Origin of the sequence: Limnobacter sp. SAORIC-690, assembly GCF_002954425.1 — a bacterium.
GTDB lineage: Bacteria > Pseudomonadota > Gammaproteobacteria > Burkholderiales > Burkholderiaceae_B > Limnobacter > Limnobacter profundi.
On sequence record NZ_MQVZ01000001.1, the window covers coordinates 695,346 to 751,592 of the forward strand.

General features: G+C 54.9%; 59 protein-coding genes (1 of these 59 cut by a window edge). 38 read left to right on the forward strand and 21 right to left on the reverse strand.

Annotation, left to right across the window (positions count from 1 at the left end; all coding sequences use genetic code 11):
* Positions 1-196: 196 nt before the first annotated feature.
* Genes BSZ31_RS03260 through BSZ31_RS03275 form a run of 4 tightly spaced genes read right to left on the reverse strand, consistent with a single transcriptional unit; the run spans position 197 to position 2,543 of the window.
* The gene (locus tag BSZ31_RS03260) at positions 197-1,210 is read right to left on the reverse strand and encodes an NAD(P)H-dependent glycerol-3-phosphate dehydrogenase (protein WP_168426827.1); all 1,014 of its coding nucleotides are present in this window, start codon (positions 1,208-1,210) and stop codon (positions 197-199) included.
* A 12-nt stretch (positions 1,211-1,222) separates the two neighbouring features.
* Entirely contained in the window at positions 1,223-1,702 is a 480-nt protein-coding gene (secB, locus tag BSZ31_RS03265) for a protein-export chaperone SecB (RefSeq protein ID WP_008247524.1), read from the reverse strand.
* A 42-nt stretch (positions 1,703-1,744) separates the two neighbouring features.
* A complete protein-coding gene (grxC, locus tag BSZ31_RS03270) occupies positions 1,745-2,020 on the reverse strand; it encodes a glutaredoxin 3 (protein WP_105027539.1) in 276 nt (91 codons plus the stop codon).
* Positions 2,021-2,063: 43 nt separating this feature from the next.
* Complete coding sequence (locus tag BSZ31_RS03275; RefSeq protein WP_105027540.1) at positions 2,064-2,543, reverse strand: rhodanese-like domain-containing protein; 480 nt, start codon at positions 2,541-2,543, stop codon at positions 2,064-2,066.
* A 105-nt stretch (positions 2,544-2,648) separates the two neighbouring features.
* Between BSZ31_RS03275 and gpmA the strand changes: the two genes are divergently transcribed.
* From gpmA to BSZ31_RS03295, 4 genes are read left to right on the forward strand one after another with little or no spacing between them, the layout of a single operon-like run.
* Complete coding sequence (gene gpmA, locus BSZ31_RS03280; protein ID WP_105027541.1) at positions 2,649-3,395, forward strand: 2,3-diphosphoglycerate-dependent phosphoglycerate mutase; 747 nt, start codon at positions 2,649-2,651, stop codon at positions 3,393-3,395.
* A 6-nt stretch (positions 3,396-3,401) separates the two neighbouring features.
* Positions 3,402-4,703: a murein hydrolase activator EnvC gene (locus BSZ31_RS03285; RefSeq protein ID WP_146106572.1), complete on the forward strand. Its 1,302-nt coding sequence runs from the start codon at positions 3,402-3,404 to the stop codon at positions 4,701-4,703.
* Between the two features lie 2 nt (positions 4,704-4,705).
* Positions 4,706-6,094, forward strand: coding sequence for a S41 family peptidase (locus BSZ31_RS03290; protein ID WP_369907281.1), 1,389 nt, complete (start codon positions 4,706-4,708; stop codon positions 6,092-6,094).
* A 38-nt stretch (positions 6,095-6,132) separates the two neighbouring features.
* Positions 6,133-6,879, forward strand: a complete 747-nt coding sequence (locus tag BSZ31_RS03295) for a molybdopterin-synthase adenylyltransferase MoeB (protein ID WP_105029716.1) — start codon at positions 6,133-6,135, stop codon at positions 6,877-6,879.
* Here BSZ31_RS03295 and BSZ31_RS03300 read toward each other — a convergent pair.
* Entirely contained in the window at positions 6,876-7,568 is a 693-nt protein-coding gene (locus BSZ31_RS03300; protein ID WP_105027544.1) for an HAD family hydrolase, read from the reverse strand. The two genes, BSZ31_RS03295 and BSZ31_RS03300, sit on opposite strands and share 4 nt — an antisense overlap.
* Before the next feature lie 5 nt (positions 7,569-7,573).
* Between BSZ31_RS03300 and BSZ31_RS03305 the strand changes: the two genes are divergently transcribed.
* The 3 genes from BSZ31_RS03305 to BSZ31_RS03315 are packed head-to-tail and all read left to right on the forward strand — an operon-like array spanning position 7,574 to position 8,812.
* Complete coding sequence (locus tag BSZ31_RS03305; protein ID WP_105027545.1) at positions 7,574-8,044, forward strand: D-Ala-D-Ala carboxypeptidase family metallohydrolase; 471 nt, start codon at positions 7,574-7,576, stop codon at positions 8,042-8,044.
* A 17-nt stretch (positions 8,045-8,061) separates the two neighbouring features.
* On the forward strand, positions 8,062-8,400 hold the full coding sequence (locus BSZ31_RS03310) for a hypothetical protein (protein WP_146106573.1): 339 nt from the start codon (positions 8,062-8,064) through the stop codon (positions 8,398-8,400).
* Positions 8,339-8,812 (forward strand): DUF3108 domain-containing protein, encoded by a 474-nt coding sequence (locus BSZ31_RS03315; protein WP_105027547.1) that lies wholly within the window; start codon positions 8,339-8,341, stop codon positions 8,810-8,812. Before BSZ31_RS03310 ends, BSZ31_RS03315 begins: the two co-directional genes overlap by 62 nt.
* Here the strand turns inward: BSZ31_RS03315 and BSZ31_RS03320 are convergent.
* Positions 8,809-9,294, reverse strand: coding sequence for a type II secretion system protein N (locus BSZ31_RS03320; protein WP_105027548.1), 486 nt, complete (start codon positions 9,292-9,294; stop codon positions 8,809-8,811). The two genes, BSZ31_RS03315 and BSZ31_RS03320, sit on opposite strands and share 4 nt — an antisense overlap.
* A gap of 329 nt (positions 9,295-9,623) precedes the next feature.
* Between BSZ31_RS03320 and gspG the strand changes: the two genes are divergently transcribed.
* The 16 genes from gspG to BSZ31_RS03400 are packed head-to-tail and all read left to right on the forward strand — an operon-like array spanning position 9,624 to position 25,405.
* Positions 9,624-10,073: a type II secretion system major pseudopilin GspG gene (gene gspG / locus BSZ31_RS03325; protein WP_105027549.1), complete on the forward strand. Its 450-nt coding sequence runs from the start codon at positions 9,624-9,626 to the stop codon at positions 10,071-10,073.
* Positions 10,045-10,557 carry a prepilin-type N-terminal cleavage/methylation domain-containing protein gene (locus BSZ31_RS03330; protein WP_105027550.1) on the forward strand — a complete coding sequence of 171 codons (513 nt, stop codon included), beginning with the start codon at positions 10,045-10,047 and terminating at the stop codon, positions 10,555-10,557. Before gspG ends, BSZ31_RS03330 begins: the two co-directional genes overlap by 29 nt.
* A complete protein-coding gene (gene gspI / locus BSZ31_RS03335) occupies positions 10,554-10,928 on the forward strand; it encodes a type II secretion system minor pseudopilin GspI (protein WP_105027551.1) in 375 nt (124 codons plus the stop codon). The genes BSZ31_RS03330 and gspI overlap by 4 nt, the downstream gene beginning before the upstream one ends.
* Positions 10,925-11,623, forward strand: coding sequence for a type II secretion system protein J (locus BSZ31_RS03340; protein ID WP_105027552.1), 699 nt, complete (start codon positions 10,925-10,927; stop codon positions 11,621-11,623). The genes gspI and BSZ31_RS03340 overlap by 4 nt, the downstream gene beginning before the upstream one ends.
* On the forward strand, positions 11,623-12,573 hold the full coding sequence (gspK, locus tag BSZ31_RS03345) for a type II secretion system minor pseudopilin GspK (protein ID WP_105027553.1): 951 nt from the start codon (positions 11,623-11,625) through the stop codon (positions 12,571-12,573). Before BSZ31_RS03340 ends, gspK begins: the two co-directional genes overlap by 1 nt.
* The gene (locus BSZ31_RS03350) at positions 12,574-12,990 is read left to right on the forward strand and encodes a hypothetical protein (RefSeq protein WP_146106575.1); all 417 of its coding nucleotides are present in this window, start codon (positions 12,574-12,576) and stop codon (positions 12,988-12,990) included.
* Positions 12,933-13,826: a hypothetical protein gene (locus BSZ31_RS03355; RefSeq protein WP_146106576.1), complete on the forward strand. Its 894-nt coding sequence runs from the start codon at positions 12,933-12,935 to the stop codon at positions 13,824-13,826. The genes BSZ31_RS03350 and BSZ31_RS03355 overlap by 58 nt, the downstream gene beginning before the upstream one ends.
* Entirely contained in the window at positions 13,823-14,350 is a 528-nt protein-coding gene (gspM, locus tag BSZ31_RS03360; RefSeq protein WP_105027556.1) for a type II secretion system protein GspM, read from the forward strand. Before BSZ31_RS03355 ends, gspM begins: the two co-directional genes overlap by 4 nt.
* Entirely contained in the window at positions 14,347-15,078 is a 732-nt protein-coding gene (gene gspN / locus BSZ31_RS03365; RefSeq protein WP_105027557.1) for a type II secretion system protein N, read from the forward strand. The genes gspM and gspN overlap by 4 nt, the downstream gene beginning before the upstream one ends.
* 26 nt (positions 15,079-15,104) lie before the next feature.
* On the forward strand, positions 15,105-17,471 hold the full coding sequence (gspD, locus tag BSZ31_RS03370; protein WP_240605757.1) for a type II secretion system secretin GspD: 2,367 nt from the start codon (positions 15,105-15,107) through the stop codon (positions 17,469-17,471).
* Positions 17,471-18,931, forward strand: coding sequence for a type II secretion system ATPase GspE (gspE, locus tag BSZ31_RS03375; RefSeq protein ID WP_168426828.1), 1,461 nt, complete (start codon positions 17,471-17,473; stop codon positions 18,929-18,931). The genes gspD and gspE overlap by 1 nt, the downstream gene beginning before the upstream one ends.
* 18 nt (positions 18,932-18,949) lie before the next feature.
* The gene (gene gspF / locus BSZ31_RS03380) at positions 18,950-20,164 is read left to right on the forward strand and encodes a type II secretion system inner membrane protein GspF (protein WP_105027560.1); all 1,215 of its coding nucleotides are present in this window, start codon (positions 18,950-18,952) and stop codon (positions 20,162-20,164) included.
* Complete coding sequence (locus tag BSZ31_RS03385) at positions 20,161-20,874, forward strand: response regulator transcription factor (RefSeq protein ID WP_105027561.1); 714 nt, start codon at positions 20,161-20,163, stop codon at positions 20,872-20,874. Before gspF ends, BSZ31_RS03385 begins: the two co-directional genes overlap by 4 nt.
* Positions 20,875-20,878: 4 nt before the next feature.
* Positions 20,879-22,807, forward strand: coding sequence for a sensor histidine kinase (locus tag BSZ31_RS03390; RefSeq protein WP_105027562.1), 1,929 nt, complete (start codon positions 20,879-20,881; stop codon positions 22,805-22,807).
* Entirely contained in the window at positions 22,788-23,501 is a 714-nt protein-coding gene (locus tag BSZ31_RS03395; RefSeq protein WP_105027563.1) for a response regulator transcription factor, read from the forward strand. Before BSZ31_RS03390 ends, BSZ31_RS03395 begins: the two co-directional genes overlap by 20 nt.
* A complete protein-coding gene (locus BSZ31_RS03400; protein WP_105027564.1) occupies positions 23,498-25,405 on the forward strand; it encodes a sensor histidine kinase in 1,908 nt (635 codons plus the stop codon). The genes BSZ31_RS03395 and BSZ31_RS03400 overlap by 4 nt, the downstream gene beginning before the upstream one ends.
* Positions 25,406-25,447: 42 nt before the next feature.
* Here BSZ31_RS03400 and BSZ31_RS03405 read toward each other — a convergent pair whose 3' ends face one another.
* The 6 genes from BSZ31_RS03405 to BSZ31_RS03430 all read right to left on the reverse strand — a co-directional run bounded on the left by BSZ31_RS03405 (position 25,448) and on the right by BSZ31_RS03430 (position 32,198).
* Entirely contained in the window at positions 25,448-26,383 is a 936-nt protein-coding gene (locus BSZ31_RS03405; protein ID WP_206018637.1) for a hydroxymethylglutaryl-CoA lyase, read from the reverse strand.
* 5 nt (positions 26,384-26,388) lie between these two features.
* Entirely contained in the window at positions 26,389-28,443 is a 2,055-nt protein-coding gene (locus BSZ31_RS03410; RefSeq protein WP_105027566.1) for a biotin carboxylase N-terminal domain-containing protein, read from the reverse strand.
* Between the two features lie 16 nt (positions 28,444-28,459).
* Complete coding sequence (locus BSZ31_RS03415; RefSeq protein ID WP_105027567.1) at positions 28,460-29,257, reverse strand: enoyl-CoA hydratase-related protein; 798 nt, start codon at positions 29,255-29,257, stop codon at positions 28,460-28,462.
* A 32-nt stretch (positions 29,258-29,289) separates the two neighbouring features.
* Positions 29,290-30,900, reverse strand: coding sequence for a carboxyl transferase domain-containing protein (locus BSZ31_RS03420; RefSeq protein WP_105027568.1), 1,611 nt, complete (start codon positions 30,898-30,900; stop codon positions 29,290-29,292).
* A 2-nt stretch (positions 30,901-30,902) separates the two neighbouring features.
* Positions 30,903-31,511: a 2-hydroxychromene-2-carboxylate isomerase gene (locus BSZ31_RS03425; protein WP_105027569.1), complete on the reverse strand. Its 609-nt coding sequence runs from the start codon at positions 31,509-31,511 to the stop codon at positions 30,903-30,905.
* A gap of 81 nt (positions 31,512-31,592) precedes the next feature.
* Positions 31,593-32,198, reverse strand: coding sequence for an exopolysaccharide biosynthesis protein (locus BSZ31_RS03430; protein ID WP_146106577.1), 606 nt, complete (start codon positions 32,196-32,198; stop codon positions 31,593-31,595).
* Positions 32,199-32,418: 220 nt separating this feature from the next.
* On the opposite strand from BSZ31_RS03430, the gene BSZ31_RS03435 reads away from it, so the two are divergent.
* From BSZ31_RS03435 to BSZ31_RS03445, 3 genes are read left to right on the forward strand one after another with little or no spacing between them, the layout of a single operon-like run.
* Positions 32,419-32,904, forward strand: a complete 486-nt coding sequence (locus BSZ31_RS03435; RefSeq protein ID WP_105027571.1) for a hypothetical protein — start codon at positions 32,419-32,421, stop codon at positions 32,902-32,904.
* Positions 32,905-32,934: 30 nt separating this feature from the next.
* The gene (locus BSZ31_RS03440) at positions 32,935-33,498 is read left to right on the forward strand and encodes a D-Ala-D-Ala carboxypeptidase family metallohydrolase (protein WP_105027572.1); all 564 of its coding nucleotides are present in this window, start codon (positions 32,935-32,937) and stop codon (positions 33,496-33,498) included.
* The gene (locus BSZ31_RS03445) at positions 33,495-34,097 is read left to right on the forward strand and encodes a hypothetical protein (RefSeq protein WP_105027573.1); all 603 of its coding nucleotides are present in this window, start codon (positions 33,495-33,497) and stop codon (positions 34,095-34,097) included. The genes BSZ31_RS03440 and BSZ31_RS03445 overlap by 4 nt, the downstream gene beginning before the upstream one ends.
* Before the next feature lie 40 nt (positions 34,098-34,137).
* Here BSZ31_RS03445 and BSZ31_RS03450 read toward each other — a convergent pair whose 3' ends face one another.
* Complete coding sequence (locus BSZ31_RS03450; protein WP_105027574.1) at positions 34,138-35,649, reverse strand: NAD(P)/FAD-dependent oxidoreductase; 1,512 nt, start codon at positions 35,647-35,649, stop codon at positions 34,138-34,140.
* Between the two features lie 132 nt (positions 35,650-35,781).
* On the opposite strand from BSZ31_RS03450, the gene BSZ31_RS03455 reads away from it, so the two are divergent.
* Positions 35,782-36,312 carry a nitroreductase family protein gene (locus BSZ31_RS03455; protein WP_206018538.1) on the forward strand — a complete coding sequence of 177 codons (531 nt, stop codon included), beginning with the start codon at positions 35,782-35,784 and terminating at the stop codon, positions 36,310-36,312.
* Entirely contained in the window at positions 36,293-36,505 is a 213-nt protein-coding gene (locus BSZ31_RS17010) for a nitroreductase family protein (RefSeq protein WP_240605633.1), read from the forward strand. The genes BSZ31_RS03455 and BSZ31_RS17010 overlap by 20 nt, the downstream gene beginning before the upstream one ends.
* A 521-nt stretch (positions 36,506-37,026) precedes the next feature.
* Here the strand turns inward: BSZ31_RS17010 and aceK are convergent.
* Positions 37,027-38,856: a bifunctional isocitrate dehydrogenase kinase/phosphatase gene (gene aceK, locus BSZ31_RS03460; protein WP_206018540.1), complete on the reverse strand. Its 1,830-nt coding sequence runs from the start codon at positions 38,854-38,856 to the stop codon at positions 37,027-37,029.
* A gap of 121 nt (positions 38,857-38,977) precedes the next feature.
* Here aceK and BSZ31_RS03465 point away from each other — a divergent pair, with 121 nt between their 5' ends.
* Positions 38,978-40,198 (forward strand): S9 family peptidase, encoded by a 1,221-nt coding sequence (locus BSZ31_RS03465; RefSeq protein ID WP_240605634.1) that lies wholly within the window; start codon positions 38,978-38,980, stop codon positions 40,196-40,198.
* A gap of 4 nt (positions 40,199-40,202) precedes the next feature.
* Here the strand turns inward: BSZ31_RS03465 and BSZ31_RS03470 are convergent, their stop codons facing one another.
* On the reverse strand, positions 40,203-41,384 hold the full coding sequence (locus BSZ31_RS03470; protein WP_105027575.1) for an isovaleryl-CoA dehydrogenase: 1,182 nt from the start codon (positions 41,382-41,384) through the stop codon (positions 40,203-40,205).
* Positions 41,385-41,479: 95 nt separating this feature from the next.
* Here BSZ31_RS03470 and BSZ31_RS03475 point away from each other — a divergent pair, with 95 nt between their 5' ends.
* The 4 genes from BSZ31_RS03475 to BSZ31_RS03490 all read left to right on the forward strand — a co-directional run bounded on the left by BSZ31_RS03475 (position 41,480) and on the right by BSZ31_RS03490 (position 45,984).
* Positions 41,480-42,502 (forward strand): MBL fold metallo-hydrolase, encoded by a 1,023-nt coding sequence (locus tag BSZ31_RS03475; protein ID WP_105027576.1) that lies wholly within the window; start codon positions 41,480-41,482, stop codon positions 42,500-42,502.
* Positions 42,503-42,578: 76 nt separating this feature from the next.
* The gene (locus BSZ31_RS03480; RefSeq protein WP_168426829.1) at positions 42,579-43,568 is read left to right on the forward strand and encodes a GTP-binding protein; all 990 of its coding nucleotides are present in this window, start codon (positions 42,579-42,581) and stop codon (positions 43,566-43,568) included.
* A 52-nt stretch (positions 43,569-43,620) separates the two neighbouring features.
* Positions 43,621-44,046 (forward strand): RNA polymerase-binding protein DksA, encoded by a 426-nt coding sequence (gene dksA / locus BSZ31_RS03485; RefSeq protein ID WP_105027577.1) that lies wholly within the window; start codon positions 43,621-43,623, stop codon positions 44,044-44,046.
* Positions 44,047-45,135: 1,089 nt separating this feature from the next.
* Positions 45,136-45,984: a hypothetical protein gene (locus BSZ31_RS03490; RefSeq protein WP_105027578.1), complete on the forward strand. Its 849-nt coding sequence runs from the start codon at positions 45,136-45,138 to the stop codon at positions 45,982-45,984.
* A 63-nt stretch (positions 45,985-46,047) separates the two neighbouring features.
* On the opposite strand, the gene rsmI is transcribed toward BSZ31_RS03490, so the two are convergent.
* Positions 46,048-46,947, reverse strand: coding sequence for a 16S rRNA (cytidine(1402)-2'-O)-methyltransferase (gene rsmI / locus BSZ31_RS03495; protein ID WP_105029720.1), 900 nt, complete (start codon positions 46,945-46,947; stop codon positions 46,048-46,050).
* Between the two features lie 25 nt (positions 46,948-46,972).
* On the opposite strand from rsmI, the gene BSZ31_RS03500 reads away from it, so the two are divergent.
* From BSZ31_RS03500 to BSZ31_RS03515, 4 genes are all read left to right on the forward strand, one after another.
* Positions 46,973-47,476 (forward strand): YraN family protein, encoded by a 504-nt coding sequence (locus tag BSZ31_RS03500; protein ID WP_105027579.1) that lies wholly within the window; start codon positions 46,973-46,975, stop codon positions 47,474-47,476.
* Between the two features lie 91 nt (positions 47,477-47,567).
* Positions 47,568-48,170 (forward strand): phosphoheptose isomerase, encoded by a 603-nt coding sequence (locus BSZ31_RS03505; protein ID WP_008247441.1) that lies wholly within the window; start codon positions 47,568-47,570, stop codon positions 48,168-48,170.
* Positions 48,160-48,834: a BON domain-containing protein gene (locus tag BSZ31_RS03510; RefSeq protein ID WP_105027580.1), complete on the forward strand. Its 675-nt coding sequence runs from the start codon at positions 48,160-48,162 to the stop codon at positions 48,832-48,834. Before BSZ31_RS03505 ends, BSZ31_RS03510 begins: the two co-directional genes overlap by 11 nt.
* Positions 48,835-48,858: 24 nt before the next feature.
* Positions 48,859-49,350, forward strand: a complete 492-nt coding sequence (locus BSZ31_RS03515; RefSeq protein ID WP_105027581.1) for a peroxiredoxin — start codon at positions 48,859-48,861, stop codon at positions 49,348-49,350.
* 21 nt (positions 49,351-49,371) lie between these two features.
* On the opposite strand, the gene BSZ31_RS03520 is transcribed toward BSZ31_RS03515, so the two are convergent.
* Positions 49,372-49,827 (reverse strand): RNA-binding S4 domain-containing protein, encoded by a 456-nt coding sequence (locus BSZ31_RS03520; RefSeq protein WP_105027582.1) that lies wholly within the window; start codon positions 49,825-49,827, stop codon positions 49,372-49,374.
* 66 nt (positions 49,828-49,893) lie between these two features.
* On the opposite strand from BSZ31_RS03520, the gene BSZ31_RS03525 reads away from it, so the two are divergent.
* Complete coding sequence (locus BSZ31_RS03525) at positions 49,894-51,027, forward strand: tartrate dehydrogenase (RefSeq protein ID WP_146106579.1); 1,134 nt, start codon at positions 49,894-49,896, stop codon at positions 51,025-51,027.
* A 17-nt stretch (positions 51,028-51,044) separates the two neighbouring features.
* Here the strand turns inward: BSZ31_RS03525 and BSZ31_RS03530 are convergent, their stop codons facing one another.
* From BSZ31_RS03530 to tssG, 4 genes are all read right to left on the reverse strand, one after another.
* Positions 51,045-51,689, reverse strand: coding sequence for a hypothetical protein (locus tag BSZ31_RS03530; protein WP_105027583.1), 645 nt, complete (start codon positions 51,687-51,689; stop codon positions 51,045-51,047).
* 81 nt (positions 51,690-51,770) lie between these two features.
* The gene (locus BSZ31_RS03535; RefSeq protein ID WP_168426830.1) at positions 51,771-53,180 is read right to left on the reverse strand and encodes a caspase family protein; all 1,410 of its coding nucleotides are present in this window, start codon (positions 53,178-53,180) and stop codon (positions 51,771-51,773) included.
* A 31-nt stretch (positions 53,181-53,211) separates the two neighbouring features.
* Complete coding sequence (gene tssH, locus BSZ31_RS03540) at positions 53,212-55,878, reverse strand: type VI secretion system ATPase TssH (protein WP_105027585.1); 2,667 nt, start codon at positions 55,876-55,878, stop codon at positions 53,212-53,214.
* Positions 55,875-56,247: the final stretch of a type VI secretion system baseplate subunit TssG gene (gene tssG, locus BSZ31_RS03545; protein ID WP_105027586.1), read on the reverse strand. The gene runs 632 nt beyond the window's last position; only the last 373 of its 1,005 coding nucleotides appear in the window; its start codon lies beyond the right edge, outside the window; the stop codon is at positions 55,875-55,877. The genes tssH and tssG overlap by 4 nt, the downstream gene beginning before the upstream one ends.

Consider the following 56,247-nt stretch of genomic DNA (forward strand, 5'->3'; position numbering starts at 1 on the left):
CAAACGATCGCGCCATGGCGCGAAAGCCAAGACCCGACCGTTACTTTTGGAGGGCTTGGCTTAGTGCAGGCTCAAGACGACAAGCCGAAATGCCAAGTTTTCGGGCAGCGGTGACCCTGCAAGCTCAGCACTCAACAAACCAACCAGCCCCGTGCAGCACAAGCAACCACGCCGAGTGGACAACAAACAGCAACGATCATTCAGCGTCTTCAGACCTGGCTTCGCGCGACAGCAGGCGCATCACGCCTTCTCCGGGGCTCAAACCCTCGAATAGCACAGAATTTACCGCTGCCGTAATCGGCATATCAACCCCCAATTCCGCGGCAAGCTGCTTGACCACCGGCGCACATTTCACACCTTCAGCGACCTGACCCAATTCTTTGAGAATGGTGTCCAGTGACTTGCCCTGAGCCAACATCAAGCCCACGCGCCGGTTGCGAGACAAATCGCCAGTGCAGGTGAGTATAAGGTCACCAAAACCGGAAAGCCCATTCAGGGTTTCCGCCTGGGCACCCAAGGCCACGGCCAAGCGCTTGATTTCGGCCATGCCGCGGGTGATCAGCGCTGCACGGGCATTCAGGCCCAATTGCATGCCATCGCAAATGCCAGTAGCCACCGCCATGATGTTTTTAACCGCGCCACCCACTTCAGCGCCCACCAGGTCGTCAAGCTCGTAAACACGCAAGGCAGCATGGTGCGCAGCACGCACCATGGCTTGGCGGGTGGGCTCGTCCGCGCTGGCAGCAGTGAGTGCGCAGGGCAAGCCACGCGCCACTTCGGCTGCAAATGAAGGGCCGGTGAGCGCACCGCCATAGTGCCTGCCCAACACCTCCTCAACCACTTGATGCGGCATTTGGCCAGTGCCCACTTCAAAGCCCTTGCACAACCACACCAGCGCAGGCCATTGGTCCATGGGCGCAATTTCAAGCAATTGCAACAGTGTTTGGCGCAACGCGCCCATGGGCGTGCCCAGCACCCAGAGTGCGTCGGGTTGGCCAAGCGCGTGCCGGGCTGCGGCCGAAAAATCAGCCTGTACTTTCAGTGTGGGAGAAAGCTTGATACCCGCGAGGTAACGCGGGTTTTCGCGCTGGCTGGCAATGGATTGCAGCACAGCAGTATCGCGCCCCCACAACACCACATCATGCACATAGGACATGTGGGCAGCCACTGCGGTGCCCCACGCCCCTGCACCGAACACGGTGATGTTCACGCGCGCCGCCAATTACGCTGTGGTAATGATGCCGGAACCGTTTTGCTTGGCGGCCTGCTCTTGGGCTGCTGCCAAACGCTGCTGGTAAAACTGTTCGAAGTTGATGTCGGACAAATGCACAGGTGGAAAGCCGGTGCGGGTAATGAGGTCGGCTACATTGGCGCGCAAATAGGGGTAGATCATGTTGGGACACAAAATGCCCAACAGAGGATCGAACTGCTCTTCAGGCACATTTGAAATTTCGAAAATACCGGCCTGCTTGCACTCCACCAGAAAAGCCACTTTCTCGTCGATTTTGGCGGTCACCGTTACTGTCACTTCAGACTCGAAAATGTTTTCGGCCAAGCGTTGTGCGCCCACATCCACAGCCACTTCAATTTTGGGCGGGTTTTTCTCGAGGAAAATTTGCGGTGCGTTGGGCAGTTCCAAAGAAGCGTCTTTGATGTAGACGCGTTGCATTTGAAACACTGCTTCTGAATTCTGTTCGGCCATTTGCTGGCTCCTATGGATTGAATAAATAAGGTTTGAATGAAATTAGCCGGGCTGCCCCAACAATGGCAAAAGCTTACCAGCACGGTCGAGGTCGAACAGGTCATCACAGCCGCCCACATGTGTGCTGCCGATATAAATTTGCGGCACGGTTCGGCGGCCGGTTTCGGCCATCATTTTTTCTTTCTGGGATGGGTCGAGATCAACCCGGATTTTCTCGATATTCTGCACACCGCGCTCGTTCAACAAGCGTTCAGCACGAACGCAAAAAGGGCACACCGCGCTGGTGTACATGCGAACAGGGGCTTGAACATTGCTCATGTGAATTCCTTGACTACTGAGTTTGCTGCAACTGGGTTTGCTTTTACTTGGCAACCTGCTTGGTGGCCTTGGGTGTTTTGGTTTTGGGCGCAGCATCTGCGGCGTCTTGAACCTTTTTAACCGGCAAGCCTGCTTCTTTCCAGGCATTCAGGCCACCGTCGAGAACAAACACGTCGGTGTAACCTGCCGCTTTCAACACGGTGGCGGCTGCGCCAGAACGTGCGCCGGTTTGACACAACACAATCAAGGGAGTTTCCTTGGTTTTTGCCAGGGTGCCCGCCTTTTCTTTCAGGTCTTTGATGGCCATGCGCCTGGAGTTGGGCACAACGCCCGAGTTGTTGACGAAGTCATCGTCTCGAATATCAACCAGGACCGCCTTCTTTTGATTAATTAAAAGTGTGGCTTGGGGCACGGTTACGCGAGTGCCACCACCTTTGGTCAACACTGGCCAAATCAACATGAGGCCAGAACCAAAGGCCAAGGCGATAAGCCAACTGTTTTGAATCAGAAATTCCTGCGACATAAATCCTGCAATGAGTGGGTCTTGATGGATTGGTCATTATATCCCCTTGAATCGAGGCTAAAATGGAGGTTTGCCTAATTAGACAGCAACTTAAAGGCCACAAACATGTACAAACTCGTATTGATGCGCCATGGCGAAAGCCAATGGAACCTTGAAAACCGCTTTACCGGTTGGGCCGATGTGGACCTGACAGACAAAGGCCGAGAGGAAGCCCGCAAGGCAGGCGACCTGCTGAAAGCCGAGGGCTATAGCTTTGACGTGGCCTACACGTCTGTTTTGAAACGTGCCATTCGCACTTTATGGATTGCCCTGGATCAAATGGACCAGATGTGGCTGCCCGTGGTGCATGCCTGGCGCCTGAACGAGCGCCATTATGGCGACTTGCAAGGCCTGAACAAATCTGAAACTGCTGCCAAGTTTGGCGAAGAACAAGTGTTGATTTGGCGACGTGCCTACGCCATTGCACCCAACCCTCTGAAAGTGGATGACCCCCGGTTTGCCGGCAATGACCCCCGCTATGCCAGGCTGAAACCCGAGGAAATTCCACTGACGGAGTGCCTGAAAGACACCGTTGACCGCGTAATTCCGTTGTGGAAAGACGGCATTGCCCCAGCCATTAAAGCTGGCAAGAAGGTGTTGATTGCGGCGCACGGCAATTCATTGCGTGCGCTGATCAAGTACCTGGACAACCTGAGCGAGGAAGACATCTTGCAGGTGAACATTCCAACCGCACGCCCCTTGGTGTACGAGCTGGACGAAAACCTGAAGCCTATTCGCAGTTACTACCTTGGCAACCAGGCCGAAATTGAAGCGGCCATGGCTGCCGTGAAAAACCAGGGAAAGGCCAAGTAAATACAGGTGCGTAACTATTCAAGGTTGATTTGTTCTACCCGTGGGGGGCTTGGCCTTGTGTTGGCCATGCTCGCCCTGAATGCCAGCGAGCCCGCCTGGGCGCAAAGCAATGTGCGCGACCCGGCAGGTGTGAAGCAGGAACGCGACGAAGTGCGCCGAAAACTGGATGCATTGAAAAAACAAATCAATGAAACCAGCGGTGAGAAAAAACAGGCCGCCAAAGCGCTTGGCCTGCTTGAGCAACGGCTTGAAAAAACCCAGACCCGCCTGAAAGCCCTTGACCAGGATCGGGATGCGCTGGAAACAGACATCCGAAGGTTGAGCCAGGAAGAAGCCCAACTTCAAAAAGACCTGGAGAGCACTCAGTCACGCCTGGCCGAGGTGATGCGCAACCAGTATCGTCGGGTAGAAGTAAACCCGACACAGGCTTGGTTGGCGGGCAAATCGGCCAGCGAAGCTGCGCGCGAAAGCTATTGGTATGAGCGAATTTCTGCGGCTGAACGCGACCTGGCGGCGCAGCAAGCAGCGCAAGCGCGTGAACTCGAGTCCATTCGATTGGGGCTTGAGAAAAAGCAGGAGCGACTTGAAAGCACGATTGCGGATCAAAACAAGAGCCAGCGGGAATTGGTGGCTCAGCGCGAGGAGCGCAACCAGTTGATCGCTGACTTGAACTCGAAGCTGAAGAACCAGGAGCTTGAGCGCAAGCGCCTGCAACGTGATGAAGCACGGTTGAGCAATGTAATCACCGAATTGACCCGCGCCATTGAAGAGGCAAAACGCAAACAGGCATTGGCCGCGCAGCAGCAAAAACAACAGGCTCAGTCTGGCACTTCACCCAAATCAACAGGGAAGACTCCCAGCAAACCGGATTACTCCCCCCCTCCCCCCATGCCCAGTACGGGTGAGTTTGCAAAACTGAAAGGTCGGCTGGTACTGCCAGTGCAAGGCACGGTGGCAGGCCAGTTTGGGCAAACGCGATCAAAAGACGGGCAAGGCCCCTCCTGGAAGGGGATTTTTATTGCCACCGAGGCGGGGCAAGCGGTTCGGGCGGTTGCGACGGGGCGCGTGGTGTTTTCGGAATGGCTGCGCGGATTCGGCGAAATTGTGATCATTGACCATGGCGACCAGTTTTTGAGCGTATATGGCAACAATGGTAAATTAATGAAAAGATCAGGGGATTCCGTGAAAGCGGGTGACACCATTGCCGAAACTGGCAACAGCAGTGGTAATCTTGATACAGGTTTATACTTTGAACTAAGGCATCAGGGACAACCCTTCGATCCTATTTCGTGGACCAAAGGTCGGTAGGAATTATGCGTCAAAAATTGCGACAAATCAGTTTGGTATCAGTCGGTGTAGTGGCCGGCGTGTTGGTCAGCGTGGGTATTAGCGCGGTGGCCCAACGGCAGCAGCCCGAGGCCTTGCCATTGAGTGAGCTGCGTCAGTTCACTGAGGTATTTGGCGCAATCAAGAGTTTTTACGTGGAACCCGTGGGCGATGACAAGTTGTTCAACGGTGCCATCAGCGGCATGGTGGCCAACCTAGACCCCCACTCCAGCTACCTGGATGCAGAAGCGTTCAAAGAACTGCGCGTGGGCACGCAAGGTGAATTTGGCGGCCTGGGCATTGAAGTAGGTACTGAGGACGGCTTTGTCAAGGTGATTTCGCCAATTGAAGACACCCCCGCCGCGAAAGCTGGCGTGAAAGCGGGTGACCTGATTGTGAAAATCGATGACAAGCCTACCAAAGGCATGAGTTTGTCCGATGCGGTTAATTTGATGCGTGGCAAACCAAAAACCGAGATTCGCCTGACCTTGCTGCGCAAGGACGTGGAAAAGCCAATCGAGGTCAAAATTATTCGCGATGTAATTCGGGTGCAAAGCGTGAAATCAAAGATGCTGGACGATGGCATTGGTTACGTGCGCATTACGCAGTTTCAAGAACACACCGGTGAGTACCTGGTAAAGGCCATCAACACCCTGCAGGCCAAAACACCGATGAAAGGCTTGGTGCTGGATTTGCGCAACGATCCGGGTGGCTTGCTGAATGCTGCAGTAGGCGTTAGCGCCGCCTTTTTGCCCCAAAACACCTTGGTGGTATCTACCGATGGACGTACCGAAGACTCCCAGCGCAAGCTGGTGGCAGGCCCTGAAGATTACCTGCGCGGCCGCGAGAAAGACTACCTGAAAGAATTGAGCCCGATTGCGAAAACCGTGCCCATGATTGTCGTGGTGAACGGCGGCTCGGCCTCTGCGTCGGAAATTGTGGCAGGTGCACTGCAAGACCATGGCCGCGCCAAGGTGTTGGGTACACAAACCTTCGGCAAGGGTTCGGTACAAACCATATTGCCTTTGAACAACAACACGGCAATCAAGCTGACCACTGCGCGTTATTACACGCCAAATGGCCGCAGCATTCAGGCCAAGGGCATCGAACCCGATTTCCTCGTGACCGAGACACCCGAAGGCGACATTGTTGAGCGCGTTCGCGAAGCAGACCTGACACGACACCTGAGCAATGAGAAGGGCGAGGAAACACCGAGCTCCAAGAATTCGGACAGCAACAAAAACGCCGACATGAAGCCGATTGTGTTCGGCGAAAAAGACGATTATCAGTTGCAGCAGGCCCTGAATTACCTGAAAGGCAAGCCCGTGGTGCAAAACCGCAAAGCTGCACAAACGGCCAAGTCAGCCAAGTAAGCCGCCCTGAAAACGGCTTGAACGTGGAACTGCGAGACTTGAATGACGAGGAGTTACTTCGGTACTCCCGTCACATTCTTCTGGATGAAATCGGTATTGAGGGCCAATCGCGCATTGCCAGTGCCAAAGTGCTGGTGGTGGGTGCAGGTGGCCTGGGTTGCCCCAGTGCGCTGTACCTGGCCAGTGCGGGCGTGGGCACCATTTATATCGCAGACGACGATGAAGTCGACCTCACCAACCTGCAACGCCAGGTGTTGCACACCACCGCGCGCGTGGGCATGGCCAAGGTTGAATCAGCCAAAACCCACTTGAATGAACTGAACCCGTGCAGCACGGTTGTGCCCATTGCGCACCGTCTTGAAGGCGAAGAACTGGAGCAGTTGGTTGCGCAAGTGGATGTGGTGCTGGACTGCTGCGACAACTTCAAAACCCGCCATGCCGTGAACCGTGCCTGCGTGAAGTTCGGCAAGCCACTGGTTTCTGGCGCGGCCATTCGGTTGGACGGCCAGTTGGCCGTGTTCGAACTGAATAATCCGCAAGCGCCCTGCTACCACTGCCTGTTCCCGGAAGGGGACGATGTATCAGAAGTGCGTTGCGCCACCATGGGCGTGTTTGCGCCGCTGACAGGCGTGATTGGCACGCTGCAAGCCAGCGAGGCGCTGAAAATTTTGGCTGGCTTTGGACAACCCATGTACAGCACCCTGCAAATTTACGATTCGCGCAGTTGCGAATTCACGAAAATGAAAATTCGCAAAGACCCCAAGTGCACCGTGTGTAATGCCTAAAATTTTGCGGTGCGTATGGCTTCAAACTGCCGAATGCGGTGTTTAACTTTGCCGGTGAGTTGCCGGGGCTTGAACCCCAACCCCGGGAAGGTGATCCAGCTGGTTTGAATGCCATGCCTGGCGGCCTGCTCAAGGTGCCCGAGAGTGTCGTCGACCAGCAAAGCCCGCTTGCCTTTCAACTTGCTCTTCAGATTGGGCCACAGAATGTTGGCTGGCTTGGGTCGCCAGATTTGGTGAACCACCATGTCTTCAATCGCAATGACGGCGTGCAAGTGCCGGTACAAACCCATTTCCTTGCACAGTTCCACGGCGTAAGCGCGGGGCGCATTGGTCAGCATAATGCGCAGCCCTGGCAATTTGCCCAGGCGGTGGGGCACGCTACCATGGCGAGAACTCAATTTTTTCAAGCCCTCGAAACGATGGGTACTGGCCAAAAAGTGGTGCGGGTTGGTTTGATGATGGCGCATCATGCCCAATAAAGTTGCACCATAGCGAAGCCAGTATTGGGTACGCAACTCGCTGGCCTGCTGGGGGTCCAACGCCAGGTGTTCAGCCAGATAGCGTGTCATTTGTCGGTTGATCTCGGGCAGAATGTGGGTGGATGCATGGTGCAGGGTGTTGTCAAGATCAAGCAAATACACTTTGCCGGACAAGCCCGCATGGGGACGACGAATATAACGAATGCGCAAAACGAATGGACCTGAAGTTGAGTTTTCATCCCGAATTTTGTCAGGATACCTTGTGTCATTCTGACACCGCACTGCGGTGCGGTCTAGACAACAGTTGCCCGCCAGAGCTGCTTGAAAACCTCAGCAGGCTTTCTGCTTTGCTGGGTGATATTCAAAGGTCCCTGAATATTCGCAGTGGTGCGTTAAAGATTAACAGTGGTTTCAGGGCACATGCCTTGAATGAGAAAGTGGGCGGTGTGCCCAACTCGCAGCACTGCATGGGGCTGGCGGCAGATTTGGTGTGCCCCGAATTCGGCAGCCCCTGCGATTTGGCATTGGCCATTGCACAATTGCCATGTGAATTTGATCAACTGATTCTGGAGTTTGGCAAATGGGTGCATGTGTCTGCTGCACCACCGGGCAAAATACCCCGGCGAGAGTGCCTCAGCATTTTCAACAAAGACGAAGGTTATCTGGAAGGTATTGTGAAGCGATGAATGTAAGCAAAAAAACAATGATCAAAATCAGCGCTGCTGCCCTGCTCAGCCTGAGCAGCGTGAGTAGCACTTGGGCAGCAGAGACCACTTGCAGAGGCATGGGCAAACAGGTCATTGATTCAGACCTGCGGTTCTCACTGACGCACAGTCAAATTCCGGGTGAACTGGCCATTAGTACACACAAAATGCGGGTGGCCGGTACGCAGTACAAACTTGAATCCACTTCACAGGCCAAAGGCTTTTTGGCTTTGTTGTACTCGGGCCAACTAACCCAGAAAAGTGAAGGGCTGGTGGATGCACAACTGCTTAACCCCCCTTTATTACGCCGAGCAACGTGGCAAAAAACCGGTGGCTGAAAGTATGCTGAACGCGGAAACGCAGCAGGTGCTGTTCAAGCGCAATGGTGAGTCTGCACCGTATGAAAAAGGGCTGCAGGACCGGATCAGCATGATTTACCAGATCGCAGCGCGTTTGCGCTGCAACGCCGACCTGAAAACGGGCGACACCTTGACCATGCGTGTCATGAGCACCGGGCGCGTGGCCAATGAGGTGTTTGTTCTGAAAAAAGCGCAAGACCTAACCTTGGACCTTGGCAAAGGCGAGCGCCGGGTGAGCACCCTGCTATTTGAAACCAAACCCGAAGATGCAGGCGATGAAGTTGTGCGCATTTGGTATGCCAAAGATTTGAACTGGCAGCCTGCAAAAATAGAAATTCAGGATGCCGACGGCAAAGCCCTGACCCAAACCCTGATTGGCACGGGCACTTAACTGCTGGCAGGAACGCGGCGCAGCAAATTGGGGTCAGCCTCAAGAATGGGCAGGTTGACCTGATGACGCTGCCCGCTGCGACGCATGACTGCAAAGGTAGGACCCACTTCTTCCAGTGTCCAGCCGTTAGCCACTTCATCACCCACACGCTTTGATTGTGCGGGCTGCCCTTCGATGGACATGACGGCAGCCCCCTTGCCTTCACTGTTGGCAAAAATGCCCAACAAATTCACAGAGGGCGGCGTGAGACCACCCGCAGTTTCAACGCCCATGAGCCGCGCTTCAGGCGACTGGTCGATTTGATAATTCGCCGAGGCCTGAGCAGGCATGGCGGGTGCAACCACAGGCGCGGGCGCGAACAACTTGATCAACACCCACACAGCCAGCCCCACTGTGCTCAACCACAACACCATTCTCAATCCCTGAACAAGTCTTGGTGACAAGCTGATCTGGGCAACGGGTTTTTTCAATGCAAGTTTCATGGGGCGAAGTGAAGTGACACACTGGAAAGCATCATAACCCGCAAGATGGGCCAGATTCAAAAAAAACCGGACAACCCGCGAGGGTGACCGGTTTTTAAGCCATGCTTCAAGGGTTGTCGGCAACCTGAGTTGCCCACACCCGAAGTATGCTCACGCAAGAACACCTAAGAAAGACCCTATTTACGTGACAAAGGTAAAGGTTTTACCGATTACCCGAAAGCAGAGGGATTTTGTGCGGCTTGCAACGGTGGTGCGGGCTGCTGTCAAATATTCATAAAATGGGTGTAACCTTCAGCAAGGATAATTCTGGATCTTTTCTACGGTTGTTTATGAAAAAACTAAATTCGCTTCAAGGCAAAAAACAAAACAAGGGTTTTACCCTGATTGAAATCATGGTGGTTGTAGTCATTCTTGGTATTCTCGCTACGCTGGTGGTGCCAAAAATCATGGGACGTCCCGACGAGGCCCGCGTGGTTGCGGCCAAGCAAGACATAGCTTCGGTGATGCAAGCACTGAACCTGTACCGCCTGGACAACAGCCGCTACCCGACCACCGAACAAGGGCTGCAAGCCCTGGTAACCCCCCCGACCACGGAACCCGTGCCACGCAATTACAAGCAAGGTGGTTATTTGTCGCGCCTGCCGGTTGACCCTTGGGGCAGCAACTATCAGTTTTTGAGCCCTGGCATTAATGGCGAAGTGGATGTAATGAGCTTTGGTGCAGATGGCAAAGCCGGTGGTGAGGGCGTGAATGCCGACATTGGTTCCTGGAGCCTCTAAGCAGGGGTTCACCCTGCTTGAATTGCTGGTGGTGATCGTCGTATTGTCGATCGCCGCCGGCCTTATTGTGGTGCGCGGCACACCCGGCGATTCCAATTACCTGGAATCAGACGCCAAAAAACTGTCGCAACTGCTGCGCATTGCCCAGCAGGAATCTCTGTTGAAATCCAAAGACATTCGCTTTGTAGCCGGTGATGAGGGCTACACCTTCGAAGAATTCACAGGCAGCCGCTGGGTACCAGTGACTACGGAACCCTTGCTGCGCCCCCGCCTTTGGGACAACGGCCCCTTCAAGGTGACCTTGATTAACGAGGGCCTTGAAAACAAGTTCCTGACCCTGGAAAGCAGGACTGGCCTGAAACGCCAGGCGATTGTGCTTCAACGCAACCGAGTGCAGGTGGTGCTGGAAAGCCAGGCCAGTGGTGTATTCAAGGTCAGCAAACCCAGCACCACAGTGCTGAACAGGGCCAGCCAAAGCCTATGAAGCAGCAGCGCGGTTTTACCCTGATTGAAGCGCTGGTGGCCATGACCATTATCGCGGTGGCCCTGATTGCCTGCCTGAAGGCAGCCGGCAACTTGAACATTCAGCAAGACGAGATGATCAAGCGGCAGTATGCGCAGTGGAGCGCAAAGAATGCCGCCAACTACATTCGGGTTTCCGGCGTGTTTCCGAGTGCGCAAACCGCGCAGCAATCCTGCCCACAGGGCAATTTCCGGTTTGTATGTCGGGTGGAAATTTCCAACACTCCCAACCCGAATTTCAGGCGGGTGGAAATTCAGGTGCTGGACGCCTTCGAGGGCGACCAAGGCAACCAGCTGGCTCGCTTGGTGATTTTCTTGAGCAGCGCGCCATGAATAAAAATGCCAAGGGTTTTACGCTGCTGGAAGTTCTGATTGCATTGGGCATTGTGTCGGTGATTTCGATTTTGTCCTGGCAGGGTTTGCAGGAAGTATTGCGTTCGGCCAACCGCGTTACAGAGGTGGACGAGCAGATTCAAACCGTAGCCGCTGTTTTTTCACAGTTCGAAAAAGACCTTGACGCGCTGGAGTTGACGCTGGACACGCCCACCCCGGAGAGCGATTTGATTGAAGTGACCGGCAATGGGCTGCTGATTCAGTTTACCCAGCGCAACACCAGCGAACCTGCCTACCGGGAGCGTGTGGAATGGGTGCTGGACGGCACCAATTTGCTTCGGATTGCACGCCGCCAGCCAAACCCGGAGCAACCCTCGATCAGCGACCCGATTGCCACCCGGGGCCTGCAAGTGCGCCTGTTGCGTGAACCCGGCGGGTGGAGCAGCCCTGTGACATTCGGCAACCATGTTGTTCAAGAACGCACAGACCTTGAATTGCAAGGACCTGCATTGCAGCTGAACAGCGGTACACCGGCACAGCGCCCGCCAGAAAGCGGCGAAGGTGAAACACCGGGCACACCGGAAACAACTGAAGGACAAGCGGTACGAAGCCTGGTGCGGGCGGTTGAAATCAGCTTGACCCAACCCAACAACCAGGTCGTGACGCAGGTGTTTTTAACTGGTGGGGTGTACTGATGAGATCAACGCGAATTCGACCACAACAAGGCGCGGCCGTGGTGATGGCATTGTTCATCGTGGTGCTGTGCACATTGGCAGTGAGCCCTTTGATCTGGAACCTGTTTGCCACTGCAAAAACCATTTCAGTTGCAGCAGCACGCGACCAGGCCGATGCGGTTAGCCGCAGCGGTGTGGATTGGGCCAGGGTTATTTTGCGCGAAGACGCAAGAGTGTCCACCACCGACACATTGACCGAACCTTGGGCAGTGCCCTTGGCTGAAAGCCGCATCAACGAAGGCTTGATGCGCAAGGAAGAAAATGCCACCGACAGTGATGATCGGGAAGTAGTATTGACCGGGCGAATTGAAGATGCACAAGGGCGATTCAACCTTCGCAACCTGGGTGCTGACAACCCCCGCCAACAGGTGTGGCTGGCAGGCTTTACCAAACTAAGTGACCTGCTGAGCGTGCCTGCAGACCAGCGAAACTTGTTGGTTCAAACCTTGAGCACCATGTTCATGCCCAAACTGGTCAACCCTGAAGAACAAGGCATTGATCCGAATGCCCCGCGCATTGAGCCCGCTTTGCGGTGGGAAGAGTTTCAGGGCAAATACGGCATTACTGAAGAAACCTGGAACCAGCTGCGGCCCTATGTGGCCATTTTGCCCAAAGCCAGTGCGGTGAATGCCAACACTGCATCTGCCGAGGTGCTTTACGCAGTAGTAGAGGAAATGAGCTTCAGCGATGCTCAGCGATTGCTGGCCCAACGTGAAAGGGTCACTTTCCGGAATGTGGCGGATATTCGGGCTGCACTGAATGCAAATGTGACCATAAACAATGATTTAATAACCGTGAGCAGCAATTACTTTCTCGTAGAAGGCACTGCGCAGGTAGAGGAGGCGTTGATTCGGACCCGGGCTTTGCTTGAGCGACGAGACCAGCGCGTGTATGTGATGTGGAGACAATAATTGAATAACAACCAACCCCTGTTGGTGATTTGGTGGCCCAAGGCCCTTGACCAAGCCCGTGCCGAAGAGGAGGGCCGCATGATCCGGCTGCGCTATGAGGTGCTGGCGCGAAGCGGTGACAAATTGCACGGTGGCGAAGAGGCCCTGAACAAACTACCCAAAGACCTGCCTTGCCTGGTGTTGGTGAACCCCACCGAAGTGGGGCTATTTGCTGTGGTGCCTCCCAAGTTGACTGGCAACAAACTGAAAGAGGCGCTGCCCTTTCTGGTTGAGCCTTACCTGTTGAACGAGCCCGAAGAAAACCACGTGAGCCTGTGGCCCAACCTGCCTAACCACTTGGTGGGGCAAAGCTGGCTGCCGTGCTGGGAAAAACACGTGCACGCAGCATTGTCAGCAGCTGCGCACAACAGGGCTTGAAGCTGGCAGGCCTAAGCTGCGAGACATTGCGGGAACGCACTGGCAACGAGGGCGCTGCATGGCTGAGCGGGCAAGACTTTATTTTGGTAGATGGCATTGATACGCCCTTGCTGACACCCACTGCCCAGGCAGCCGTGTTGAAAGTGATGCTGCAACGTCGATTGCAGCAAGCCGGTGCCCCCGTGATTGAATTGAACAACACAGACTACACCTGGTTGAGCAGCCAGGTGGACGGGGCCATGGGCGAGAATAAAATACGCGCCAATACACGTGCACCCATCGAGCCTTTGCCGAGGCTGTTGAACAAAAGCCTGCTGAACGCAGACGAACTTCGAAAGATGGGCATGCGCCCAATGGCCAACCAAGCTGGCTTGCGCAAGCTGCTTACCCCAGCCTTGGCCTTGATGGCCGTTGCGGTGCTGGGCCTGAATATACTGGCCTTTAAAATTGAAAGTGCCAATGCAGCCATTGAAACCCAAATTGCCGAGAGCTATGCCCAGGCCTTGCCCAACACGCCCATGGTGGCCGACCCCTTGTTATTGATTGAACGAGAAAAACGCAATCTGAACGCTGGGCTGGACACCAGCAATGCCCAGGGCGCAAGTGCCCTGCTTCACGAGGTGGGATTGGCCATGGAGCTGGCGCCCTTTAACAGCATGGTCGATTTTGCCTGGGCTGAGAACACACTGAGCGTGCGGTTCAATGCCAATATTTCTGAAGACCAGCAAGGCGCCGCCTTGCAAAAACTGAAAGCCCGAAGGCTGGATGCCAAGTGGCTGATCGGCGCGCAATCCAACTTGCCTGTGCTGCAAGTGAAGAAGGGAGCGGCGCGATGAAACCCAATGATTTGCTGAACAAAGCACAGGCCCAACTGGACCAGCTAAACAGCAGGGAACGAAAACTGGTGACGTATGGCGGCGCATTGGCAGCGGTGCTGATTGCCTGGTTTGTACTCATTGAACCTGCACTCCTGACCATACAACAAGGCCCCACCAACCAAGCCGCGCTGGTGGACAAGGCAGGCCAGGTGATGCGCGCTGCGCAAGACCTGGAAGCCCTGCGAGGTGCACGATCGCGCGTTGTAGTGCCTGAAAGCGATTTGCAGGCACGCCTGCAACAGCTGCTTGAAGAACAGGGCATAGCCGAGCAAGCCGCACTGGTGCGCACCGAGGAAGGCGACATTCGGGTGGAATTCGACAATGTCCCAGCCAGTGGTTTTCTGGCCTGGATGGCGCGTGCCGAGGCCATTTCCAGCATCACCTTGAACCAGGCAGAGGTTGAGAAAGTGCAAGCCGGTGTGTTGAAAGGTTACGTTACCTTGTTGCCAGCCAGCCAAGGAAACACAGGCGCCCCCCAATGAAACGTTTGCGTGGGTTGTGGCCGTTTGCCTTGATTGCCCTGGCTGTGCTGGTGTGGAACTACCCGGTGTATGCCGTATCGGGCAGCATTGAATCTGCAAGCGGCGGCAAGGTTCGGGTGTTGAGCAGCCATGGGTCGGTGTGGGCTGGGCAAATGCAGTTGGGCCTGTCCGATGGCGCGCGGGTGTACGCCATTCCAGAGGCTTTGGCCTGGCACCTTCGACTGGGTGGCGATGCAAGCTGGCTGGGAATTGAAATAACACACCCGAAATTCGTACAGCCTTTGCATCTGGGATTCACCGGCGCAGGTATTACTGTGAGTGGTGGCGAGCTTCGCATGCCCGCAGCCTGGCTGGGGGCAACAGGTGCGCCCTTCAATACCATTCGACCCGAGGGCCTGTTGCAGTTAAGCTGGCTTGAATGGCAAAGCGGCAAGAGCATAAATGCCACGCTGAAATGGCTGGATGCCCAATCGGCGCTGGCCAGTATTCGACCCTTGGGTGAATATGTCATCACCGTGACAGGAAATCCTGATACAAGATTAGACATGACACTAGCGACCAACAAAGGCCCCTTGATGCTGGAGGGAAGTGGTCAGTGGACGAACGGACAACGATTTGTATTCAATGGGTATGCCAGTGCACAAGAACGCAGCAAAGATGCGTTGACAGGCCTGCTCAGCCAGATGGGACGACTTGAAGGCGATCGCTATCGCTTGGGTGTATTTTGATGAAAGAAGCAAAAATAAAAGGAACAGTGAGCTTGAACACTGCACGCATGGGACAAATGAAACGCTCGTTTTTGAGCATTGCACTGGCTTCGATGGGCTTGGGACTGGGTGTTGCAGGCCATGCACAAAACCTGAACCTTCAAAGCACAGCGCGGGTGCAAAACAGTCAGGAAGACAAGTTTGCATTGAACTTTGTGAATGCAGACATTGACGCCGTGGTGCGCGCAATTGGTTCGTTCACCAATCAAACATTCGTTGTAGACCCCCGCGTGCGCGGTACGATTTCGCTGGTTTCGCCCCAACCATTGAGCGCGGCCGATGCCAAGAATGCCCTGCTGGCTGCCCTGCGCCTGCAAGGTTTCACGATTGTTGAAAGCGGCGGCATCGCCCGCGTTTTGCCTGAAAACGATGCCAAGGTGCAAGCCGACAGTGTAGACCCCCGCAAAGCCATGAGCCAAAGCGGCAATGCGATCGTGACCCAGGTGTTTCAGCTGAACTACGAATCGGCCACCGCGCTGGTGCCAGTGCTACGCCCTTTGATTGCGCCCAACAACACGATTGCCGCCTACCCCAACAACAACACCTTGGTGATCACTGATTACGCAGACAACCTGCAACGAATCGCCCGCATTATTGCCAGCATTGATGGCCCATATTCAGGCGACCTGGAAGTGGTGCCCCTTGAGCATGCCCTGGCAGTGGATTTGGCCGCCATTCTGGGCCGCATGCTGGATGAAGGCAACAGGGGTACGGGTGCCGCGGTGGATGCGGGTCAACGATTGTCTGTGATGGCCGACCCGCGCACCAACTCGCTGTTGCTGCGTACGCCGAGCAAAGCCCGACTGAATCTGGCGAAGGCCCTGATTGCAAAACTGGACCAACCCACCAAACAACCCGGCAATGTGTGGGTGGTGTACCTGAAAAATGCCGAGGCAGCCAAGCTGGCGAAAACGTTGCAGGCTGTGCTCAGCAGCAGCCCGATTTCCGACAACAACAGTTCTTCCGGGCTAAGTTCATTGTCTGGCGGCGGCATTGCTGGTGGATTGGGAGGTGACACCTCCAACACCAACAACAGCACACGCAACATTACCAACGGCAGCGCTGGCCTCGGTGGTTCCAGCAGCCTGGGGTCTTCGCTGGGTGGTGGCACCTCCAGCGGGCAATTGAGTGCCGCTTCGGGCAATGTGGACTTGAACAACGGCGGCATTGTGCAGGCCGACCCATCCACCAATTCGCTGATTATTACCGCACCCGAACCGATTTACCGCAACCTGCGCTCCATCATCGAAAAGCTGGATGTGCGCCGCGCACAGGTATTCGTAGAGTCATTGATTGTTGAAGTGTCTACCGACAAAGCTGCCGAGTTTGGCATTCAATTTCAGGGCTTGTCGGGCGTGGGCGCTGACGGTGTACGTGTCATTGGTGGCACCAACTTTAACGACCCAGGTTCTGGCAGCAATATTTTGGGTGCAGCCACCAACCTGGGCTCTGTGGGCCGCGGCCTGAACATTGGTGTGATTGACGGGCAAGTGAACATTCCCGGCATTGGTACCATTTCCAACCTCGGCTTTTTGGCCCGTGCGCTGGAAAGCAAGGCCAACGCCAACATTCTATCTACTCCAAACATTCTGACGCTGGACAATGAAGAAGCCAAAATCGTGATTGGCCAGAACGTGCCTTTCATTACCGGGCAATTCACCAACAGCGGTGGCAACGGTGCAACCGTTAACCCATTCCAGACCATTGAGCGACAGGATGTGGGCCTGACCCTGCGTGTAAAGCCGCAGGTGTCTGAGGGAGGCATCGTCAAGCTGGGTATTTTTCAGGAAGTCAGTTCGGTGGTGGACAGCACCAACGTGTCGGGCATTATCACCAACAAGCGATCCATTGAAAGCAATGTGCTGGTGGAAACCGGCAACATCATTGTGCTGGGTGGATTGGTTGAAGACCGGGTCACCGGCAACGAAGAAAAGGTACCAGGCTTGGGCGACGTGCCGTTTTTGGGGCAATTTTTCCGCTACGACAACCGCCGTCGCCAGAAAACCAACCTGATGGTATTTTTGCGGCCCGTGGTAGTGCGCAACGAGGACCAGGCTCAAAGCATTGTGACCAACCGTTACGACTACATGCGCCAGTTGCAACAGGAAAACCAGCCCGAGAGACGCTTTGGCTTGCCCAATATGGAGGCACCTGTGCTACCTAGCCGCCGCCCTGCTGATGTGGCGCGCCCCAACGCCGCAGCGCCAGCCCAAGCCAATGGTGATTCGATCAACCTGACGCCAAGCAACCGAATTCTGGTGATTCCCCGCGCCGGTGAAGGCAGCAGCAATTCGGAGGTAGGGCCCAATGGCGGCCGCATAATTCGTGGCCGAACTTCAGGAAATACACCCTGATGGAACTGCGCTTCAACCCACAAACAGTTGGCCGCCTGCACTACGGTTTTGCCCGGCAAAACCAGGTGCTGTGCCTGGATGCACAAAGTGAATTGTGGCGTTTGGCATTCAGCCCACGTACGCCCAGCCACGCGCTAATCGAGGCGCAACGCGTTGCGCCCTGCCCGATTGACTGGGTGTTTTGCGAAGACGCCGTGGTACTTGAAAAAACAATCAACCAGGCTTACTCAAACCAGGAAACCAGCGCGGCGGCTGTGGCCGATGAAGTGGCAGGCGACCTGGACCTGGACCAGTTGATGCAAGACATTCCAGCCGTGGAAGACCTGCTGGAAACCGAAGACGACGCACCGATTATTCGAATGATCAACGCCTTGCTGACGCAGGCCAGCCGCGATGGTGCATCAGATATTCACATTGAGGCGTTCGAGACCCACTCAGCGGTGCGATTCCGGGTGGATGGAACGTTACGCGATGTGTTGCAACCCCGCCGTGAATTGCACTCGGCCCTGATTTCACGCATCAAGATCATGGCCAGCCTGGATATTGCAGAAAAACGTTTGCCGCAAGACGGCCGCATTACCCTGCGCATTGGCGGCAAACCAATGGATGTGCGTGTTTCAACCTTGCCCACAGGCCACGGCGAACGTGCGGTGCTGCGTTTGCTGGACAAAGAAGCTGGCCGGCTTGAACTGAGCCGCTTGGGCATGCCCGAGCACACCCTGAAGGAAATGGACCGGCTGTGCAACATGCCACATGGCATTATCTTGGTAACGGGTCCAACGGGGTCGGGCAAAACCACCACGCTGTATGCTGCGTTGTCGCGCATTGATTCTTCCACTACGAATGTAATGACTGTGGAAGACCCGGTGGAATACGATTTGCCTGGCATTAGCCAGACACCAGTGAACGCGAAAATCGACATGACTTTTGCCAAGGCCTTGCGCGCCATTTTGCGCCAAGACCCAGACGTAATCATGATTGGTGAAATCCGCGACCTTGAAACCGCACAAATTGCCGTGCAGGCGTCACTGACGGGGCACTTGGTTTTGGCCACCCTGCACACCAACGATTCCGTGAGTGCTGTTACGCGCTTGGTCGACATGGGCGTTGAACCGTTTTTGTTGTCATCAAGCCTCTTGGGTGTATTGGCCCAACGCCTGGTACGCCGCCTTTGCCCACATTGCAAAACCAGCACACTGGATGAACAAGGTCACACCCTCTGGCATGCCAATGGCTGCGACCAGTGCGGCCACACAGGCTACATAGGCCGTACCGGTGTATACGAACTGTTTACGATTGACGATGAATTGCGCACCATGGTGCACAACGAAAACTCGGAAGCCGAAATGCGCCAGCGCGCGCAGGCCAAGGGCATGAAGAACATGCGGGAAGACGGCCAACGCTGGGTGACCAGTGGCACCACCACGCTGGAAGAACTGCTTCGAGTCACGAGAGACTAAACAAGAGACCAGGCAAACATGGCAGTTTTTCGATACGAGGCATTGAACGCCCAAGGCAAAACAGTGAAAGGCTCGATGGAGGCCGATTCCCCCCGAGCAGCACGCAACCAAATGCGCATGCAGGGCATGACCCCGATTGAAGTGCTGGAGGTGGGCAGCGCGAAAATGACCGGCAAGAAGGCTGGGCGCTTTGACCGGGAACTGAGCAACCGCGAAGTGGTGTTGTTGACACGGCAATTGGCCAGTCTGCTGCAAGCCCGCCTGGCACTGGCCCAAGCCCTGGCTGCGCTGGTTGAGCAGGCTGAGAAACCCTTGATTCGGGAGCGCATCAACAGTATTCGCTCAGAAGTTGTTTCAGGAACACCACTGAGCCAGGCGTTGGCGCAATATCCGAAAGCCTTTCCTGAAATGTACGTGGCCACGGTGGCCGCGGGTGAAAACACCGGTGATTTGGGCGGCGTATTGTCCAAACTGGCCGATGCGCTGGAAGCCCGTCAAGCCCTGCAGCAAAAGGTAAGCGCCGCATTCATTTACCCAGCCATTGTGACCGTGGTCGCATTGATGGTCGTGATCGGCTTGTTGACCTATGTGGTGCCACAGGTGGTGTCGGTGTTTGAAAGCAACAACCAGGCACTGCCCACACTCACGGTGGTGATGATTGCCTTGTCAGACCTGCTTCGCGACTGGGGATGGTTAATGGCATTGGCACTGGCGCTGGCGATTTACCTGTTTCGCAATGCGCTGAAAAACAAGGCCTTCAAACTGAAATTCGATGAATTCGTGTTGACCATTCCGGTGGTGGGCCCATTCATTCGCGCAGTGAACACTGCACGCTTGGCCTCGACACTCTCGATATTGGTGGGCAGTGGCGTTCCGATTTTGAAAGCCTTGGCCGCCGCAAACCGCACATTGGGCAACAGTGCCTTGCAACTGGCCATGGTCGATGTTCAGGAGCGCGTAAAAGAAGGCAGTGGCTTGAGCAAAGCCATGGGAAAAAGCGGTTTGTTTCCGCCGGTGTTGACCCACCTTGTGGCAAGCGGCGAAGCCACAGGGCAACTGGCTGCCATGTTGGAACGTGCCTCAGACAGCCAACGCACCGAGGTGGAACGCAAAGCGATGTGGCTCACCAGCTTGATGGAACCCATACTTATTTTGGTGATGGGCCTGATCGTGTTATTGATTGTACTGGCGGTGATGATGCCGATTATTGAAGTCAACCAACTGATCCAATGAACATACAAAGCAGAACAGAAGTTGGGCAAAACACCATCCGCGTGATGCTGGTGGATGACGATGACCGCATTCAGCAAGCGCTGCGCCTGGCCATTGAAACCCACCCTGAACTGAACCTGGTTGGGCAGGCCTACACATTGAAAGAAGCCATGGCTGTGGTTGAAGAACTGCAACCCGAAGTGGTGCTGGTCGATTTGGGCCTGCCCGATGGCAGTGGGCTGGAGTTGATTGCCCACATTCATCAGCACATGCCCGGTTGCGAGAGCATGGTGCTAACCGTGTTCGGTGATGAATCACATGTAATCTCAAGCATCGAAGCAGGGGCCACGGGCTACCTCACGAAAGACACGCGCACTGCCGACATTCTTGATCGATTGAAACAACTGCGCGCTGGTGGCTCCCCAATAAGCCCTGTGATTGCCCGGCGATTGCTGAACCGGTTTCGCGGGGTGCCCACACCCGATCAACTCCCCACCAGCAAAACATCGGCGAACCAGGAATTCACACCCTTGTCGGAACGGGAGCAACAGGTGCTGGAAATGGTGGCCAAGGGATTTATGCAAGCTGAAATTGCCGATATTCTCGGCGTGTCCATCAACACCATCAGCACCTACATCAAACGGATTTACAAAAAACTTGCAGTGAATTCCCGCACCAGCGCAGTTCACCGCGCCAATGCCTTGGGATTGATCAATTTAAAAGACTGCTAAAACAATGCCAGGTGCCCAACTGAAGCCCGCGTCAAGCTGGGCAAGACGACTTGGCCTGTTTTATGTATTGGCCGTGTGTATCGCATTAAGCGGTGCTGCCCTGCTTTTTTACGAAATCGCCAAAGCCACCCCCTCAGATCCAGGCGCCATTGAATTAGGTATGGCGCGCTTTGCGGCCCACACTGATTACCAAACCGAGCCGCCTGCGCACCTGGCAGCAGCCACGGTGGTGCTATTGCCCCACCGAATCGACGACAAGTTGCGTGGTCCCGGCGGTTTTTACTGGTATGAACTTGACTTCACTGTGCTGCCCGACAGCCGCCTCGAAGCGCTGTACATTCCACGCTTTGCCATGAATGCCGAGGTATACCTGAATGGCGAGCGCATAGGCTATTTTGGCCCCATGACAGGCGAATATGCAGAGCGCAACTGGAATCGTCCCCAAATCTTGAACCTGAGTGCCCGGGTTTTGCAGCCTGGCAAAAATACACTGGCCATTCAAGTGCGAGCCTTTCCCGACTATTTGGCGGGCTTGTCTTCAATTTGGCTGGGCTCGGATGAAAACCTGCGCGAGGCCTACCGTTCTCGTTACGAGGTGCAGGTGACCTCGGTTTACCTGAGCACAGCCTTTGTGTTGGGCGCAGGCATTGTATTGACCATTCTGATTGGCATGGGCAAAACACGCAGCGGCCTGTTGATGTTGCTGGCTGCCACCTGTTTTTTGTGGGGCATTCGAAACCTGGCATTTTTGACCACAGTTCCACCCGTTGAACATGGGCTGTGGATACAAATTACCCAAGGTGGTTTGCTGGTGTTTGCCAGTGCGGTGGTGCTGCTGATTCTGCTGTATTGCCGTGTTCCCAAACACAGGCTTGAATGGAAAATATGGGGCGCCTACACAGCAAGCTTTCCGGTGCTGCTGATGATCAATGAAAACTGGGCACTGCGCCTGGTGGGCTACTACGGCATTCTTGGCTTGTGCATGTACAGCTGGAATGTGTTGCAACTGATGCGCTATGGCAACAGCAAGCAGTCGCTAGCACCGCACGCCTTCGGATTCGGCTTGCTGTGTTACATGGCCTTGAGTGTGTCTGATCTGCTTTTTCTCGCAGGCATTTTGCCCTTCGACGGTTATTTTTTGAACCAGTACATGGGCATTGCCATGTTTCTGGCCATGAGCTACTTTTTGATCGACCGCTACAGCGGTTTGCTGGCTGAGTCGGATCGTTTCAATGAAACACTTCAGAATCGCCTGATGGAGCGGGAGGCCGAACTGGCAGCGCAATACCAGCGCTTGCAAAAAATTGATGAAGACAAGGTGAAAATGGCAGAGCGCCAACGTTTGATGGCCGACATGCACGATGGCTTGGGAGCCCACTTGGTGGCCGCAATTCACCACCTTCAATCCTCCAACTTCAATCGCAAGAACACATTGAACTTGCTTGAATCGGGCTTGCGGGATTTGCAGCTGACCATCGACTCGCTCGAACCGATTGAACAGGACCTGACTACCTTGCTGGGCGCATTCCGTTACCGAATTGCTGACAACATGCGCAGTGCAGGCATTCGGCTGCATTGGGTGATTGATGAAGACATACCCCCCATTCCCTACCTGGATGCACGCAACTGCCTGCATGTTCTGCGCATTGTTCAGGAAATTTTCACCAACATTTTGAAACACGCCAACGCCAGCGAAGTAAGCCTGCATGTTTCAAGGGGACCAAAATATGTGGGTGTTCATATTCAAGACAACGGCGTAGGATTTGTACTGGAAAGAAGCCAGCACGGCAGGGGTTTGAAAAACCTGAAACAACGTGCGAGCGCTTTGGGGGGCAGCATCGATATTCACGCTGAGGCTGGGCAAGCACCCGTTTTCTGCTCAAATTACCTTTGGACACCTAAACTGGCAAATCATGAACGCGCGAGATCTTGATCACATTGAAGCCAAGCCAGTCGGCGTGATCTTGGTCGAGGATGAACCCGCCACGCAAGACCACCTGACCCGCGTAATTGACTCCTCCCCTCACATGACATTGCTGGGCGTGGCCAGCACCGTTCAAGACGCCTACTCCCTGTTGTTCATGACCAACCCGAAAGTTGCGCTGATCGATTTGGGTTTACCCGATTCATCAGGCATTGAGGTGATTGAGTGGCTTAGCAAACACAAACCCGAAACAGAGTGCCTGGTGATTACTGCATTTGGTGATGAAGACCACGTGGTGAGAAGCCTGGAGGCCGGCGCAAGCGGCTACCTGCTGAAAGACTATTCCAACGAAGAATTGATTGAACACATTCTGGAAGTGGCCAACGGCGGTTCGCCCATTAGCCCATTGATTGCACGCCAGTTGCTGTCAAAAATGCAAATGCCGCGCCCTGTCGATGCCGATTGTGCTCAAAACAAGGCCGATCAAGATGAATCGCAAAAAGCATGCAGCATTACCGACCGGGAATTGAAGGTGATTCAACAAGTGGCCCGTGGTTTTACAGCGCAGGAAATTGCAGCGCAAATGGGTATTTCAACCCACACAGTGGCGACTCACGTGAAGCGCATTTACAAAAAACTGCACGTGCACAGCAGGTCTGAAGCGGTGTATGAAGCCACCCTTCTGGGGCTGCTTGACCTTTGAGCCTGACTCCCGCTGACCGCCTTTTTATTGGGCGTTTCCTGCTTCTTTTTGTGGCGACACTGGTTGTGGCGTTGTTGGGTACATTCAAAGCCCCACTGCCCGCCCTGGGTGACAAGAATTCACACCAGCAAGCCTATTTGTTTCAGCAGGCCAAGGTACTTTTCTCCAATGACCCCACCTTGAGCGCCGGTGATGTGTTGTCGCTGAACGCAAAAAAAACCGTGGTACTTCCCGATTCCTGGGACACGACACAACCTTCATTTGAAGGCCAGGGCTGGTATCAAATCGATTTTCGCCTGGACCCCGACAAACCGGTACCCAACGCGGTGTTCGTGCCAAAGGCCATCATGAATGCCCATGCGTATTTGAACGGTCACTGGATTGGCGGACTGGGCTCCCTGGAAGGCAACATTACCCGACACTGGAATTACCCCTACCTGTTCCAGTTTTCGCCCGACCTGCTTGCCCCCGGTAACAACACCTTGCTGATTCAGGTGGCGGGTTACAAAAACTACCGAAGTGGACTGGGAAGGGTGTGGCTGGGGTCCAACAGCGCACTTGAACCCATGTATGAATCGTCGTACCGCTGGCAAGTGACCGGGTCGATGCTGGCCACCCTGGTGGCATTTGCCAGTGGTGTGTTGTTGCTGTTGTTTGCACGGGTATTTCGGGAACAGGAAGGGTTCTTTTTCTTCAGCCTTGCCGTGATCGTTTTTGCGGTTCGCAACACTGGCTATTTCATGGACTGGATTCCCCTGCCCCACGCGCAGTGGGGCCAGTTGGTCCACAGCCTGCATGCGTGGTTCGCCTGCCTGTATGGGTTGTTCCTGATCCGCTACATGAACCTGGGCTGGACCTGGATTCCGAAGGGCCTGCTGGCTTATGCAGTGGCAGTGTCGCTAATCACCTTTGTGGCGGGCAGCGAACAAATCCTGAATTTCACATTCTGGCTGCTGTTACCGGTAATTCCGGTGGTGTTTGCGCTCAACGTGCTGCTGCTGAGCCATTCCTGGCGTACGCGCAACTTTGAAGGCGCCATACTGGGTTGCAGTTCGCTGTTGTTTGTTTTGCTCAGCATTCGTGATTTGGCCACCATGCTGAACCTGCTGCCGATTGAATCCATTCTGCTTTCGCAGTACACCGGCATTTTGTTGTTTGTGTCGGCTTGCTGGGTTATTTTCAGGCGCTATCGCGCCTTGTTGCAAGAACTGAAAACGTCCAACGATTCGCTGAACTCCGAGTTGGCGATTCGCGAACAGCAGCTGTTTCGCCAATTCAATTTGCTGCGCAAAATTGAGCAGCAACGTGCCCAGGACGATGAACGACGACGCATTATGCAAGACATTCACGATGGGGTGGGTTCCAGTTTGGTATCGGCCCTGAACCTGAGCGAAACCAAGCCCTTGAGCCAGGATGAAATGCGCGATGTGTTGCAGGAATGCCTGGACGATTTGCGCATGGCGATTGATTCACTCGACCCACAAAGCGACGACCTGCTGGCGCTGTTGGGTAATTTCCGGTGGCGCTATGAACGCCGCTTGAAAGCCAGCGGTGTAACGCTATTATGGAGTGTGGCTGACATTCCAAAACTGGAGGGCTACAGCTCTCGCGACCTGTTCGATTTACTGCGAATTGTTCAGGAAATTTTTGCCAATAGCCTCAAACATGCCAAAGCCAGCAAGATTGAACTGAGTGTGCGATGGGATGAAGCCAATAACAAAGTTCTGCTGAGCATCAGCGATAACGGCGTAGGCATGCCCCAGAACACACTGGGGCGCGGACGTGGTTTGGCGCACATGAAAATTCGGGCCAAAGCCATTCGAATCGAGCTTTACACTGGGCGCAACAGCCTTGAACAAGGTGTGGCAGTGTTCATGGCCATTCCTAGAATTCGTAGAAAATAAGCAGGGCAATTAGATGATTCTGGGGGTCACTTCCCCGAGCATTCAAGCACTTGTTTCCGCATTCAATTTATTCCACACCGCACGGCCAGCACGGCTGGTGTAAGGTTTGCCAATGCTGCCTGAAATCCAGGCGCCAGTTTGCACCAGTTTGGTCAAGTTCAGGCCGGTTTCAATGCCCATGCCCTGCAACAGGTAAACCACATCTTCGGTGGCCACGTTGCCAGTTGCCCCTTTGGCATAAGGGCAACCGCCAAGGCCGGCAATCGAGCTGTGGAAGGTAGACACACCCAACTGCAAGGCGGCCAGAATATTGGCCAGAGCTTGCCCATAGGTGTCGTGAAAGTGACCTGCCACATTGTTCAAACCCACGCTGTAACCCACCGCCTCGAACACATGGCTAACCCTCAGCGCGGTACCCACACCAATGGTATCGGCCACATCAAATTCTTGCACACCGATGTCGCGTAGACGCAAGGCCACCTCTGCAGCACTTTGCACCGGCACCTCACCTTGGTAGGGGCAACCCAGCGCACATGAAATGGAGCCGCGCAGGTGAATATTGTGGGCTTGGGCCAATGCGGCCACAGGTTTAAAGCGCTCAATGCTTTCTGCAATGGTGCAATTGATATTTTTTTGCGTGAATGCTTCCGAGGCAGCTGTGAACACGACTGCCTCTTGCACGCCTGCTTCAATCGCAGCTTCCATGCCCTTGAGGTTGGGCACCAGGGCCGAGTAGGACACTGCACGATCCTGTATGTCGGGAAGGGCTCGAAGGCCAGCCAATACATCCGCGCCATCGGCCATTTGCGGCACCCACTTGGGCGACACAAACGCTGCAGCCTCCAGCCTGTGAATACCCGCTTCGATCAACTGCTTGCACAGTTCCACCTTGATGGCGGTTGAAATGGGCGTTTTCTCGTTCTGAAGGCCATCGCGTGGGCCAACCTCAACCAGAGTCACCTGCGAAGGAAGTTTGATCATGCTCATTTTGCCGTGTCGTCTTCTGAAAAATGAATCAGCTCAGTGCCCTCAGTCACCTGGTCACCCACCGGGTGCGGAATGGCCTGCACCACACCATCGCAGGGCGAATTCAAGGTGTGTTCCATTTTCATGGCCTCCAGGCCAATCAAAGGCTGACCTTTTTTCACCCTGTCACCCACTTTTACGAACACGGCGAACACCTTGCCAGGCATGGGCGCGGCCACACCGTGGGCGTCATGCCCCTGGTCGGCGCGAATGTGGGCCGGGTTTTGCCATTGCAGATTGGTTTGCTCTGCACCCACATGCACGTGCAGGTTGTCGCCATGCCAAATCAAATCAAATGTGCTGCCAGCATGGGGGCCATTCTCAACAAACCCTTTCAAACGCGGCAAGCCACTGCGGTTATCTTGCTCGCTCAGAGCAAGTTGCAAAGCCGAGCCAGCACATTGAATATGGGCTTTCTGCCCACGCACCGACACATGTGTGTGCGTGGCCACAGCAATGTCGCGGTTCAACCAGCGGTCTTCCCGCAAGGGGGGCGAGCTGGAGTAAAAACCATCCAGCATGGCGAGCGGGTCTCTCGTGCTGCTTGCATGCGCATGCTGGTGCAACGCCCAAGGTGCGAGGCCCGCCAAGGCGTGCAGCGTGTGCGTATCGATGGGGTTATTCACAACGACTGCTCCCATGGTCATCCGGTCAATCAACCCGGTGTCGTAACCACCTGCTGCAAATTCCGGGTGCAGGCACAAACTGCGCAACCAGGCCAGGTTGTTTTTTACGCCGACACAACGCAGCTGTGCCAATGCGTCAGCCAGTTTTTTTAATGCAGCATCGCGAGTGGGTGCCCAGGTAATCAGTTTGCCCACCATGGGGTCGTAATATGGCGACACGGCCAAGCCAGAGCGCATGGAGGAATCCAATCGAATACCAGCCGTTCGGCCTGCGTGCGTACCGGTGCGAAACTCGATTGCATCGGGCGCTTCCCACAATTCAACTGTACCAATGGCAGGCAAAAACCCCTGCTCCGGGTTTTCGGCATACAGGCGCGCTTCAAACGCATGGCCGTCAATGTGAATGGTTTCCTGGGTCGCAGGCAAAGGCAAACCTGCCGCAATTTCAATTTGCCATTGGACCAGGTCGAACCCGGTGATCATTTCAGTCACCGGGTGCTCCACCTGCAAGCGGGTGTTCATTTCCATGAAATAGAACTCGCCGCGCGCATCCAGCAAAAACTCAACCGTGCCAGCACCCACATAACTTACGGCCTTGGCCACTTGCACCGCTGTTCGCCCAAAGGCTTCACGCTGTTGCTCGGTGAGCCCGAATGCGGGCGCTTCCTCAATCACTTTTTGGTGGCGGCGCTGTGCCGAGCAATCGCGTTCGAACAGATGCACTACATTGCCGTGGGTGTCGGCAAACACCTGCACTTCCACATGGCGAGGTTGGATGATCTGTTTTTCAAGCATCACCGTGGCGTCGCCAAATGCGTTTTTTGCCTCGCGCTGGCAACTTTCAAGTGCGGCTTGCAAGTCGCCTGCACTGCTGACAATTCGAATGCCCTTGCCACCACCGCCGGCCACCGCCTTGATCATCAGTGGAAAACCGATTCGGTCAGCTTCAGCCTGCAAGGTAGCGAGCGATTGGTCTGCGCCAAAGTAACCAGGAATGAGCGGTACACCCGCTGGTTGCACGCAGGCCTTGGCCTCGCTTTTGCTGCCCATGATGCGAATGGCTTGCACACCGGGGCCAATGAAGGTGATGTGTGCGTCGGCACAAGCCTGCGCGAAGGCGGCATTCTCGGACAGAAAACCGTAGCCAGGGTGAATGGCCTGCGCACCGGTTTGCCGGGCTGCTGCAATCACTTTGTCGATATTCAGGTAGCTTTGCGCAGCCTCGGGCTCGCCAAGGCACACCGCTTCATTGCATTCCTGCACATGCAGGGCCTGCGCGTCAGCTGTGGAATACACCGCCACGGTTTGAATACCCATGGCTTGCGCGGTGCGGTTAATTCGGCGGGCTATTTCGCCACGGTTGGCAATCAGTATTTTGGTGAACATTGTGTGAATAACCTTTTTAGCCAACCCACTTCGGTTTGCGTTTTTCCATGAAAGCCATCATGCCTTCGGCAGCTTCGGCACTGCCGCGCACTTCAGCTAGTCGTGCAGCCACATCGGCGTGTGTTTCATCGGCGGTGATGTCCATGCGTGACACATCGCGAACGAGTTTTTTGCACGCCGCCATGGCATCGGGGGCGCAACTGTCCAGCTCGGCAAGAATCGATTCCAGCTTCGCATCCAGTGTGTCGGGCGTGGTCAGTTCATGCACCATGCCCAACTCGTACGCTTTCTCAGCCGTGAATGTTTCGCCAGTGATGAAATAGCGGCGCGCAGCCTGCACACCCATGGCTTGAACCACATAGGGGCTGATGGTGGCGGGTATCAAACCACGCTTGACTTCCGGCAAGCTGAATTTCACATTGTTGCTGGCCACAATAATGTCGCTGGCACTGACCAGGCCAGTGGCACCTGCCAGGCACAAGCCGTGCACACGCGCCACCACGGGCTTGGGGCATTCGGCAATGCCGCGAAACAGGCTGGTAAGTGTGATGCCGCTGGTTTTGTTGCTGGCCGCCTGCTGCGCCATTTGCATCATGTAGCTTAAGTCGGCGCCAGAACAAAATGCATCCCCATTTGCAGCCAGCACAATCGCGCGTGTGTCAGGGTCATTGCCCAAACGCTGGAAAGCCTCGACCAGCATGGCAATCATTTCGCCGTTCATGGCGTTTTTAATGTGCGGGCGGTTCAGCGTCAGCCACACGGATTTTCCCTTGCGGGTTTCAATCACGGGTTTTTCATTCGACTGTTCTGTCATTGCGGTGTCTCCGTTTTTATTGTTGTACGCATTTACATTCTGTAGACGCCGAACTTCGTATCCGGAATGTCGGCATTCAAGCTGGCTGAAATGGCCATGCCCAGAATACGGCGGGTATCCACCGGGTCAATCAAGCCATCGTCCCAGAGCCTTGCTGTGGCGTAATAGGGTTGGCTCTGTTCATCGAACTGCTTTAGCGTGGGTGCCTTGAATTCGGCTTCTTCTTCCTTGCTCCAGGTGCCGCCTTTGGCCTCAATCTGGTTTCGCTTCACGGTGGCCAACACGCCAGCAGCCTGTTCGCCACCCATTACACTGATTCGCGCATTGGGCCACATCCACATAAAGCGCGGGCTGTACGCACGACCGCACATGCCGTAGTTGCCTGCACCAAAGGAGCCACCGATCACCACTGTGAATTTGGGTACCTTGGCGCAGGCCACTGCCATGACCATTTTTGCACCATGGCGTGCAATGCCTTCGTTTTCTACTTTCTTGCCCACCATGAAACCGGTGATGTTTTGCAAAAACACCAAGGGGATCTTGCGTTGGCAACACAGCTCAATGAAGTGAGCGCCTTTCTGGGCTGACTCGGAAAACAAAATGCCGTTGTTGGCCACAATGCCGACCGGCATGCCATACAGGCGCGCAAATCCACACACCAGCGTATTGCCAAAGCGGGCTTTGAATTCATCGAATTCGCTGCCATCAACCAAGCGGGCAATGATGTCGCGCACATCGAACGGTTTTTTTGCATCCACTGGCACAATGCCGTAAATTTCTTCGGCGCTGTACAGGGGCTCTTTGGATTCGGCCAAAACCCATGGGTAGCGTTTCTCGGGTCGTCCCAAATTGGCCACAATGCGGCGGGCAATTTCGAGTGCATGTTGGTCGTTTTCAGCCAAATGATCGGCCACACCAGAAAGGCGTGTGTGCACGTCGGCACCACCCAGTTCTTCAGCGCTCACAATTTCGCCCGTGGCGGCTTGCACCAAGGGTGGGCCACCCAGAAAAATAGTGGCCTGGTTTTTCACGATAATGGCTTCATCGCTCATGGCGGGCACATAAGCACCACCGGCAGTACAGCTGCCCATGACCACCGCGATTTGCGCAATGCCCTGCGCGCTCATATTGGCTTGGTTAAAAAATATTCGTCCGAAGTGATCGCGGTCAGGGAATACTTCGTCTTGATTCGGCAAATTGGCCCCACCGGAATCGACCAGGTAAATACAGGGCAAATTATTTTCGGCTGCCACTTCTTGTGCGCGCAGGTGTTTCTTCACGCTCAAGGGGTAATAGGTGCCGCCTTTCACCGTGGCGTCGTTGCAAACAATCATGCAATCGACACCGCTAACGCGGCCAATGCCCGCAATGGCTCCCGCGCCAGGTGCAGCGCCGCCGTACATGCTCCATGCAGCCAAGGGTGCCAGTTCCAGAAACGGAGAGCCGGGGTCGAGCAAACCAGCCACACGTTCGCGGGGCAGCAGCTTGCCACGCGCTGTGTGGCGTTCGTTGGCCACTTTGCCACCGCCTTGTGCCACCACTGCCAGGTTGGCCTTTAACTCGTCGACCAGTTTTTTAAGCGCTGCTGAATTGGCCGCAAAGTCGGGGCGGCTTTTGACATTGTTGGAATCAAGAACGGCCATGTTCAGAAAGGCCCCTGCACAACCCAGCGACGCAATTGTTCCATGCGGTCCTGGCCCCAGAAGGCTTCACCATCCACCACAAAGTACGGTGCACCAAACATGCCGGCGTCGATGGATTCCTGCACCGCGTTTTTCATTTGCTCCTTCACCGCATCTGTTTGGGCGCCGGCAATCAGCGCTGCACCATCCAGTCCGATGGAATCGGCCACCGCCTGCACGGTTGAATCTTCGGTAATGTCCTGCCCATCCACAAAATAGGCTTTGTAGAGGGCACGGGTCAGTGCGCCAGCCTTTTCAGGCTGGGTGTTCAGCACCTGCAAAATGGCACGTGAGCCAGTGGTGGCATTGATGGGGAATTTTTTGGGCCAATTGATTTTCAAACCATGAAAGCGCGCAGTGCGTGCAAAGTCTTTTGCGGAGTACTTGCCCTTGGCCGGGTTCATCATGGGCGCGGTGTTGCCGGTGCTTTTGAATACGAAGCCCAACAGGGTCGGCTTGTAATTCACACTGCGGTTACCTTCGGCAGCAATTTCCTCGATTTGCTCGGCGGCCACATAGCTGTAGGGGCTGGTCAGGTCGAAATAGAAATCAATCGTTTGTTTGGTAGTCATGGTGCTATTTGGCTCCAGATTGGGGTGTTTCTGTGATTCTATCGAACTTAAGGGATACTTCGCGGTGTGGCTTGCGCCTTGTCAGGAAAAAAGCCAACCCAGCCATTGGCTGGCCCATGGTTGCTTTGAAACCCACACAAACACAGCATAGCCACCCCACCACAACAGCACCACCAGCAAAGCCGCCAGCACCGTGAACACGTAGCCCGCCAGCACCAGCCTTCCATCGCGCACCCGTAAACCAAAGGTGATGCACACCATGGCCGCAGCCGGCAGCACATTGTCGAATGAGGCAAAAGGCACAGGTGCGGCCATGCACAAGCCCGCGAACGACAAGACCAAGCCATTCACCGGGCGCATGCGCGGATGACTCATGATGAACAGGCGCGGTTTGCTGTGCGGCGCAACCCGGCGGATAAATACCCCCAAAAACCTTTTAAGCACCTGGGCCGCATTCGGTGGCAAACGCTTTTCACCAATTTTTCTGGGAATGGGCACACCAAACCCCAAGGCGTACCCCACGCCCAGCAAAAAAGTAAGGTATCCAAGGCTTGTGGCCACCCCCGGAATGCCAAAAGGCAGTAACAAGGGCAAAGCAGCCAAGCCGATCCACGTAAGCTGTTGCTTGGGACTACGGCCGATGGCATCAGCCACGGTGGCCTGCGCCATATTGTCAGCAAACAGCACGACACGCCGCCATGCATAGGGCAGTTCTTCGAGCTGTCTGTCTTGATCGATCGGGTTGGACAAAATTGATAAATAGGGTGATTGGCCAGGTATCTTAGGCGATATTGCGCTTACCCATGGACTGGTATACCTATTTCGAGCGAAGGGTAAGCCCGATAGACAACATCATCACCTAAGTATCACTCTAGATGATGAAAACGTATTCATCACAGGGGTCTTCATGTTCAAACACACTTGCCTGTTAATTGCCTTGGGTATTGGCGCTGCGCCTATCCAACCCGCCTTCGCAGAACGCTTTGCCGAAGTGCCCCGCCCGATTGATTACTTTGTAAACGGCGAGGAAATCCTCGCGGTGAATACACTTCGCGACGACATTCGCGCCCAAGGCAATTTCCCTTTGGCAAAAGCATTGCTGACTATCGGCCGAGACGATCTGCTGGGCTTGAACCGTCGCCTGGACAGCTTTGACACAGGTACCCTGGAAACTCCCTTGGGCGGCGAATTCGAGGTGGACAAGGAACAGGTGGCGCAATTTCTCACTGCGCGTGCGCAGCGGGCCAGCCGCGGTTTGAATGGCGGATTTGACACACCATTGGGCGGCAATTTCAGCGATGGCAATATGGAACAGGCGGTTCAGTTTCGCAGTGAGCGCGCAGTGCGTGGTGCTCGTGGTTTGAATCGGCTTGGGTACCGAAGTGGGTTTTAAACGAGGGGATCATCACTTCTGAGTGGCTTTTTGCAGTTGGGGCCTGCACTGATACTCTTTCGTGCTTCCCAGCAAACGCAAGTAAATATTCCAATGAAAAACTTTTGCGATGGCAAATTGCCAAATTGTATTTCGGCTCACTTCAATCTTGAAGAACTCACCAAGACGAATACCGGTGTGTTCAACACTCCGAAAGATCCGAAAGTAATAAGCAACTTGCGCAGGGCAGCAGAGAACATACTAGAACCCGTGCGAAAACACTTCAACCGTAGAGTGATTATCCACAGCGCATACAGAAGCCCAGCAGTTAACAGAGCTGTGGGTGGTTCGAATAATTCACAACACTCCAAAGGTGAGGCGGTTGACTTTCGCGTAGAGGGCCACACTGTTCATGAGGTCGCGAATTGGATCAAGGAAAATTTGAGCTTTGACCAGTTGATTCTCGAACATTATTTACCTGATTCGCCCCAATCCGGCTGGGTGCATTGCTCGTACTCATTCAACAATCGCGGTAGCGTATTGACCAAGTTCAAGGGGTCGCAAATTTACCATCCAGGTATTTTGCTTGCACCACCTCAAAGGGCGGCGAAATGAAAGCACGCTTAATCTCAACGCTGACTACGACTCTGGCGATATGCGCATGCTCCGTCGATACAACTGGAACACAAACTTCTTTTGTTTATGAAAATTTCGTCGGTGAAGGTCGCCCGGAATACGTGGCGATCGGAAACCAGATTGAACTGCGAGTCGCCCCCAACAAGGACTCGGCCATTTCCAACAACGCGATGATTCAAAAAGAAGGGGCACTTTCCTTTGAGAATTCAATTACCCGTACTTTGAACGCAGGACAAATTGAAGTCATTAGCAGCCAATCCGTGCAGGTCAGAGAGTTTGGTGAAATCAAGGAATTGCCCTCGGACCGGTATTACGAGGAATCAATAACATGGGTTGAAAAAAAAATCAGTGCTAGCGACAAACCCAGATTACTGATGTGGATTGCAGAGGGGCACTGCCTTGTAGCGATAGGACAAACCGTCAACGAACTCAAGGAGTGCCCTACAGAATCAAGTGTCGGCTGGAGATTAGTGAATCAACCAGCGACTGAAAGCTGGATTGAAGTGAATATCAACGATTCAAAGGGGTGGGTGAAGGTCGACGGCCAGCAGATCAAAGAGGTATCCCGAATCTTTTAATAGGGAAACGTCTTTATCTCGCTGACCGTCAAGCCGGAAATCAAGCCGCCTGCTTGGCCTGTGACTTACGACCTGAAGATTTTTTGCCTGTTACTGCGCCCGCTTTTGCAAACTCCAACACGCCATCTTCAATCTTGCCTTTTTTCAACACCGGGCGATCGGCCAGGTAGTTGTTCACCACAGTCCAAGGTGCAGCCGGACCCTGCTTGGGCAGGCGATCTGCGGCACGTTTCATGTAGCCGGCTTCCAGGTCAAACATGGGGGTGTCATCGGCCTCAACGCCTTCGGCGTTGGGCACCACACGGTTATAACCATGCTTGTCCATGTGATTCAGCACGCGGCACACAAATTCGGCCGCCAAATCCGCCTTCAAGGTCCAAGAAGCATTGGTGTAACCGAACACCATCGCGAAGTTGGGAATGCTGCTCATCATCACCCCCTTGTAGCTCATCACTTCGCCCACGTTCACGGGCTTGCCATCCACGTGTGCAGTCAGGCCACCCAGAATTTGCAGGTCAAGGCCGGTGGCAGTGATGATGATGTCGGCCTCAAGAACCTGACCACTTTTCAGCTTGATGCCATTGCTGACAAAGGTATCAATGTGGTCAGTCACAATGTCGGCTTTGCCTTTCTTCAGCACCTTGAACAAATCACCGTCGGGCACCACGCACAGGCGCTGATCCCAAGGGTTGTAACTGGGGGTGAAGTGCTTCATGTCGAAGGTTTTTCCCATGCGCGCACGGGTTGCCCCCAGCAGCAAACGCTTGATCGCCTGTGGGCGTTCTTTGCTCAACTTAAAGATCAGGCGTTGCAAACCAATGTTGCGGGCACGGCCGATGTTGTACACCCAGGTGTCGGGCATGAATTTTTTCAGCACCACGGAAACTGGGTCCACTGACGGGATGGAGGCAATGTAAGTGGGCGAACGCTGCAACATGGTCACATGGCTTGCTGTGTCGGCCATGGCTGGCACCAGGGTAATCGCGGTTGCACCACTGCCAATGACCACCACGCGCTTGCCGGAGTAGTCCAGGTTTTCAGGCCACTGCTGTGGGTGCACCACAGTACCTTTGAAGTTCTTGATACCCGGAAATTCGGGGCTGTAGCCCTTGTCGTAATTGTAGTAACCGGTGCAACCCAGCAAGAAGTTGCTGGTAAACACCTGCTTCTCGCCAGTTTCCTCGATGATGCCTTCCACGGTCCACTGGTTGGCTTCTGAATCCCAATTGGCAGCAGTTACCTTCAAACCAAACTGGATATCCTTGATTACATCGTGTTCTTTGGCGGCTTCGGTCACATACTCGCGAATTTCCTGGCCATTGGCCAAAACCTTCTCGCCCTTCCAGGGCTTGAAGCTGTAACCCAGGGTGAACATGTCGGAATCAGACCGGATACCGGGGTAGCGGAACAAGTCCCAAGTGCCTCCAATCGCTTTGCGACGCTCCAGAATTTTGATGCTTTTGCCTTTGCAGTTCTGCTTGATGTGGCATGCTGCACCAATGCCAGACAGACCGGCGCCGATAATCAGTACGTCTACGTGTGGATTGTTCATTGTTTTGTCCCCGTGGTTTGACCGTTCATGTGACTTTTTATATTGTCAGTTGAGAGAATAGTGGCGAGCCGGGTCTGTTGGCTAGTAAGAAATACTCTAAACTGGGCCAACTATTACACAGAGCAAGGAAAAATGGAATTTCTTGACACATTGAAACAGCGCCACAGTGTGCGTGCTTTTGACCCCAAACCCGTGCCCGAAGAGGTGCTTGAACGCCTACTTTCACAGGCTGCACTGTCACCGAGTTGGTCCAATACGCACCCTTACCGAATCGCCCTGGCCACTGGCGACGTGCTGGAAAGTTTGCGCACCGAGCTGTATTCAAGATTTCAAGAGACCATCAAATTGCAACGCGGCGGCAAGCTGGCGCAAATCAAAGGGCTGTTGACCCGCAGCAAAGGCATTCCCGATGGCGATGTAAAACCTGTGGTGAACTACCCCAAGGATTTGCAGGCTCGCCGGGTGGAGTGTGGCAAAGGCTTGTACGGTGTATTGGGTGTAGCCCGAAACGACTTGAAAGCCCGCGACCAGGCCATGGCCGAAAACTTCCGCATGTTTGGCCCCCGCGGCTGCATTTGTGTTTGTTCACGAGGGCGTGGGTATTTACAGTGCGCTGGACGCCGGCATTTTTCTGCAAAGCCTGATGTTGGCAGCCACGAATGAAGGTTTGGGCACTTGTGCCCAAGGTGCACTGGGCCTGTTCCGCTCGCCTTTGGATAAGCACTTCGACATTCCGAAGCAATACAACTTGCTGTGCGGCGTGGCCATTGGCTATGAACTGGATGTTCCGGTGAACAAGTTTCAGCCCGAGAAAATTGCGGCGAGTGAATTGATGCTGCCCAAGCGCAGGGCGTAAATGCGCGCTGTTTAACAGCTCAATCGGCTTGGGTTCCGATCTCTAGCCTGCCGGTTAGCTGCCCGATCGGCTTGGGTTTCAATCTCTCGCCAGAAAACCTGTATTCCCCTTGCTGAGCCTTGCGATGCCTGAGAGCGACCCTCCTAAACTGCGGGTCGGGTTCGTTCTCTGTCGCCCATGCTGGGCAACACCGGCCCTGCTCGGCACACAAGGGCAGGTTTTCTTGAAGCGAGGCGATCGAAACACCGCCGCCGATTGGGGAGCTGAACTTGCAATGGGTCGCACGATGACCAGTCAGAAAACTTGCCGGCTTGGCGCGCCGAGGCCAACGATCGCGCTATAGCGCGAAAGCAAAGACCCGACCGTTACTTTTGGAGGGCTTGGCTTAGTGCAGGCTCAAGCAAACAAGCCGAAATGCCAAGTTTTCGGGCAGCGGTGACCCTTCAAGTTTAGCTCCCAAGTCACCGACCCAGAGCGACACAAGCAACCCCTGCCGAGTTGGCAATAAACCGCAAGGCAGCTCACTGCTTTTTGATAAACCGGTTGGTAAACCGCACTGCCTCGGAATACGGGAAGATATCCTCAATGTGCCCCTGGGTAATGCGGTCTTTGCGCTCCTGCCAAAATTCATATTCCAGCAAATCCCGGTGCTTACTCAAAAACGCTTTGCGCACCCGGCGGTCACCCAGCAAAAAATGCCCGAACTCTTCCGGGAATACGTCTTTCGGGCCCACCGTGTACCAAGGCTCAGACGACATTTCCGCCTCGGGGTTGGGTGCATCCGGAATGCGCCGGAAATTGGAGTCGGTCATGTACTCAATTTCGTCGTAATCGTAAAACACCACTCGGCCCAAGCGGGTCACGCCAAAGTTCTTGAACAGCATGTCGCCCGGAAAAATATTCGCAGCCGCCAGTTGTTTGATCGCATTGCCATACTCCGTAATGCCGTGTTCCACTTCAGCGTCAGTGCCCTGTTGCAAGTAAATATTCAAAGGCGTCATGCGCCGTTCAATGTACACATGCTTGATCACCACTGTGTCATCTTCAAAGCTCAGCGAGCTTTCGCAGGTGTCCTTCAAATGCTCGATCAATTCTTCTGAAAAGCGGTTCAGTGGCAAACCCACATGGCTGTATTCCCAGGTGTCAGCCATGCGACCAACGCGATCGTGCTCTTTCACCAACTGGTACTTACGCATCACGCCGGCGCGGTCTATTTCCTTGCTGGGTGCAATTTTGTCTTTGATCAGCTTGAACACATAAGGGTAAGAAGGCAGCGTGAACACCGCCATCACCAAGCCCTTGATACCGGGCGCCACGATGAACTCATCGTGCGAATGTTTCAGATGATGCAAGAAGTCGCGGTAAAACAAAGTTTTGCCCTGCTTGTGCAAGCCCAGCATGGTGTACATCTCGGCCTTGGGCTTGTTCGGCAACAGCGTGCGCAGAAACTGCACATAGGCGCCAGGCGTTTCCATGTCCACCAAGAAATAGGCGCGCGTGAAACTGAACAGCGTGGCGATTTGCTGCACATTGAACAGCACTGTGTCGATGTACAACTTGCCGGAGGAATCGCGAAGAATTGGAATGGCAAACGGTTGCGGCATGTTGGCATTAATAAACTTGCCAATGATGTATGCGCCCTTGTTGCGGAAGAACAAACTGGATAGCACTTGAATTTGGCAATCCGGATCGACCTTGATGGGCCGTGGCATCACCTGCCGTGCAGCATGCACCACGTAACGCAGATCACGCTCCAAATCCACAAATTCAGCGTTCAGCGAGAAATCACGAATCAATCGCTTCAATGTTTTGCGCAGACCACCACTTTTCGGGTTCGCCGGGTAATAACTGCGATACGAGGGTGGATCGCTTTCCACATAATCGGTGCTAACCGCGGGGCGCACAAACAAAAACCGGTTGTGGTAGTAATCGCGATGCAAAATCTTGGTCACGGCGGAATTGAAAAAGGTCTCCGCCAACTCAGGCTGCTTGTGGTCAACCAGGTAGGTCACAAAACGGGTCTTGATCTTGGCCCACACCGATTCGCTCATCAACAGCGAACCATAATTGCGCCGCAGTAAATCCACCGCCTCTTTCACACGTTCATCGTAAAAATCAATACGGTCGCGGGCCAGTTGCTGGATCAAATGCCAATCGCCTTCCTCAAACAGCTTTTTGGTTTGCTGGGCGCAATAGCGAAACAAGCGGTAGTGTTTGTCGAAGCCCGCCAGAATGTCGCTGGCCACTTTTTTGGACAGCTCGCGCTCCTCCTCCTCACTCAGGTGGCTGGTTTCGCTGAGTTCACCAAAATCCTCTTCCAGGGTTTTCAGGTCCAAAGGCACGCTGCTCATAAGCTGGCTTCACTCCATATGATGAACCACCGATTCTACGAGATCCCATTCCCGTTTGCCCAAGAAAATCCAAAACCTGCGCGAACTTAGTATCATGGACGAATTGAATCAGGAAGTTGTCATGCCAAGTCGTTTTAAGTTGCTCTACCTGTTGTGCTTACCCTTGCTGGCCTGGGCCTGCAACGGAGAAAACAATTCCGGCTCCGCATCCCGCAATGCCATTCAATCCTCAGAGGCCTTTGGCTGGCCTGCTTCGGTTCAAGGTGAAAATCCCCCTGAAAGCCCCTTGCCTTCCGATGATGTGCTGTTTCAACTGGGCATGGTCAGCGACATGTTGCCGCGCCAACAACTGGCCGGTGTGGTCGACCCCATCGCTTTGGGCTACACGCTGAGCGACATCACCGACCCCGCTTTGCTGGAATTTCAAATTCGCGCCATGGCCGCACAACTGAACGATGGCTCCCGAATTGACCAGGTCTTCCACTGGTACGGCCACCCCGAGAACAACAAGTCGGTTGCACTGGTTCCTGTTGAATTTCAAAACCGATATGGCACCCGCCTGCACGGCGAAATCGTGCTCCCCAAGCGGGGGCAAACCCAAGCCACTTCGCAACAATTCCCTGTGATTTTGGCGCTGGAAGGCCTGAATACCAACACCGCCATGTATCGCTGGTGGCATCAGCTTTTTGCCGATGCGGGATATCTGGTATTTGCATTTGATTTTTCCGGCCAGGGCCGCTCGGCTGACGAGGTACAAGGCGACCCAGGCAACAACATTGAAGAAGCGCAAGACGCGCTCACCTACCTGCTCAACAACAGCCCCGCGCGCGAGTTTATCGACCCGGCCCGAATAGGTGTGATCGGCCACAGCATGGGCGCAATTGCCACCATGGGCTTGCAGGCAGTAGAGCCAAGATTGAAAGCCGCTGTGGCTGCCGCGCCCATTAGTGAAATTCAATCGGTGTTTGACAAAAACCCGATCCCCGTGATGATACAAACCGGTGACCACGATGGCCCCATTGCGCCAATCGTCGCAGTGAACCCGGCGGTGGTGCGCCCGGTGTATGACAAATTGACCAGCGACCGCGCCTTCATTGTGGCCGATGCCGCCAGCCATGCACAGCACACCAACTACCCGCTGCTGCCCACCTCCACATGGGGGCGGGAAATTGCTGCCCAGTACTCACTGGCCTGGATGAATTTTCACCTGCTGGGCAACACTGAGGCACTGAGAGTGCTGCAAACTGCGCACCCCAGGCTGAGCTACTTGTGGGAAAGTGAAGTAGTGATTGGGCAGGACAAACGGGTGTTCAAATCCGCCGGACCTGCCCTGCCACAGTAGGGTATTACATAGTTTCAGCGAACAATTCCCGGCCAATCAGCATGCGGCGAATTTCGCTGGTGCCCGCGCCAATTTCATAGAGCTTGGCATCGCGCCACAAACGGCCACAGGGGTACTCGTTGATGTAGCCGTTGCCGCCCAGAATCTGAATCGACTCGCCCGCCATCCAGGTGGCTTTCTCGGCCGAGAACAAAATGGCGCCGGCGCAATCCTTGCGCAGCTTGCGCACTGTTTCTGGCGTGGCCTTGTCGCAAGCCTTGCCCACTTGGTACACATAGGCACGGGTGGCCATCATGACTGAATACATGTCGGCCAACTTGCCCTGAATCAGCTGAAATTCGCCAATGCTTTGGCCAAATTGTTTGCGGTCGTGCACATAAGGCACCACCACATCCATGGCTGCCGCCATGATGCCCAGGGGCCCACCGCTGAGTACTGCGCGCTCAAAGTCCAGACCACTCATGAGTACATTCACACCGCGGCCCACCTTGCCCAACACATGGGTTTCGGGCACTTCGCAATCCTCGAACACCAACTCGCCGGTGTGGCTACCGCGCATGCCCAGCTTGTCCAGCTTCTGCGCAATGGAAAAACCCTTGAATCCTTTTTCAATCAAAAAGGCGGTAATACCATGGGGGCCTGCAGCCAGGTCTGTTTTGGCATACACCACCAACACATCCGCGTCGGGGCCATTGGTAATCCACATTTTGTTGCCGTTCAGCACATACTTGTCGCCTTTCTTGTCGGCACGCAATTGCATGCTGACCACGTCTGAGCCCGCACCGGGTTCGCTCATGGCCAACGCACCAATGTGCTCGCCAGAAATGAGCTTCGGTAAAAAGGTTTTACGCTGCCAGTCATTGCCGTTGCGGCGAATCTGGTTCACGCACAGGTTGGAATGGGCGCCGTAGCTCAGCGCCACCGAGGCGCTGGCCCGCGAAATCTCTTCCATTGCCACAATGTGGGCCAAATATCCCATGCCACTGCCGCCCAACTCTTCCTCAACGGTTAGCCCCAACAGGCCCATATCGCCCATTTTTCGCCACAAATGCATGGGAAATTGGTCCGTTTTATCCATTTCGGCGGCCAGCGGAGCAATTTCTGCCTGGGCAAAAGTTTGTACAGCATCGCGCAGGGCGTCGACGTCCTCTCCAAGATCAAACTGAAGTCCTGGCAAATTCAACATATCAAAGTCTCCGCAGAAGTTATGCTTTTTCGAAATGATGCCCTACAATCAGCCCCTTCACCCACACAAATGACTGAAAAGTCACCAGAAAACACATGGGAATTGAACGTTTGTTTGAACCGCCCGTTCTGGGCCAGCCCACCCCGGTCGCCCCTGGCGTTTTGTGGCTGCGTTTGCCACTGCCTTTCGCGCTCGACCACATCAATGTGTGGCTGATCGAAGAAGAAAACCAGTACACTCTGGTGGACTGCGGCGCGGGCCTACCCGATGTGGCCGCCATGTGGGAAGAAATCGAACAAACCCTGTTTGTGCGCAAACCCTTGGGCCGCATTATCGTGACCCACGCTCACCCCGACCACATCGGCATGGCCGGCCCACTGGCCCGCCGCCACGGCGTGCAGGTGCACATGTCCACGGGCGAGTACTTCATGGCGCGCGGCCTGTGCGCCAACCTGCCGGGCTTTGATGCCAACACGCTGGCCGCCTTCATGGGTAGCCACGGCCTGGTGAACGAGAAAAAAGCCGATGAAACCCTGGAAGCGCGAGGTGGCATGTTTTCGCGCCTTGTGCCGGAACCCCCACTGAACTACCGACGCATTCAGCACGGGGATGAAATCGAGATTGGGGGTCATCTGTGGCAATGCCATGCGGGTTTCGGTCACAGCCCCGAACACATCAGCCTGGTGTGCAAAAGCCTGGATTTGATGATCAGCGGGGACATGCTCTTGCCCACCATCTCCACCAATGTCAGCGTGTATGGCATTGAGCCCGAAGGCAACCCGCTGCTGTTGTTTTTACAATCCGTACAGCGCATGGCGCAACTGCCCAACAGCCTCACCGTGCTTCCCTCTCATGGCGTTCCCTTCAAAGGCGTGCACGACCGGTGCGCCCAATTGCTGCGCCACCACGATCACCGGCTCAATGAACTGCTGGAAGCCATCCAGGAAAAGCCCTTGACCGCCCGCCAGGCCATTGCCGTGTTGTTCAGGCGCGAGATGGACGGCCACCAGATGAGCTTTGCCATGGGTGAGGCCGTCGCTCACCTGCACTACCTGTGGTACAAAGGTTTGGTGAAACGTTTGGCCATTGAAGGTGTGTGGACGTTTCAGGCAGTTTAGACGCCAGCCGGCCCTTTAAATTTGTACAAACGACCCCATTTCCACTGTTGACCCAATTTTTGCAGCACACAACACCATGAACAAAGCAGCCCACAACATGATCCCAGTCACCATTCTTACCGGCTTTCTGGGCAGTGGAAAAACCACCTTACTAAACCGAATTCTGAAGGAAAACCACGGCATGAAAATCGCCGTGATTGAAAATGAATTCGGCGAAGAAGGTGTCGACAACGACCTGTTGATGCAAAACGAACAGGAGAATATTGTCGAGATGAACAACGGCTGCCTGTGCTGCACAGTGCGCGGCGACCTGGTGCGTATTCTCGGCGAAATGGCCGCCAAGCGTTTGGCGGGCGAACTCAAGTTTGACCGCGTGGTGATCGAGACCACCGGTATGGCCGACCCTGGCCCGGTTGCCCAAACATTCTTTGTAGATGATCTGGTGGCCGAAAGCTTCATTCTGGACGCAGTCATTACCGTGGTCGACGCCAAGCATGGCATGCAGCAACTGGACGAACACCGCGAGATTCAACAGCAAGTCGGTTTTGCCGATCGTATTTTGCTGTCCAAAACCGATCTGTGCACGGAAGATGACGTCACCGCGTTGAAACGCAGGCTGGTTAAGATGAACGCGCGCGCCGAAATGATGATTTCGGAATTCGGCGTGGCCCCAATCGACAAACTGCTGGACGTACGTGGCTTTAACCTGAATTCCATTCTCGACATTGCACCCGACTTTCTGGACGAAGACAAACATGTTCACAACGACGAAATTCAAAGCTTTGTCTTCAAAAGCACCAAGCCGTTTGATGGGCAGAAGTTTGAGGAATTCATGGGCGCGGTCACCCAGGTTTATGGCCCCGACATGCTGCGCTACAAAGGCATCTTGAACATCAAGGCAAGCGACCGCCGCGCCCTGTTTCAAGGCGTTCACATGCTGATGGGACTGGACTGGGGCAGAAAATGGGACAGTGCCGAGAAAAAAGAAAGCAAAATCGTGTTTATTGGGCGTAAACTCCCCAAGGAATTTATCACCCAAGGGTTAGAGCTTTGTCTAGCCCGATAGCGGATATACTGGTATATAGTCAATAAAAAACCAAAGGACTAGAGGCTGTGCTATGACCACTGAGAAAACGCCCGTCATCACCGAGAAGCAATTGCTCGCGATGAAAGAAGACGATTACATGAACGAGGTGCAGCTTGCCTTTTTCCGCCAGCGCTTGCAGGAAATGGAAAAGGAACTGCTGGCCAACGCAGGTGAAACAACGGAGCACCTACGTGAAACCGTGGTGGTCCCCGACCCCGCAGACCGCGCCACCATTGAAGAAGAGCATGCGCTTGAGCTTCGTACCCGCGATCGTGAACGCAAGCTGTTGAAGAAAATTCAACAATCCATTCAAAAAATCGAAGCTGGCGAATACGGCTGGTGCGAAGAAACGGGCGACCCCATTGGTGTAGCCCGTTTGCTGGCCCGCCCCACTGCCACGCTTTCGCTTGAAGCGCAGCAGCGCCGGGAATTGAAGCAGCGTATGTACGGAGATTGATTCTCTCGATTTGCTGATGCGGTACAAAAAAGCACGGTGACCCTTGGGTTGGCGTGCTTTTTTTACGCGCTCAATGGCCGACGTATATACCCAATCGGCTTGCGTTCCGCTCTCTGCGGCTTTGTTAATAGCTCAATCGGCTTGGGTTCAGCTGTCCCGCAGCTTCTTTCTTAATCGCCCGATCGGCTTGGGTCCCGATCTCTCGCCAGAAAACCTGTATTTCCCTTTTTGATATTCACCCTGACTCACCTCGCTCGGCAAAAGAGCGGGCCGAGTCTCGGTGCCGGCCCATGGCCGAGCGTGGCGGGTGAATTCAAACGGGCAGGTTTTCTTGAAGGCGAAGCGATCGAAACACCGCCGCCGATTGGGCGATGAAACCAGCCGTGAGTTGCGTGGAGAGAGAAATTCGCCAGTGCCGATTGACCATTGAACACAGCCGCGAGTCGCTCGGAGGTGGCGAAGCGCGGCACGGGAGTGCGGGGAGCTGAACTTGCCATGGGTCGCACGATGACCAGTCAGAAAACTTGCCGGCTTGGCGCGCCGAGACCAACAATCGCGCCCTGGCGCAAAAGCCAAGACCCGACCGTTACTTTTGGAGGGCTTGGCTTAGTGCAGGCTCAAGACGACAAGCCGAAATGCCAAGTTTTCGGGCAACGGCGATCCTTCAAGTTCAGCTCCCAAGTCACTGGCCCTGTGCGACACAAGGTACCCACGCCGACTTGGCTACCAATAGCAGCGGTGACAGTTCAAGTTTGGCTCCCTAGTCACCGGCCCCGTGCGAGACAAGCACAACAGCAGCCGCGAACCTTCAAGTTCAGATCAAAAGTGACCTTCGGGTGACGTAAACACCCCGCCATCACAGTTTTGTCATCAATTTTCCGCCACAAATATTTCACCGAAGCTAATTTCTTTTGAGAATCATCAACTTACCCCGAAAAGATCGCATGAAAGTGAGTTTTTTACCCATACTTTGTAAGTAATGTGCGAATTGCGATGATTAATCAATCTCTGTTGTTATTACGCAGGCAGCGCAGATTGCCTACAGAAAACTAATAACTATTTTTAATCATTTCAAATGACGGAGAAAGCATGGCCCTAGACGAATTGAAGAACGGCATCAGTGCCGTACCAGTAGCTGGCGAAATTCTGGCTGGCGTATTGGACACCTTTGCTGGCTCGCTGCCAGCCGCCCCCGAACTGCCTGGCTTGGACGCCATTCCCGGTTTGGACGCATTGCCTATTCCCACAGACAGCCTGCCCGGACTGGACTCACTGACTGGTCTGCTGGACGGCGGTTTGCCCACGCCTCCAGCTGGCATTCCAGGCTTGGACTCAATTCCCGGTTTGGATATGCTGCCAACCAGCCCAGATGCCATCACTGACCTGCTGACAGGCGGACTGCCCGACGCCCCTTCAATTCCCGGTCTCGATGCAATTCCTGGCCTGGACGCACTGCCACTGCCAACCGACGGCGCCCCAAGCCTGGACGCACTCACTGACCTGCTCGGTGGTGGTTTGCCAGAAGCCCCCGCCCTACCAGGCCTGGACGCCATTCCTGGTCTGGATGCACTGCCAATTCCAACCGACGGTCTGCCAAGCCTGAGCACACTGACTGACCTGCTCAGCGGTGGTTTGCCCGATGCGCCAGCACTGCCTGGTTTGGACGCAATCCCTGGTCTGGATGCGATTCCTGGCCTGGATGCACTGCCAATTCCAACAGACGGCCTGCCAGGCCTGGACTCGTTGACCGGCCTGCTCGGCGGTGGTTTGCCCAGCCTGCCCGGCGGTGGTGACACAGGTGGCGGCCTGCCTGCCAGCCCCATCAGCTTTGAAGACGGCACACTGACCTTGGCTTTGCCAGAAGGCCTGCCAATTTCAGCGTCTGTGAGCATCAGTGGCCTGGAAGTGCCAGAAGCAGGTTTGCCCCTGCCTGCCTAAGCTTTAGGCAACAGCAGTTCTTGACTCCACACAGTGGTTTAGCCAGCCTTCGGGCTGGCTTTTTTATGACCGCCCGCTTTTGATCAAAAGAGCCCGGTCGTACACCGTGTTTTTGGCCATGCCAGTGGCTTTCACCACCAGCGCCACTGCTGTCTTCAGCGGCAACTCGGCCAATAACAAGGTAAGCCAAGTGTCCAAATCTGCGCTGGCCTGCGCGGCTTCTGCATCGTGGTCAGAATCCTGCTTACCGCCGATCACCCACGCCCATTCGCCACGCTCGGCGTTGGCATCTTGCCGCACCTGCTCAAACACCTGCTCACCACTGCCCCGGTAAAAGGTTTCAAACTGCTTGGTCAGCTCGCGCCCGGCACACATGTCGCGCCCACCCATGCCCAGGTTTTCAAGGTCGTCTACCAGTTGCATCACGCGGTGGGGCGCCTCAAACAGCACTTGGGGCTCAGGGCAAGCCAGCCAGGTTTTCAAATCATCCAAACGGTTTTTTCCTTTGGCTGGCAAAAAACCACGGAAAGTGAAAGCGCCATCCACCAACCCGCTCGCGGCCACCACAGCCAACACACTGCTGGCACCGGGCACCGGCACCACAGTAAAACCGGCCTCGGCCACACAACGAACTACCACAGCGCCAGGATCCGACACAGCAGGCGTGCCCGCATCGCTCACCAACGCCACCGACTCACCACGCTGCAAACAAGCCAGCACCCCCTGCGCACTTTCGCGTTCATTGTGGGCGTGGTGCGCCATCAAGGGTTTTTTGATACCCAATGCATCCAGCATGCGGGCGGTGTTGCGGGTGTCCTCAGCGGCAATTCGATCCACCTGCTCCAACACTGCGCGAGCTCTAAGACTAAGGTCACCCATATTGCCGATGGGGGTTGCCACCACATAGAGGGAAGGTTCTCGCCTTGTTTCGCTCCTCGCATCAGAATTCACAGCATTGTTCATTCCATTTCCTTCACCGGCGTTCTGCATGGCGCTCAAATCCAAATCCAAAGTTCCTGAATTGTCCGGCATTCCATGGGCCACACGCAAATCGCGATCACCAAAAGCCAAAATTCCATGGCTAGCCCCCAAAGAAAAAGCCGACACCACCCACAAAGCACCTCCCACACACAAACTTGCCTTGCTGGCGGAGGGACAACTGGCGGAAACCCAAGCCCTGCGCCTGCTTGAACAACACGGATTAATCCTGGTGACACGAAATCACCGGTGCCGCTGCGGTGAAATTGATTTAATCATGGCGCATGGCAACACCGCAGTCGTTGTGGAAGTTCGGCTTCGCAACAACAGCCGCCATGGCAGCGCGCTCGAGAGTATTTCCAGTCACAAGCAGGCCCGCGTGTCGCGTTGCGCAAAGCTGTGGTGGGTGCAGCAGGGTCAACGCAAGTTCACGCACCTGCGTTTTGATGTGGTCGCACTGGAAAACGGCACTGAACCACAGTGGGTGCAAAATGCGTGGCAAATCAGCAACTAAAGCGGAATCAAACCGCTGCGCCATGCAAATCGCCTGCAACGGGGTCACCTATAATAGAAGGCTCGAGATAACTGCCAGAAGGCCTGTCGCCATGGACTTGATCACACGCATTACCCAACAATTTGATGAAAGCATTGCCGCCAAACAGGCCGCCACCGAAGAGTTGGCCGGGCCCATTTCCGAGGCAATCGAACTCATGGTGAATGCACTCACCAATGGTGGCAAGGTACTGGCCTGTGGCAACGGTGGCTCGGCAGGCGATTGCCAACACTTTGCGGCTGAACTGGTGGGCAGGTTCGAGCGCGAGCGCCCCGGCTTGGCGGCCATTGCACTCACCACCGATTCATCGGCCATCACTGCGATTGGCAACGATTACAGTTTCAATGAAATTTTTTCAAAGCAGGTGGCGGCCATTGGCCAGCCTGGTGATGTGTTGCTGGCCATTTCAACCAGCGGCAACTCGAAGAACGTACAACTGGCCATTGAGGCCGCACACGCTCGCGACATGACCATTGTTGCGCTCACCGGCAAGGGCGGCGGCCAAATGGTGCACCAGCTGAAAGAAGGCGATGTGCATGTGTGCGTGCCGCACAACCGCACTGCCCGCATTCAGGAAATACATTTGTTGGCGATCCATTGCATTTGCGATGGCATCGACCTGAGTTTACTTGGAGAAGAAGAAAATGAGTCGTAACCCCCGGTTTTTTACCCGCACACGTTCCTCCGCCATCTGCGCCATCTTGATGGCTTCACTGGCAGCACCGCTGTTGGGCGGCTGTTTTGTAGGTGCAGTCGCGGGCATTACAGCGGGCTCTCTGGCTGCTGCAGACCGCCGCACCGTGGGCACTCAAGTTGAAGACCGCACTTTGCAGGTCAAAGCTGAAAGCGCCATTCGCGAAAGTTTTGGCGAAAACGTGCACGTCAACGCCACTGTGTACAACCGCCAAATTCTGCTGACCGGTGAAGCACCCGACGACACCACCCGCGCACAGGTCGAGGCTCGTGTTTCCACGCTGCCCAACATTCGCCTGATCGTGAACGACATTCAAGTGGGCTTCAAAAGTTCCTTGTCAGCGCGCTCCAACGACGCATTCATCACCGGCAAGGTCAAAGCCTCCCTGCTGGATGCACAAGACATTTTTGCCAACTCATTCAAAGTCACCACCGAAGCAGGTGTGGTGTACCTGATGGGCCTGGTCACTGAACGTGAAGCCAACCGTGCAGCCTCCATTGCGGCGGGCGTACCCGGCGTAGTGAAGGTGGTCAAGGTGCTTGAATTGATTTCTGAAGCTGAACTTTCACGCCTGTCGGCCACTCCAAACAACGGAAGTGCGCCCGTGGAAAACGGCCCGCGTTAATCAGTTACACAAAAAAAGCCGGCAATGATCAAAAAATTTCTTACCCTGTTTTCAACCCTTGCAGTGGTCAGCATGCTGACCGCCTGCGGGGGCGACAAAGCACCGCAAGTGGATTACGTCACCATTCAAGGCCAAACCATTACACCGGCCGATTACCAGGGCCAGGTGATGCTTGTGAACTTTTGGGCAACCAGTTGCACCACTTGCGTGAAAGAAATGCCAGACATTGTCGACACCCACAACAAGTTCAAAGACCAGGGCTTCAGAACCATTGCGGTGGCCATGAGCTACGACCGCCCCGATTACGTGGTGAATTTTGCGGAAACCCGCAAGCTGCCATTTGATGTGGCGCTGGATGTGAACGGCAATATTGCGAAAGCCTTCAAAGATGTAAAAATTACGCCAACTACCTATGTAATCAATCGCAAAGGCGAAATCATCAAAACCTATGTGGGTGAACCCGACTTCGCAGCTTTGCACCAGTTGATCGAGAAATCGCTGGCTGAAAAGGTTTAAGGCCGGCAACATTCGCCGGGCTTATTCATCGCCCCACTTGAAGTCATCCATCACACGGCGGTCCCGCTTGGTGGGCCGCGCCTTGATCTCCAGGGCAGGGTCTTTCATCAATTTGCGGTTGGCCGCGCGCTCGGCACGCTTTTTCGCACTTTCCATGGTTTCTTCGTACAGGCCTTGCGCAATGGTGGCGCTACCCCGCTTGTCGCCCAGGCCTTTCACCACCAGCACCATGTCGTCCCAACCCACAGGCACAGTGAGCACATCACCCACCTGCACACCATAAGCGGGTTTCACACGCTCATCGTTGCACTTCACCTTGCCACCTTCCACCACCTCGGTGGCCAGCGAACGGGTTTTGAAAAAACGGGCGGCCCACAACCATTTGTCAATGCGCACGTTGGCACCCGGCGCTGAAAAATCGGTTTTGCCATTGGGTGTTTTAGCGGGTTCAGGGTTTCTGTTTTTACTGCGGCTCAAACTGACTCCATCGGGGATTCCCACACTGGTTGGCCTACCTTGCTTCAGGTAGCCTTTGGGGCTTCCATGAATTCAAACAAGGACAAGGCTGTGAAACACTCCATCGCAATTATTCCCGGCGACGGCATCGGTCAGGAAATTATGCCAGAAGCGCTGAAGGTGCTGGCTTGGGCTGAAAAAACCCATGGCATTGCGCTGGAGTTGCATCACAAAGACTGGGCACACTGCAATTACTACCTGAAACACGGCAGCATGATGCCCGAAGACTGGAAGCCCCAACTTGAGGCCTGTGAAGCCATTCTGTTCGGCGCGGTGGGCATGCCCCACCTGGTGCCCGATCATATTTCCCTGTGGGGCTCGCTGCTGCGCTACCGCCGCGAATTTGACCAATATGTGAATTTGCGTCCCGTGAAGTTATTGCCTGGCGCACCCTGCCCCTTGGCCAACAAAAAACCCGGAGACATCGACTTCGTGGTGGTTCGGGAAAACACCGAAGGCGAATACTCGGCCGTGGGTGGCCGCATGTTTGAAGGCACTGACCGTGAAATTGTGCTGCAAGAAAGTGTGTTCACCCGCCATGGTGTTGACCGTGTGCTGAAGTTCGCATTTGAAATGGCGCAAAACCGGCCTCGCAAAAAACTGACTGCCGCCACCAAAAGCAACGGCATTGCAATCAGCATGCCCTACTGGGATGAGCGCGTAGACAACATGGCCAAAGGCTACCCTGAGGTGGCCTACGACAAACAACACGTGGACATTCTGGCCGCCCGGTTCGTGATGCAACCCGAGCGTTTTGATGTGGTCGTGGCCAGCAACCTGTTCGGCGACATTCTCAGCGACCTGGGGCCAGCTTGCACCGGCACCATTGGCCTGGCTCCCTCGGCCAACCTGAACCCGGACCGCACCTTTCCCTCGCTGTTTGAACCCGTACACGGCTCGGCACCCGATATTGCAGGCAAAGGCATAGCCAACCCGATCGCCATGATTTGGTCAGCCGCCTTGATGATCCAGTTTTTGGGGAACAGCCCAGCCGTGATGGCAGCAGGTCGCCAAGCAAGCTACCAGCTGGCCCACGACCAAATTCTGGCTGCCATTGAAGCGGTGCTGGAAAGCGGTGACCCTGGCGTGCTGACAGGTGACTTGAAAGGAAAGGGAACCACCAAAACCCTGGGCGATGCCATTGTCAAAGCGTTGGGCTAACACCCGGTTTTGAGTCACTAGTTCGCCCCGTTCTTGGCCAGGTACCAACCTGTGTGAGTGGGGCGAAGAGCCATTTCAATCACGAAGCTGGGCTGCAAGGTACCCGCCACTGCCGTGCCCGTGCTCAAGGTAAACACCGAAGGGTCGAACGACTCTACCTTCAGGTTCTTGAAGTGATTCAACATGTGGGCGTCTTTCAAGCTGGCCTCAAAACGCGCTGAAACCGCGTCTTCCTGACCAAATGGCTTGTTCCGAATGTAGTCGACTGTTTTTTCAACCCACAGGCGACCGAAACACAAGGCCTCGTTGTCACCCTGAGGGCCTTGCCTGAAGTGAACACCTTCCAGTTTTTTCAAACCGCTTGACGGCATAATCACCCAGCGACCATCGCGGGTTTGGAAAATATCCAGCAAACCCGACAAATCCCAAGCCTTAACCTCGCGGGCGACAGCACTGTTGGCTGGCACCTGGTCGCGGGCGTACTGCTCAATCGCTTCCGGGCTGGGCAAACGTGCGCACAGGGCACCATGGCTCAAAATAAAGGTTTCCGCCCTTGCGCCTTTGAGCAAGTTGTCTTCATTCAAATTGGTGCGGGGGTTGCAAGCCATGAGCAAACCTGCAAACACGGTCAGAGCGATCCAGTTAAAAACAGGGCGGGTCATTGTGAGGTTCCTTTTTCACTTACAAACATTGTGAATCTTTGTAAGACCATTGAAACCTCAAAAACAACGGGAAAGGCCTGCCTATTTGCGCGCATGCCCCAAGGCACGGGGCGGTGAATAGCCCAGTTGCCGGGCCTGCGCCTCGGCCTGCGCAGCCAACAAGGGCTGTGCAGCCTCACGGTAGTACAGCGCCAGTTCGTAGCTTGCAATGCCATTGCCCAAACCACCGGCGTACTGCAACCAACCCACATATCGCAATTGGCCTTGTTCAGTGTCGGCTTGCCTGTGCAAACGTGCAATCCGGGCGGCTGCGTCTTTGTCACCGCGCGCTGCCCGAACCAGGTCAGCACCAGCATCCACCTGCAATTGGGACGGCAGCGGCTGGGGCAACACAAAACTGGTTTTAAACAGCTTGACCTCTTTGTTGCGCAACACACTCAAGGCCTGCTGGGCACCGGCCTGATAAACCATCACTGATTTTGCTTGAATACTGTTTGGATAAGAGGTCAGAAAAGACTGGCACAAGCGAAGCAGATCAACAGGCCACTGCGTGGACTGAATGGCCAGCCAGTCGGCCTCCTCCTGAGGTGACATGGGCTGCAGCGCGGGCAGGCCCAACATTGCAGGCGCAGACACCGTCAGCGGAACCTGCACACGGGCATTGTCTGCAATGAACGGGTTTTGGGCCAAACGTCGAATTGCAGCAAGCGGGTGCTTCAGCATGGTGTTCTCCACATCTTCCTTCACCATTCGAAACAAATCGTTGAAAGTGATATGACCTTCCGACTCCCGAAGCAGTTTTACCAAAGCACCCGTGTAAAAAGTGTTTTGATCCGCACTGGCCGGGGACACGGCGGGTTTGCCAGCCCCTGTTGAAAAACACACCAGGCTGCCCACGGGTGCTTCAACCTGATTCAAACCCTCACCATCGCCTAATGCATTGCGCAAATCGGTTCTGCATGCATCAATCACCGTGATGTTCAAGGCCTGCGGCCTGGGTGGCAGTGCAGCCAGCAACTTTTGCTGAAGCACCAGGGAGCGCGCCAGTAAATCACGGCGAGGTGCCGTGGGGTTCGCCCCCGAGCCCAACAACAAATTGTTGGAGTCCACCTGCAAACCGTGGCCTGCGTAATAAAACAGAGTGACCGCATTCGGAGGCGCTTGCTCAACCCGTTTTACAAATTCGTTCACCGTGGTTTGCAGGCTGCTTTCATCCAGGTTCATGGCCTGGGTTACATCAAACCCCCGAAAAGCCAAGGCCTCGCCAAGGTCCATCACATTTTTGTGAATGGGCGGCAAATCGTGTGGAACCGGGTAATCACCATTGCCGATCAACAAAGCCAGCCTGTGCGTGTAGGGCGCAGCCGAATTGCTTGCCACATTGCCCGCCCGGGCAGGTTGCAGTCGAAAAACAAGTGGTGCAACCGACAACACGCCTGCCAAACCCAACAAGGTTTGCAGTGCACTTCGCCGGCCGGGCAACTGCGGCAACGTTGAGCATGGCAGTTTTATTGTGGTCGTTTTAGTCGTACTGATACGTGAACTCGTGGCCATCTGTGCTGATACTCAATGTGCTGACTGATTTGCCCAGCAGCGTGGCCTGCAACAATTGACGGCTCACTGTGGGCAACAAAGTGTTGCTCAAAATGGTGCCCACCATGCGCCCGCCCGATTCAACCTCGTTGCAACGGGCCACAATGCGTTCAATCACCGACGGGTCAATTTGAACCACCATTCGGTGTGTAGAAGCAATGCGTTGCTGAATGCGGCTTAACTGCAAGCGAACGATGTTGGCCAGCATGTCACTGGAAAGCGGGTAATACGGCACCACTTCCAGCCGCCCCAACAAGGCAGGTGGAAACACTTGCAACATGGGTGCACGCAGGGCCTTCACAAGTTCCTCGGGTTCAGGCATTTCTCCGGCGTGCAAACCCGCTTTGCAAAGCGCCATTAATTCAGGGGTGCCCACATTCGTGGTCAACAATATCAGGGTGTTGCGAAAATCAATTCGGCGTCCTTCGCCGTCCTCCATCCAGCCTTTGTCAAACACCTGAAAAAACAGCTCGTGCACATCGGGGTGGGCTTTCTCGACTTCATCCAGCAACACCACACTGTAGGGCTTGCGGCGCACGGCCTCGGTCAACACACCGCCTTCACCATACCCCACGTAACCGGGTGGTGCGCCTTTCAGTGAAGACACTGTGTGCGCCTCCTGGTATTCACTCATATTGATGGTGACCACATTGTGCTCGCCGCCGTACAGGTTCTCGGCCAGGGCCAAAGCAGTTTCAGTTTTCCCCACGCCCGAAGTGCCCGCCAGCATGAACACACCCACCGGTTTGTTCGGGTCATCCAGCCCGGCGCGACTGGTTTGAATTCGACGCGCAATCGTTTCCAGCGCATGCGGCTGGCCCACAATGCGTGCACCCAGCGCGCCACTCAGGTTCAGCACGTTTTCAATTTCATTGCGCACCATGCGCCCAACGGGAATACCTGTCCAGTCGGCCACCACGGCCGCCACGCACTGCGCATCCACCTGTGGGTGAATCATGGGTGTTTCGCCTTGCAGCGCCTTGATCTCGCATTCCAGCGCCTTCAATTGCTCAAGATTGGCCAATGCCTGCCCACTGCTAGTTTCATTGGCATCTGTTCGATCAACGGCACGGCGCAAAGTCAGCAGGGAATCCAGAACCCGCTTTTCCTCTTGCCATTGCGATTGCAACTTCTCCAATTCCTCGGTCAGCCTGATCGATGCTTCTTCAATTTCACCAATCCGTGCTGCATGCTCACGCCCAAATGCTGCTTCCTTTTCAATCGCCTGTCGCTCAACACGCAAAGCAGTCAACCGTTTGTGAACCGACTCGATTGGTGCAGGTGTGGCGTGCTGGGAAACAGCCACGCGTGCGCATGCGGTGTCGAGCAGACTGATCGCCTTGTCTGGCAACTGCCGCGCGGGAATGTAACGGTGTGACAAACGCACCGCCGCCTGCACTGCTTCATCAAGCAGCCAAACCCCATGGTGCACCTGCATGGCCACGGCCAAACCGCGCAGCATGTCGATAGCCCTGGCCTCGCAAGGCTCATCCACCTGCACCACCTGAAAACGCCGCGTCAGTGCCGGGTCTTTTTCGATGTATTTTTTGTACTCTGCCCAGGTTGTCGCCCCTATGGTTCGAAGCGTGCCACGCGCCAAGGCGGGCTTGAGCAAATTGGCGGCATCACCGGTGCCCTGATTGCCACCAGCACCCACCAAGGTGTGCACCTCATCGATGAACAAAATGGTGCTTTGCTCGCTGGCCTGAATTTCATCAATCACCTGGCGTAGCCGCTGTTCGAACTCGCCTTTCATGGAAGCACCGGCCTGCAACAAACCCAGGTCGAGAGTTAATATTCGCACTCCTTGCAAAGCGGGTGGTACATCACCAGCCACCACCTGCAAGGCAAACCCTTCAACCACCGCAGTTTTGCCCACACCCGCTTCACCGGTAATCAGGGGGTTGTTTTGGCGCCGGCGCAGCAAAATATCGACAATCTGCCTCACCTCCAGTTCACGACCACACACCGGGTCTATTTCGCCGTTGCGTGCTTTGTCGGTCAGGTCCACGGTGTAGCACGTCAAGGCCTCTTCACCGCCCAGCTGGGCAGCAGGCATGGCTCCGCTGGCCTGCCCGGGCAGTGCACCCGGTGGCACGTCGGCAGTCAACAAAGACTGCTCGGCGGAGTTTGCCACCAGTTGTGCAAAGTTTTCACTGAGCGCGGCTTCAGGAATCTGTTTGAAGCGGGGTGAAATTTTCAGCAGTTCATGCAACAGAAAATCGGTTTTCAGCAAAGCCACCAACACATGGCCTGTGCGTACTTTCTGTGCGCCAAACATGAGTGAGCCATAAACCCACGCCCTTTCTACGGCATTGGTCACATGCTCTGACAAATCGGAAATACCTTGCGCACCGCCGGGCTGACGCTCAAGTGCGCGCTGCACGTCGGCAAGTACGGCGCTTGCATCCAGCTCAAAATGCCGAAGAATGTGATGCCAGTCGCTGTCATCTTGTTGAAGAATTTGCGCAACCCAGTGCACCAATTGCACATAGGGATTGCCTCGCAGTTTGCACAGCACAGTGGCGCCTTCAACCGATTTGAATGCAATGGGATTTAATTTGGCAAACAGCGAAACACGGCTGATATTGCTCATGCTGAACTCCGGGACAATGAAGAATAGGTGGGAACCGCAGGACATTTCATGCGAACGGTGGTCGGCTGTTGCGCGCGTTTGTGCAGCTGTAGTTCACCCAGCCATGCCGTGCGCCCCAACTGGGCTGTGCCGTCAAGGCAAGCTTGCGGAATTTTGTCAGGGCTGATTTGAAGTGCAAATTCACAATCAAATTCAAGCCCCAGGTAGGCATGGGCTGCCTGCACAAGGCGCTTGCGGCCTTCGGTGGCGGGCAACAGTTGTTGGTAAGCGCTGTAGGCCATGGGACCAATATCAATTTTTATTTTGCTTTGCGCACACCACACCCTGCTGCCAAGCATGGCCCCACGCCCAAGCACTTGTGGGGCAGCC

Coding starts and splice junctions, on each gene's coding strand:
- BSZ31_RS17010 (WP_240605633.1), top strand. CDS start 36,293: ATGTTGGCAGCCACGAATGAAGGTTTGGGCACTTGTGCCCAAGGTGCA.
- BSZ31_RS03305 (WP_105027545.1), top strand. CDS start 7,574: ATGGACCTGAAGTTGAGTTTTCATCCCGAATTTTGTCAGGATACCTTG.
- gspM (WP_105027556.1), top strand. CDS start 13,823: ATGAAACCCAATGATTTGCTGAACAAAGCACAGGCCCAACTGGACCAG.
- BSZ31_RS03455 (WP_206018538.1), top strand. CDS start 35,782: ATGGAATTTCTTGACACATTGAAACAGCGCCACAGTGTGCGTGCTTTT.
- BSZ31_RS03490 (WP_105027578.1), top strand. CDS start 45,136: ATGGCCCTAGACGAATTGAAGAACGGCATCAGTGCCGTACCAGTAGCT.
- rsmI (WP_105029720.1), bottom strand. CDS start 46,947: ATGAACAATGCTGTGAATTCTGATGCGAGGAGCGAAACAAGGCGAGAA.
- BSZ31_RS03515 (WP_105027581.1), top strand. CDS start 48,859: ATGATCAAAAAATTTCTTACCCTGTTTTCAACCCTTGCAGTGGTCAGC.
- BSZ31_RS03500 (WP_105027579.1), top strand. CDS start 46,973: ATGGCGCTCAAATCCAAATCCAAAGTTCCTGAATTGTCCGGCATTCCA.
- gpmA (WP_105027541.1), top strand. CDS start 2,649: ATGTACAAACTCGTATTGATGCGCCATGGCGAAAGCCAATGGAACCTT.
- BSZ31_RS03340 (WP_105027552.1), top strand. CDS start 10,925: ATGAATAAAAATGCCAAGGGTTTTACGCTGCTGGAAGTTCTGATTGCA.
- BSZ31_RS03385 (WP_105027561.1), top strand. CDS start 20,161: ATGAACATACAAAGCAGAACAGAAGTTGGGCAAAACACCATCCGCGTG.
- BSZ31_RS03425 (WP_105027569.1), bottom strand. CDS start 31,511: ATGACTACCAAACAAACGATTGATTTCTATTTCGACCTGACCAGCCCC.
- BSZ31_RS03320 (WP_105027548.1), bottom strand. CDS start 9,294: ATGAAACTTGCATTGAAAAAACCCGTTGCCCAGATCAGCTTGTCACCA.
- BSZ31_RS03435 (WP_105027571.1), top strand. CDS start 32,419: ATGTTCAAACACACTTGCCTGTTAATTGCCTTGGGTATTGGCGCTGCG.
- BSZ31_RS03310 (WP_146106573.1), top strand. CDS start 8,062: ATGATCAAAATCAGCGCTGCTGCCCTGCTCAGCCTGAGCAGCGTGAGT.
- BSZ31_RS03390 (WP_105027562.1), top strand. CDS start 20,879: ATGCCAGGTGCCCAACTGAAGCCCGCGTCAAGCTGGGCAAGACGACTT.
- BSZ31_RS03410 (WP_105027566.1), bottom strand. CDS start 28,443: ATGTTCACCAAAATACTGATTGCCAACCGTGGCGAAATAGCCCGCCGA.
- BSZ31_RS03275 (WP_105027540.1), bottom strand. CDS start 2,543: ATGTCGCAGGAATTTCTGATTCAAAACAGTTGGCTTATCGCCTTGGCC.
- BSZ31_RS03480 (WP_168426829.1), top strand. CDS start 42,579: ATGAACAAAGCAGCCCACAACATGATCCCAGTCACCATTCTTACCGGC.
- BSZ31_RS03330 (WP_105027550.1), top strand. CDS start 10,045: ATGCCGACATTGGTTCCTGGAGCCTCTAAGCAGGGGTTCACCCTGCTT.
- BSZ31_RS03530 (WP_105027583.1), bottom strand. CDS start 51,689: ATGACCCGCCCTGTTTTTAACTGGATCGCTCTGACCGTGTTTGCAGGT.
- dksA (WP_105027577.1), top strand. CDS start 43,621: ATGACCACTGAGAAAACGCCCGTCATCACCGAGAAGCAATTGCTCGCG.
- gspE (WP_168426828.1), top strand. CDS start 17,471: ATGGAACTGCGCTTCAACCCACAAACAGTTGGCCGCCTGCACTACGGT.
- tssH (WP_105027585.1), bottom strand. CDS start 55,878: ATGAGCAATATCAGCCGTGTTTCGCTGTTTGCCAAATTAAATCCCATT.
- gspG (WP_105027549.1), top strand. CDS start 9,624: ATGAAAAAACTAAATTCGCTTCAAGGCAAAAAACAAAACAAGGGTTTT.
- BSZ31_RS03315 (WP_105027547.1), top strand. CDS start 8,339: ATGCACAACTGCTTAACCCCCCTTTATTACGCCGAGCAACGTGGCAAA.
- BSZ31_RS03450 (WP_105027574.1), bottom strand. CDS start 35,649: ATGAACAATCCACACGTAGACGTACTGATTATCGGCGCCGGTCTGTCT.
- gspN (WP_105027557.1), top strand. CDS start 14,347: ATGAAACGTTTGCGTGGGTTGTGGCCGTTTGCCTTGATTGCCCTGGCT.
- BSZ31_RS03470 (WP_105027575.1), bottom strand. CDS start 41,384: ATGTTGAATTTGCCAGGACTTCAGTTTGATCTTGGAGAGGACGTCGAC.
- aceK (WP_206018540.1), bottom strand. CDS start 38,856: ATGAGCAGCGTGCCTTTGGACCTGAAAACCCTGGAAGAGGATTTTGGT.
- grxC (WP_105027539.1), bottom strand. CDS start 2,020: ATGAGCAATGTTCAAGCCCCTGTTCGCATGTACACCAGCGCGGTGTGC.
- BSZ31_RS03510 (WP_105027580.1), top strand. CDS start 48,160: ATGAGTCGTAACCCCCGGTTTTTTACCCGCACACGTTCCTCCGCCATC.
- BSZ31_RS03465 (WP_240605634.1), top strand. CDS start 38,978: ATGCCAAGTCGTTTTAAGTTGCTCTACCTGTTGTGCTTACCCTTGCTG.
- gspF (WP_105027560.1), top strand. CDS start 18,950: ATGGCAGTTTTTCGATACGAGGCATTGAACGCCCAAGGCAAAACAGTG.
- BSZ31_RS03395 (WP_105027563.1), top strand. CDS start 22,788: ATGAACGCGCGAGATCTTGATCACATTGAAGCCAAGCCAGTCGGCGTG.
- BSZ31_RS03475 (WP_105027576.1), top strand. CDS start 41,480: ATGGGAATTGAACGTTTGTTTGAACCGCCCGTTCTGGGCCAGCCCACC.
- BSZ31_RS03505 (WP_008247441.1), top strand. CDS start 47,568: ATGGACTTGATCACACGCATTACCCAACAATTTGATGAAAGCATTGCC.
- secB (WP_008247524.1), bottom strand. CDS start 1,702: ATGGCCGAACAGAATTCAGAAGCAGTGTTTCAAATGCAACGCGTCTAC.
- BSZ31_RS03445 (WP_105027573.1), top strand. CDS start 33,495: ATGAAAGCACGCTTAATCTCAACGCTGACTACGACTCTGGCGATATGC.
- gspK (WP_105027553.1), top strand. CDS start 11,623: ATGAGATCAACGCGAATTCGACCACAACAAGGCGCGGCCGTGGTGATG.
- BSZ31_RS03525 (WP_146106579.1), top strand. CDS start 49,894: ATGAATTCAAACAAGGACAAGGCTGTGAAACACTCCATCGCAATTATT.
- BSZ31_RS03415 (WP_105027567.1), bottom strand. CDS start 29,257: ATGACAGAACAGTCGAATGAAAAACCCGTGATTGAAACCCGCAAGGGA.
- BSZ31_RS03420 (WP_105027568.1), bottom strand. CDS start 30,900: ATGGCCGTTCTTGATTCCAACAATGTCAAAAGCCGCCCCGACTTTGCG.
- gspI (WP_105027551.1), top strand. CDS start 10,554: ATGAAGCAGCAGCGCGGTTTTACCCTGATTGAAGCGCTGGTGGCCATG.